Source organism: Desulfovibrio oxyclinae DSM 11498, from assembly GCF_000375485.1.
GTDB lineage: Bacteria > Desulfobacterota > Desulfovibrionia > Desulfovibrionales > Desulfovibrionaceae > Pseudodesulfovibrio > Pseudodesulfovibrio oxyclinae.
The window spans coordinates 56,948-112,499 of the sequence record NZ_AQXE01000003.1 but is presented as its reverse complement, the minus strand read 5'-3'; the positions used below and the strand labels follow the sequence as shown (position 1 = coordinate 112,499).

At 58.6% G+C, this 55,552-nt stretch carries 58 protein-coding genes and 1 tRNA gene (2 of these 59 cut by a window edge); 27 read left to right on the top strand and 32 right to left on the bottom strand.

Features of this window, described 5'->3' with window-relative positions; translation table 11 throughout:
* The 4 genes from B149_RS0104635 to lpxC form a co-directional block, all read left to right on the top strand.
* On the top strand, positions 1–880 hold the 3' portion of the coding sequence (locus B149_RS0104635) for a DUF1385 domain-containing protein (protein ID WP_018124001.1). Its footprint begins 62 nt before the window's first position; 880 of the gene's 942 nt are visible here — the last part of the coding sequence; the start codon falls outside the window, past its left edge; the stop codon is at positions 878–880.
* Between the two features lie 3 nt (positions 881–883).
* Positions 884–1,954, top strand: a complete 1,071-nt coding sequence (gene prfA / locus B149_RS0104630) for a peptide chain release factor 1 (RefSeq protein ID WP_018124000.1) — start codon at positions 884–886, stop codon at positions 1,952–1,954.
* A gap of 8 nt (positions 1,955–1,962) precedes the next feature.
* On the top strand, positions 1,963–2,853 hold the full coding sequence (gene prmC / locus B149_RS18235) for a peptide chain release factor N(5)-glutamine methyltransferase (RefSeq protein WP_083909149.1): 891 nt from the start codon (positions 1,963–1,965) through the stop codon (positions 2,851–2,853).
* Positions 2,854–3,003: 150 nt separating this feature from the next.
* Positions 3,004–3,927 (top strand): UDP-3-O-acyl-N-acetylglucosamine deacetylase, encoded by a 924-nt coding sequence (gene lpxC, locus B149_RS0104620; protein WP_040372194.1) that lies wholly within the window; start codon positions 3,004–3,006, stop codon positions 3,925–3,927.
* A gap of 91 nt (positions 3,928–4,018) precedes the next feature.
* On the opposite strand, the gene B149_RS0104615 is transcribed toward lpxC, so the two are convergent.
* Together B149_RS0104615 and B149_RS0104610 are read right to left on the bottom strand one after the other, a co-directional pair.
* Complete coding sequence (locus B149_RS0104615; RefSeq protein ID WP_018123997.1) at positions 4,019–5,125, bottom strand: M20/M25/M40 family metallo-hydrolase; 1,107 nt, start codon at positions 5,123–5,125, stop codon at positions 4,019–4,021.
* A 75-nt stretch (positions 5,126–5,200) separates the two neighbouring features.
* The gene (locus B149_RS0104610; protein ID WP_026167454.1) at positions 5,201–6,526 is read right to left on the bottom strand and encodes a M48 family metalloprotease; all 1,326 of its coding nucleotides are present in this window, start codon (positions 6,524–6,526) and stop codon (positions 5,201–5,203) included.
* 110 nt (positions 6,527–6,636) lie between these two features.
* On the opposite strand from B149_RS0104610, the gene B149_RS0104605 reads away from it, so the two are divergent.
* The gene (locus tag B149_RS0104605) at positions 6,637–6,840 is read left to right on the top strand and encodes a hypothetical protein (protein ID WP_018123995.1); all 204 of its coding nucleotides are present in this window, start codon (positions 6,637–6,639) and stop codon (positions 6,838–6,840) included.
* A gap of 59 nt (positions 6,841–6,899) precedes the next feature.
* Here B149_RS0104605 and B149_RS0104600 read toward each other — a convergent pair whose 3' ends face one another.
* The 13 genes from B149_RS0104600 to B149_RS0104540 form a co-directional block, all read right to left on the bottom strand.
* Positions 6,900–7,691, bottom strand: a complete 792-nt coding sequence (locus tag B149_RS0104600) for a hypothetical protein (protein WP_018123994.1) — start codon at positions 7,689–7,691, stop codon at positions 6,900–6,902.
* The gene (locus B149_RS0104595; RefSeq protein WP_018123993.1) at positions 7,691–8,104 is read right to left on the bottom strand and encodes a hypothetical protein; all 414 of its coding nucleotides are present in this window, start codon (positions 8,102–8,104) and stop codon (positions 7,691–7,693) included. Before B149_RS0104595 ends, B149_RS0104600 begins: the two co-directional genes overlap by 1 nt.
* 70 nt (positions 8,105–8,174) lie before the next feature.
* The gene (locus tag B149_RS0104590) at positions 8,175–8,495 is read right to left on the bottom strand and encodes a hypothetical protein (protein ID WP_018123992.1); all 321 of its coding nucleotides are present in this window, start codon (positions 8,493–8,495) and stop codon (positions 8,175–8,177) included.
* A 3-nt stretch (positions 8,496–8,498) separates the two neighbouring features.
* Positions 8,499–9,242, bottom strand: a complete 744-nt coding sequence (locus tag B149_RS0104585) for a flagellar basal body-associated FliL family protein (protein ID WP_018123991.1) — start codon at positions 9,240–9,242, stop codon at positions 8,499–8,501.
* A 21-nt stretch (positions 9,243–9,263) separates the two neighbouring features.
* Complete coding sequence (locus B149_RS0104580; RefSeq protein ID WP_018123990.1) at positions 9,264–9,647, bottom strand: chemotaxis response regulator CheY; 384 nt, start codon at positions 9,645–9,647, stop codon at positions 9,264–9,266.
* A gap of 17 nt (positions 9,648–9,664) precedes the next feature.
* Entirely contained in the window at positions 9,665–10,450 is a 786-nt protein-coding gene (locus B149_RS0104575) for a FliA/WhiG family RNA polymerase sigma factor (protein WP_026167452.1), read from the bottom strand.
* A complete protein-coding gene (locus B149_RS0104570; protein WP_018123988.1) occupies positions 10,392–11,219 on the bottom strand; it encodes a MinD/ParA family protein in 828 nt (275 codons plus the stop codon). The genes B149_RS0104575 and B149_RS0104570 overlap by 59 nt, the downstream gene beginning before the upstream one ends.
* 15 nt (positions 11,220–11,234) lie before the next feature.
* Positions 11,235–12,335: a flagellar biosynthesis protein FlhF gene (locus B149_RS0104565; protein WP_018123987.1), complete on the bottom strand. Its 1,101-nt coding sequence runs from the start codon at positions 12,333–12,335 to the stop codon at positions 11,235–11,237.
* 9 nt (positions 12,336–12,344) lie between these two features.
* A complete protein-coding gene (gene flhA, locus B149_RS0104560) occupies positions 12,345–14,456 on the bottom strand; it encodes a flagellar biosynthesis protein FlhA (protein ID WP_018123986.1) in 2,112 nt (703 codons plus the stop codon).
* A gap of 64 nt (positions 14,457–14,520) precedes the next feature.
* Positions 14,521–15,585, bottom strand: a complete 1,065-nt coding sequence (flhB, locus tag B149_RS0104555) for a flagellar type III secretion system protein FlhB (RefSeq protein ID WP_018123985.1) — start codon at positions 15,583–15,585, stop codon at positions 14,521–14,523.
* A gap of 4 nt (positions 15,586–15,589) precedes the next feature.
* The gene (gene fliR / locus B149_RS0104550; RefSeq protein WP_018123984.1) at positions 15,590–16,372 is read right to left on the bottom strand and encodes a flagellar biosynthetic protein FliR; all 783 of its coding nucleotides are present in this window, start codon (positions 16,370–16,372) and stop codon (positions 15,590–15,592) included.
* Positions 16,373–16,609: 237 nt separating this feature from the next.
* On the bottom strand, positions 16,610–17,518 hold the full coding sequence (locus B149_RS0104545) for a M23 family metallopeptidase (RefSeq protein WP_018123983.1): 909 nt from the start codon (positions 17,516–17,518) through the stop codon (positions 16,610–16,612).
* Between the two features lie 128 nt (positions 17,519–17,646).
* Positions 17,647–18,384, bottom strand: coding sequence for a tRNA lysidine(34) synthetase (locus B149_RS0104540; protein WP_018123982.1), 738 nt, complete (start codon positions 18,382–18,384; stop codon positions 17,647–17,649).
* Between the two features lie 188 nt (positions 18,385–18,572).
* Here B149_RS0104540 and B149_RS0104530 point away from each other — a divergent pair, with 188 nt between their 5' ends.
* From B149_RS0104530 to moaC, 4 genes are read left to right on the top strand one after another with little or no spacing between them, the layout of a single operon-like run.
* On the top strand, positions 18,573–19,913 hold the full coding sequence (locus B149_RS0104530) for a DUF4340 domain-containing protein (protein ID WP_018123980.1): 1,341 nt from the start codon (positions 18,573–18,575) through the stop codon (positions 19,911–19,913).
* 17 nt (positions 19,914–19,930) lie between these two features.
* Positions 19,931–20,167, top strand: a complete 237-nt coding sequence (rpoZ, locus tag B149_RS0104525) for a DNA-directed RNA polymerase subunit omega (protein ID WP_018123979.1) — start codon at positions 19,931–19,933, stop codon at positions 20,165–20,167.
* A gap of 3 nt (positions 20,168–20,170) precedes the next feature.
* A complete protein-coding gene (dnaJ, locus tag B149_RS0104520) occupies positions 20,171–21,289 on the top strand; it encodes a molecular chaperone DnaJ (protein WP_018123978.1) in 1,119 nt (372 codons plus the stop codon).
* 1 nt (position 21,290) lies between these two features.
* A complete protein-coding gene (gene moaC / locus B149_RS0104515; RefSeq protein ID WP_018123977.1) occupies positions 21,291–21,770 on the top strand; it encodes a cyclic pyranopterin monophosphate synthase MoaC in 480 nt (159 codons plus the stop codon).
* A gap of 114 nt (positions 21,771–21,884) precedes the next feature.
* Here moaC and uxx1 read toward each other — a convergent pair whose 3' ends face one another.
* The 11 genes from uxx1 to B149_RS0104460 form a co-directional block, all read right to left on the bottom strand.
* Positions 21,885–22,091 carry a UXX-star selenoprotein family 1 gene (gene uxx1 / locus B149_RS0104510; RefSeq protein WP_018123976.1) on the bottom strand — a complete coding sequence of 69 codons (207 nt, stop codon included), beginning with the start codon at positions 22,089–22,091 and terminating at the stop codon, positions 21,885–21,887.
* A gap of 141 nt (positions 22,092–22,232) precedes the next feature.
* On the bottom strand, positions 22,233–24,464 hold the full coding sequence (gene pnp, locus B149_RS0104505) for a polyribonucleotide nucleotidyltransferase (RefSeq protein WP_018123975.1): 2,232 nt from the start codon (positions 24,462–24,464) through the stop codon (positions 22,233–22,235).
* 230 nt (positions 24,465–24,694) lie between these two features.
* Positions 24,695–24,964 carry a 30S ribosomal protein S15 gene (rpsO, locus tag B149_RS0104500; protein ID WP_018123974.1) on the bottom strand — a complete coding sequence of 90 codons (270 nt, stop codon included), beginning with the start codon at positions 24,962–24,964 and terminating at the stop codon, positions 24,695–24,697.
* Positions 24,965–25,027: 63 nt separating this feature from the next.
* Complete coding sequence (gene truB, locus B149_RS0104495) at positions 25,028–25,954, bottom strand: tRNA pseudouridine(55) synthase TruB (RefSeq protein WP_018123973.1); 927 nt, start codon at positions 25,952–25,954, stop codon at positions 25,028–25,030.
* 2 nt (positions 25,955–25,956) lie between these two features.
* The gene (locus B149_RS0104490; RefSeq protein WP_018123972.1) at positions 25,957–26,910 is read right to left on the bottom strand and encodes a DHH family phosphoesterase; all 954 of its coding nucleotides are present in this window, start codon (positions 26,908–26,910) and stop codon (positions 25,957–25,959) included.
* Positions 26,894–27,238, bottom strand: a complete 345-nt coding sequence (gene rbfA, locus B149_RS0104485; protein WP_018123971.1) for a 30S ribosome-binding factor RbfA — start codon at positions 27,236–27,238, stop codon at positions 26,894–26,896. The genes B149_RS0104490 and rbfA overlap by 17 nt, the downstream gene beginning before the upstream one ends.
* A gap of 4 nt (positions 27,239–27,242) precedes the next feature.
* The gene (locus tag B149_RS0104480) at positions 27,243–27,536 is read right to left on the bottom strand and encodes a DUF503 domain-containing protein (RefSeq protein WP_018123970.1); all 294 of its coding nucleotides are present in this window, start codon (positions 27,534–27,536) and stop codon (positions 27,243–27,245) included.
* Between the two features lie 69 nt (positions 27,537–27,605).
* The gene (gene infB, locus B149_RS0104475) at positions 27,606–30,578 is read right to left on the bottom strand and encodes a translation initiation factor IF-2 (protein ID WP_018123969.1); all 2,973 of its coding nucleotides are present in this window, start codon (positions 30,576–30,578) and stop codon (positions 27,606–27,608) included.
* Complete coding sequence (locus B149_RS0104470; RefSeq protein ID WP_342661890.1) at positions 30,575–30,784, bottom strand: YlxR family protein; 210 nt, start codon at positions 30,782–30,784, stop codon at positions 30,575–30,577. The genes infB and B149_RS0104470 overlap by 4 nt, the downstream gene beginning before the upstream one ends.
* Before the next feature lie 46 nt (positions 30,785–30,830).
* A complete protein-coding gene (gene nusA / locus B149_RS0104465) occupies positions 30,831–32,105 on the bottom strand; it encodes a transcription termination factor NusA (protein WP_018123967.1) in 1,275 nt (424 codons plus the stop codon).
* 54 nt (positions 32,106–32,159) lie between these two features.
* On the bottom strand, positions 32,160–32,621 hold the full coding sequence (locus B149_RS0104460) for a ribosome maturation factor RimP (protein WP_018123966.1): 462 nt from the start codon (positions 32,619–32,621) through the stop codon (positions 32,160–32,162).
* Between the two features lie 293 nt (positions 32,622–32,914).
* Between B149_RS0104460 and flgF the strand changes: the two genes are divergently transcribed.
* The 11 genes from flgF to fliW all read left to right on the top strand — a co-directional run bounded on the left by flgF (position 32,915) and on the right by fliW (position 43,234).
* Positions 32,915–33,697 (top strand): flagellar basal-body rod protein FlgF, encoded by a 783-nt coding sequence (flgF, locus tag B149_RS0104455; RefSeq protein WP_018123965.1) that lies wholly within the window; start codon positions 32,915–32,917, stop codon positions 33,695–33,697.
* A 13-nt stretch (positions 33,698–33,710) separates the two neighbouring features.
* Positions 33,711–34,493: a flagellar basal-body rod protein FlgG gene (flgG, locus tag B149_RS0104450; RefSeq protein WP_018123964.1), complete on the top strand. Its 783-nt coding sequence runs from the start codon at positions 33,711–33,713 to the stop codon at positions 34,491–34,493.
* 24 nt (positions 34,494–34,517) lie between these two features.
* Complete coding sequence (flgA, locus tag B149_RS0104445; protein ID WP_018123963.1) at positions 34,518–35,519, top strand: flagellar basal body P-ring formation chaperone FlgA; 1,002 nt, start codon at positions 34,518–34,520, stop codon at positions 35,517–35,519.
* Positions 35,520–35,555: 36 nt separating this feature from the next.
* Positions 35,556–36,251, top strand: coding sequence for a flagellar basal body L-ring protein FlgH (locus B149_RS0104440; RefSeq protein ID WP_018123962.1), 696 nt, complete (start codon positions 35,556–35,558; stop codon positions 36,249–36,251).
* A 33-nt stretch (positions 36,252–36,284) separates the two neighbouring features.
* Positions 36,285–37,403 carry a flagellar basal body P-ring protein FlgI gene (locus B149_RS0104435; RefSeq protein ID WP_018123961.1) on the top strand — a complete coding sequence of 373 codons (1,119 nt, stop codon included), beginning with the start codon at positions 36,285–36,287 and terminating at the stop codon, positions 37,401–37,403.
* A 1-nt stretch (position 37,404) separates the two neighbouring features.
* Positions 37,405–38,088: a rod-binding protein gene (locus B149_RS17775; RefSeq protein ID WP_018123960.1), complete on the top strand. Its 684-nt coding sequence runs from the start codon at positions 37,405–37,407 to the stop codon at positions 38,086–38,088.
* A 62-nt stretch (positions 38,089–38,150) separates the two neighbouring features.
* The gene (locus B149_RS0104425) at positions 38,151–38,633 is read left to right on the top strand and encodes a flagellar protein FlgN (protein ID WP_018123959.1); all 483 of its coding nucleotides are present in this window, start codon (positions 38,151–38,153) and stop codon (positions 38,631–38,633) included.
* Complete coding sequence (flgK, locus tag B149_RS0104420) at positions 38,634–40,772, top strand: flagellar hook-associated protein FlgK (protein WP_018123958.1); 2,139 nt, start codon at positions 38,634–38,636, stop codon at positions 40,770–40,772.
* A 9-nt stretch (positions 40,773–40,781) separates the two neighbouring features.
* The gene (locus B149_RS0104415; RefSeq protein ID WP_018123957.1) at positions 40,782–42,479 is read left to right on the top strand and encodes a flagellin N-terminal helical domain-containing protein; all 1,698 of its coding nucleotides are present in this window, start codon (positions 40,782–40,784) and stop codon (positions 42,477–42,479) included.
* Positions 42,480–42,578: 99 nt separating this feature from the next.
* Positions 42,579–42,821: a carbon storage regulator CsrA gene (gene csrA / locus B149_RS0104410; RefSeq protein WP_018123956.1), complete on the top strand. Its 243-nt coding sequence runs from the start codon at positions 42,579–42,581 to the stop codon at positions 42,819–42,821.
* On the top strand, positions 42,794–43,234 hold the full coding sequence (gene fliW / locus B149_RS0104405; RefSeq protein ID WP_026167449.1) for a flagellar assembly protein FliW: 441 nt from the start codon (positions 42,794–42,796) through the stop codon (positions 43,232–43,234). The genes csrA and fliW overlap by 28 nt, the downstream gene beginning before the upstream one ends.
* 24 nt (positions 43,235–43,258) lie before the next feature.
* On the opposite strand, the gene flgM is transcribed toward fliW, so the two are convergent.
* Entirely contained in the window at positions 43,259–43,573 is a 315-nt protein-coding gene (gene flgM, locus B149_RS0104400) for a flagellar biosynthesis anti-sigma factor FlgM (RefSeq protein ID WP_018123954.1), read from the bottom strand.
* Between the two features lie 24 nt (positions 43,574–43,597).
* Positions 43,598–44,011: a DVU0524 family FlgM-associated protein gene (locus tag B149_RS0104395; RefSeq protein ID WP_026167448.1), complete on the bottom strand. Its 414-nt coding sequence runs from the start codon at positions 44,009–44,011 to the stop codon at positions 43,598–43,600.
* Between the two features lie 173 nt (positions 44,012–44,184).
* On the opposite strand from B149_RS0104395, the gene B149_RS0104390 reads away from it, so the two are divergent.
* The 5 genes from B149_RS0104390 to gatB are packed head-to-tail and all read left to right on the top strand — an operon-like array spanning position 44,185 to position 50,145.
* Entirely contained in the window at positions 44,185–44,988 is an 804-nt protein-coding gene (locus B149_RS0104390; RefSeq protein ID WP_026167447.1) for an NAD(+)/NADH kinase, read from the top strand.
* Position 44,989: 1 nt separating this feature from the next.
* Complete coding sequence (locus B149_RS0104385) at positions 44,990–46,747, top strand: ARMT1-like domain-containing protein (RefSeq protein WP_018123951.1); 1,758 nt, start codon at positions 44,990–44,992, stop codon at positions 46,745–46,747.
* Between the two features lie 22 nt (positions 46,748–46,769).
* On the top strand, positions 46,770–48,056 hold the full coding sequence (locus B149_RS0104380) for an MltA domain-containing protein (RefSeq protein WP_018123950.1): 1,287 nt from the start codon (positions 46,770–46,772) through the stop codon (positions 48,054–48,056).
* On the top strand, positions 48,049–48,696 hold the full coding sequence (locus B149_RS0104375; protein ID WP_018123949.1) for a DUF4254 domain-containing protein: 648 nt from the start codon (positions 48,049–48,051) through the stop codon (positions 48,694–48,696). The genes B149_RS0104380 and B149_RS0104375 overlap by 8 nt, the downstream gene beginning before the upstream one ends.
* Positions 48,697–48,708: 12 nt before the next feature.
* Positions 48,709–50,145 carry an Asp-tRNA(Asn)/Glu-tRNA(Gln) amidotransferase subunit GatB gene (gatB, locus tag B149_RS0104370; RefSeq protein WP_018123948.1) on the top strand — a complete coding sequence of 479 codons (1,437 nt, stop codon included), beginning with the start codon at positions 48,709–48,711 and terminating at the stop codon, positions 50,143–50,145.
* Between the two features lie 154 nt (positions 50,146–50,299).
* Here the strand turns inward: gatB and B149_RS0104365 are convergent, their stop codons facing one another.
* From B149_RS0104365 to B149_RS0104350, 4 genes are all read right to left on the bottom strand, one after another.
* Complete coding sequence (locus tag B149_RS0104365) at positions 50,300–51,376, bottom strand: hypothetical protein (RefSeq protein ID WP_018123947.1); 1,077 nt, start codon at positions 51,374–51,376, stop codon at positions 50,300–50,302.
* The gene (locus B149_RS0104360; protein WP_018123946.1) at positions 51,373–53,037 is read right to left on the bottom strand and encodes a Na/Pi cotransporter family protein; all 1,665 of its coding nucleotides are present in this window, start codon (positions 53,035–53,037) and stop codon (positions 51,373–51,375) included. The genes B149_RS0104365 and B149_RS0104360 overlap by 4 nt, the downstream gene beginning before the upstream one ends.
* Positions 53,038–53,112: 75 nt before the next feature.
* Complete coding sequence (locus B149_RS18525; RefSeq protein WP_018123945.1) at positions 53,113–53,274, bottom strand: hypothetical protein; 162 nt, start codon at positions 53,272–53,274, stop codon at positions 53,113–53,115.
* Between the two features lie 67 nt (positions 53,275–53,341).
* Positions 53,342–53,417 (bottom strand) — tRNA-Asn (locus B149_RS0104350).
* A gap of 304 nt (positions 53,418–53,721) precedes the next feature.
* On the opposite strand from B149_RS0104350, the gene lysS reads away from it, so the two are divergent.
* Together lysS and B149_RS0104340 are read left to right on the top strand one after the other, a co-directional pair.
* Positions 53,722–55,308: a lysine--tRNA ligase gene (gene lysS / locus B149_RS0104345; protein WP_018123944.1), complete on the top strand. Its 1,587-nt coding sequence runs from the start codon at positions 53,722–53,724 to the stop codon at positions 55,306–55,308.
* Positions 55,309–55,324: 16 nt separating this feature from the next.
* On the top strand, positions 55,325–55,552 hold the beginning of the coding sequence (locus B149_RS0104340) for a lipoprotein-releasing ABC transporter permease subunit (RefSeq protein WP_018123943.1). 1,002 nt of this gene lie beyond the right edge of the window; only the first 228 of its 1,230 coding nucleotides appear in the window; it begins with the start codon at positions 55,325–55,327; its stop codon lies off the right edge, out of view.

Below are 55,552 nucleotides of genomic sequence, written 5' to 3'. Positions count from 1 at the left end.
TATCGAGGGCGTGATGATGCGCTCCAAGAATCGGCTCGCCATAGCCGTTCGTCTCCCGAACGGTGAAATAGAAGTTCACGAGCGCCCCTGGTTCTCGCTGACCAATCATCCCCTTCTGAAAAAACCTTTCGTACGCGGTTTTCCCGTTCTTCTGGAAACGCTGGTCAACGGCATCAAGGCCCTGAACTGGTCCGCCACGCAGGCTGTGGACGAAGAAGAGGGCGAGCTGACCGGCTGGCATCTGGCCATGAGCATGATTGTGGCCATCGCCGCCGCACTCGGCCTGTTCGTGGTGCTGCCGCATTTCTTTTCCGTGGGCATGGAATGGCTGGGATACGGCGGTGACGTCGATTCCCTGAGCTTCCACGCATGGGACGGCCTTTTCAAGATGCTTATTTTCATGGGCTACATATGGGCAATCTCGTTCATCCCGGATATCAAGCGCGTTTTCCAGTACCACGGCGCCGAGCACAAGGTGATATGGTCCTATGAGGCCGGCGCCTCGCTCCTTCCGGACAGCGCGCGCATCAACAGCAGGCTGCATCCTCGTTGCGGCACGGCCTTCATGCTCTTTGTGCTCTCGGTCAGCATCGTGCTTTATTCGGTGCTGGTGCCGCTGCTCATGATGATCTATGCGCCGGAAACATTTATCTTCAAGCATCTTTACATCGTCGGGGTCAAACTGCTGCTGATGATTCCCATCAGTGCCATGGCCTACGAGTTGATCAAATTCGCTTCCAAGCGCGAAAGCAGTATCGCCTGCAAGATGCTTTGCTGGCCCGGGCTGGCCCTTCAGGTGCTCACCACACGCGAACCGGACGACCAGCAGATTGAGGTTGCCATTGCGGCCCTCAAGTGCGCGGTCAATATGGAGGAATAATCGATGTTCAGAAAACTCGACGAAATTGAAGAGACTTTCATCGATCTTGAAAAGGAACTTTCCCAGCCCGAGATTTTCAACGATCAGGAGCGTTACCGCAACGCAACCAAGAGCCATGCGGATCTGGGCGAGATAGTCAGGGTCTATCGCGAATACAAGCAGCTTTCGCAGGATCTTGAGGATAACCGTGAGCTTGCCCGTGATGAGGATGCCGACATCCGCGAGATGGCCAAGCTTGAGATCGCCGAGATCGAGCCGAAGCTGCCCGAACTGGAAGAACAGCTCAAGCTGCTTATGCTCCCCAAGGATCCGCTCGACGACAAGAACATCATTCTTGAAATCCGTGCCGGCACCGGCGGCGACGAGGCCGCTTTGTTTGCGGCCGACCTGTTCCGTATGTACTCCCGCTTCGCAGAAGAGAACGGCTGGAAGGTCGAGGTCATGAGCGAGAGCGAATCAGGAGCGGGCGGGCTTAAGGAAGTCATTGCCAACATCTCGGGCGATAAGGTTTACAGCAAGCTCAAGTACGAGTCCGGCACCCACCGGGTACAGCGCGTTCCGGCCACCGAGTCGCAGGGGCGTATCCACACTTCCGCCTGTACCGTGGCGATTCTTCCCGAAGCGGAAGAGGTCGACGTGAATATTCGTAACGAAGACCTGCGTATCGACGTGTTCCGCGCTTCCGGCCCGGGCGGACAGTCGGTCAACACCACTGACTCCGCAGTGCGCATCACCCACGTACCCACCGGGCTGGTCGTGTCCTGTCAGGATGAAAAGTCGCAGCTCAAGAACAAGGTCAAGGCCATGAAGGTCCTTCGCTCGCGTCTGCTTCAGGCCGAGCAGGAAAAGGCCCACGCCGAAGAGGCTGCGGCGCGCAAGAGTCAGGTCGGATCCGGTGACCGCTCGGAGCGTATCCGCACCTACAACTTCCCGCAGGGCCGCGTCACCGACCACCGAATCAACCTGACCCTCTACAAGCTGGATCAGGTCATGGAAGGTGACATTAATGAACTGATCGATTCACTCATTGCGCATTACCAGAGCGAGGCGCTCCAGCAGCAGGCCGAGCAGTAAACACGCGCATGACCGTGACCACGCTTCACGACATTATCGGGGAATCCGCGTCCATCCTAGAGGAGAAGGGCGTGGATTCCCCGCTTCTTTCCGCGCAGGTGCTTGCTTGTCATGCGCTTTCGCTCGATAGGGTGGGGCTTATCACCAATCGCCGACGGGAGCTGTCGGCGGACGAACTCGGGACCATCCGGGAACTCGTGCGCCGAAGGGCTACGGGTGAGCCGACTGCATACATCCTCGGTCAGCGCGAATTTTTCGGGCTCGATTTTGCCGTTTGTCCGGGGATTCTCATTCCGCGTCCTGAAACCGAGCACATCGTGGAAAAGGTTCAGGAACTCTTCGGGCCCTGCGACAGGTTCCGCTTTGCGGATCTCGGAACGGGATCCGGTATTCTGGCTGTGACGGTCGCGCACCTCTTTCAGCAAGCTGAAGGTATGGCGCTGGACCTGAGCCCTGTGGCCGTAGCTTGCGCTACCCAAAATGCCAAGCGCCATGGCGTTGACGCCAGATTGGATATCCGTCCGGGAGACATGTGTGAGCCGTTTGCCGAGCCGGGCAGTCTCGATCTCGTCCTCAGCAATCCGCCATATGTTACCGAGGCTGAATATGACCAGCTGGATCAGGAGGTTGCAGGTTTTGAGCCGCGAACTGCTCTTGTCAGTGGGCAGGATGGCCTTGACCACCTTCGTCAATTGCTGCCCCACGCCGCGGCGGCGCTTCGTGATGGCGGCCATCTTCTTGTCGAGATCGGCTGGAGGCAGGGTCAGGCAGCCCAAAAAATAACCTCCGAATACGGCCGGGATTTCGGGTCTGTAGAAATACTCAAAGACCTTTCAGGGCATGACCGTATCATTTTTGCCACTCGAACGGTTTGCAAAAAAACAACACATCAGCTCTGATCTTGTTGAAAAAACACGAACAGTTGTGTTTCTGCCACATATTTCAATTGAATGTTTGCTGACACATGTGCAGCAATTTTAATAAGTTAAATAATATTTCTCGTTTGGCACTTATTTTGCTCATGTGAAATTGTTCCAAATGGAGGATTCATGCTGCAAACTACTATTCGCGAAACCGTACGTTGCACCGGAGTTGGCCTACACAGCGGGAAGCAGGTCGCCATGGCCCTTTGCCCCGCCGCCGAAGATACCGGTATCATTTTCGCCATCCGCAACGGTTCCGGAAACGCATTTCTGACTCCCAACCCCTCCCTCGTCGTGGAGACCGGTCTTGCCACCACCCTCGGCAACGGCACCGACTCCGTGGCCACCGTTGAGCATCTGCTCGCCGCGATCCGGGGTATGGGAATAGATAATATCAAGATCGAAGTCGAAGGCAGCGAACTGCCCATTATGGATGGCAGCGCCGCTTCCTTTGTGTACCTGCTCAAGCAGGCTGGCCTTCGTCGCCAAAGCCGTCCCAAAACCGTGCTGGCTATCAAGAAGCCGGTCAGTTTCGAGCAGGACGGCAAGTTCATCAAGGCCTCTCCCCACGACGGGTTTTTCGTGGACTACACCATCGACTTTGCACATCCGCTCATTGGACGTCAGACCATGTCCATGGAGATCACCCCCGAAGACTTCTCGGGCAAGCTCGCCAAGGCTCGCACTTTTGGCTTCCTCAAGGAAGTCGAGTATCTGCACGCCAACGGTCTCGCGCTCGGCGGCTCACTCGACAACGCGGTGGTTCTGGACGAGTACGGCGTGGTCAACAGCGAAGGGCTTCGCTTCGAAGACGAGTTCATCCGCCACAAGATGCTCGACTTTGTCGGTGACATGGCCATTCTGGGCTTGCCGCTTCAGGGACGCTTTGAGGTTTTCGCCTCCGGACACGCCCTGAACAACCAGTTCCTGCGTCATGTTGAAGCCAACGCCGAACTCTACCTTGAAAAAGTTACGCTTCAGCCGGAGAAAGCTCCTGAAAAGGAAGCCGAAAAGGGCGAAGTCTTCGGTGCGACTCCGGCCATGGCATAGATTTTCATTCGATTTTGCAGCAAAAAGGCCCGCCTTTCGGCGGGCCTTTTTTATTGCCTGGTGAATTGCGACGATTCTAGCGTCGAGCGGACTACGATTTCATGAGTTCGGCAACCAGCATGGCGCTTCCGATGAGGTCTTCCACGGCTATGTGCTCGTCCGTGGTGTGAGCGCTGGTCATGCCGATGCCGAGATTGATCACGTCAATGCCACGACCTGCGAGGATGTTGGCGTCACTGCCTCCGCCGGAGCTTTCCAGCGACGGCTTGACCCCGAGCGATTCGCAGGCGCTGATTGCTTCCTGCAGCATGGCGCTGTCTTGTGGAACATTCAGGGCGGGGTAGAGCTGATCGGTTTCAAGGGAGACTTCGCCGCCGTAGTTGTCTGCTGCGGTGCGGCAGCATTCCTTCATATGATCCACCTGAGCCTGAAGTTTTTCCGGATCATATGAACGGGTCTCAGCATGGAGCGAGCAGCTTTCCGGAACAATGTTGATGGCACTGCCTCCCTGAATGGACCCGACGTTGGCGGTGGTATCCTCGTCCACGCGCAGCAGTTTCATGCGCAGGATGGCGTCCGCGGCCATATTGATGGCGCTGATGCCCTTTTCCGGCTCGAAACCGGCGTGTGCGGCGCGGCCGGTAAAGGTCGCGGTGATATCGATCTTGGCTGGAGAGCGGGTGATGATGGTCCCCACAGGTCCGGAGCAGTCCAGAATGGCGAACCGTTTGGCCGGGACCTTCTTGAGATCGAGGTTCTTGGCCCCGTGCATCCCCGATTCTTCGGCGATGCTGAAGACGACATAGATGTCCGGGTGAGATATCTCATTTTCGATCAGATGACGAATGGCTTCGATGATTGCGGCAATGCCTGCCTTGTCGTCGCCGCCGAGGATCGTGTCGCCCTTGGAGCGGATTATTCCGTCATCCATGACCGGTTCAACGCCGAGGCAGGGAGGGACGCAGTCCATGTGGGCGGAGAAGGCAATGGCTTCACCTTTGGTATTGCCCTTGAAGTGGGCGATGAGATTGCCGCAGTTTCCGCCGCAGGCGTCCCCGGCGTTGTCCATGGTGATGGACAGGCCGAGTTCTTCCAGGACGGGCCGCAGGTGCTCGGCGACGTCGTTTTCGCTGAATGAGGGGCTGTCGATTCGGACGAGTTCGAAAAAGGTGTCGATGAGCCGTTGTTCGTCAATCATGTTGTATCCATTGTTCGTGTTGCAATCGTCATGGGCGCGACGCGCCGACATGAGAGGCTGCCGAAACAGGTCTGCTTATTTGATATATCCCCATGCGTCCAGTCTTGAGTAGGCATGCTTTGCGGCATCGCCCTCACGGGTCGCCTGAAGGTAACGGTAATAGTGGTTTGCGGCCATTTCCCGGTTGCCGAGCGCTTCGTATGCGTAGCCAGAAAAGAAGATGGTGGATGGGTTGCCGGGAAGATTCTTTTCGTATGACTGGAAGTTTCGCAGAGCGGAACGGTATCTGCCTTCTTCAAGCTGAAGCATTCCGGCCAGGTGCATGGCCTGCGGTTCCTGCGGGTAGATCCGCCTCGCCTTCTCCGCATAGCGCAGTCCTTCTTCCTGTTGATTGCGTGCCATCTTGCATTTGGCCATGAGCAACAGGCCCGCGTAATCGTTCGGTGCGTAGTCGAGTGCCTTGGCGAAATGCGTCTGGGCGTCCGCGAACGCTTTTTTCTTCATGGCTCCCTCGCCGTCCTGCATCTCCTTGATGGCGGGTTCGTCCTTGCGGATGCTGGCGATGTTGTCCATGTAGCGTTCCCGCAGAAGTTTCCCTTTCTTGCCGCCATAAGTGGTGCGGGCTTCGGTGACGGCGGTCTCGTATCGCTCGGAGCTCATGGGGTGCGAGGCGAACATCTGCTGCACGAAGGAAGGGTCGCTCTCGTGCAGACCGTTGAGCATGTCCATGAGGCCGACCATCCCCTGCGGGTCATAACCGGCGTTGTCCATGTACTCCATGCCGAGGCTGTCCGCCTGCCGTTCATCGTCGCGGGAATAGCTTGCCAAAAGGAGGCCCGCGCCAACACCGCCGAGTCCGGCCGCGAGCGGTGCCAGTTCGCTGCTCTGGGTGGCGATGACGCCCACGCCGATGCTCAGCAGCCCCTGCGTGGCCATGGAAGAACTGACGCGGGAAGCGGTGTGCCGGGCATTGACGTGGCCGAGTTCATGCCCCAGAAGCGCGGCGAGTTCGGCCTCGTTGTCGAGCTTGAGCAGAATGCCGCGGGTACAGGCGATGCTGCCGCCGGGAAAGGCGTAAGCGTTGACGTAGTTGGCGTTCACGCAGCGAAAGCTGTAGGGCATGTCAGGCCGATGCGTGGTTCTGGCAAGACTGTTGCCCACGCTCGAAACGTAATTGTTGACGGTGCTATCCTGAACAGGACCGTAGTCGGCGGAGAACTGGTGTGGTGACTGCTTCTTGTCCAGTGCGATTTCCTGCTCTCTGGAAATGAGCATCAACTGCTGCTCGCCCGTCACCGGATTCACGGCACAGCCCGTCAGAAATCCGGCTGCTCCTCCGGCTGTGAGCTTCAGTGCCTCGCGTCGTGTGAAGAGACGCACGTCTGTTTTTTTGCGCGACATGGTTTCCTCCATGAGAATAACGATTCGGGAACGATATATCGTGCGGCAGGACTTGGCAACCGTATGAACCTGTGGCACCAATTCGAAACACTTCATGACGGAGGAAGAAGATGGGCAAAAGGCAGCAGCTTCCCTGCGACGAATGTCGTTTCAGGAGATTTTCGGAAAAAGATCCCACAAGCATTCTGGCCTTGTTCTGGGAATGGCACACGAAATGGTGTCCGGGCTGGAAAAAGTACCTGACCGATCTCAAGGAGTACGACGAAGACCCGCCCAAGATGGGGCATCGACGCGGAATATTCCCCGACGATTAAACACCCGACATGCATCGGCGGCCGTTACCGGTCGCCTTTTTTTATGTCATGTGTCCGCTTCAGCCGCTGAAGTACCGTGAAAGCATGCCGCCAGGCGCACCCGTCAGGACTTCAGCGCCAAGAAATTCGGCGTGTTCCGGCAGTGCTTCGGTCTTCTGGAGAAGATGAGTCAGCGGCTTTGCGTAAAAGGCCCGGCCAACTTTGATGCGGTAACTGGTGCGCTCTCCCTTGTGCAGACAGACAAGCTGGCAGTCACCAAACTCTCCGAGCGTGAATTCATGGACCACTTCAAAGAATTCTCCGACTCCGCGTTTGACGAAGGTGGCCTGCTCCCTGGCTGTGGGCAACAGCAGGGGAGTATAGGAGAGCGTCCGGTCGGCCCCAAGTGTGTTGATGCCGTCCACGGCGGTCTGGACCCGGGCATGCGCTTCGCCGATTTCCGGTGTTCGGAGCAGTTCTGTAAGCGTGAGGATGCGTTCTGCCAGCGGTTGGTCTTGAAGAGAGGCCGCATGAGGGCGGATCAGGGATTCAAAGGTCTGACGAGCCTTGGTGAACCCCATGACGCCGGTGAGGGCCGGGGCGAGGTTGCCGCCGCCACCGCCGTGCAAGGCCTGAAGATGAATCTGCGGGTTGAGGCTGATGACCTTGAATGCGAGCACAGACCCCGGTGCAGGGCCTGAAGGAATGTTCGCCAGAAGCGGGTCGCCGTCGATGTTGACCCATGCGAGGTCTTCGTCTTCCCACCTGAGGATGCGACCACGGACCTTCTGGCCCACGCGGTGCGAGCGTTTGAAGGATTCGCTGCGCGAAGTCCGGTCACCGGAGTATCTGCCGCCGCCACGGATGCGCATCAGGCCTGCCCGATGATGAGTTCCACTTCCTCGATGCTCAGGTCGAACTTGCGGGCGAGTTGGGCGGGGCTTTTGCCCGCCTTGTAACCGGAAAGAATGATGTTGCGCATGAACTGCGGCGACTTGGCGTATTCGTCGGCGCGCTCGATGAGCATGTTGAGCTTTTTTTCGCGCTTTTCCAGCTCTTCGTTGAGCGAGGCAAGTTCAATCTGGCGTTGTTCGAAAGTGGAGACGAGTTCGTTTTCCAGCTTGGCGTTGAACTGAAGCCGGTTGACGAAGTCCTCCTGTTTGGTCTGAAGGTGCTTCAGCAGCGCTTCGGACTTTTTCAGTCGCAGGAAGAACAGGACGACCACCACGAGCAGGGCGAGCTCGCTGAGCGTGAAGAATAAAAGGAGCAGTGTGGAAGTTTCCATGGCGTCCGGTGGTTTGGCTGTAACGATTGAAGATGGAGTATCTCGAAATCGCGAGGAAAAATCAATGCGCTCAGACCTTCATGTCCACGATGTTGCCTGACCACGGGGACGGATCGGAAGCGTTGGTCTCTTCGTCGTGGTCTTTTTCCGAGCGCTTTCTGCCGCTTTGCCCACCGCCGCCGTGGCTGCCGTCGCGGTCCACGGCCTGTGCCTCGTCCTTTTTGTCCACCTTGCCGACCTTGGTGTTGTCGTCTTCACGCACGTGCTTGGCGATGAGCGGGGCGAAGAGGCTGCGTTGCACCTCGGGCTTCACCTGCTCTGCGTTGGCAAGCTTCTGGACATGCGGGAGCTGGGCTATGAGAAGCGGCAGCTCGATGGGAGAGGTACTCATGCCTCACCTCACAAGGTATTGTTCAAAAAGGATGGTGTCGAAACGCCCGACTCCTATGTACTGGTTGATTACGGCCAGAAGCTCCTCTTTGAGCTTGTCGCCGTATTTCTCTTCGGTCAGGAACGTGAGATCCTTATTCTTGAGATAGTAGTAGAGCGCGTTTCTGACCGTAAACGTTTCCTGATTGAATTGCAGGGCCATTTGCTGATCCTGCGTTGTCAGGACAATGCGTATTTCGAGGAACCGGATGTTGCCGTCTTCGTCCAGTTGCTCCACGAGGAAGGGATCGAGACGCAGCAGGATATCCTCGGGTTCCTGTACTTCAGGTTCCGGAGTGGGCGTTTGCGGTTGCGGTTCGGCGGGTTCTTCCGCCTTGGTTTCTGTTTCCGGCTGTTCCGGGGGAGCAGGACTGCGCGAGAAAAGGAGCACAGCTATAATGATGAGCAGGGCGAGTATCAAAAGCCCCATGTAAAAGAGCTTGTTACGGAGAAAGGCGGGCAGTTGCCGCTTGGGTTTCTCTTCTTTCTCTTCTTCGAGGGGGGCCTCCTCGAAATCTTCAATATCTTCCTCGTCCTCGTCTTCGTCCTCCAGAAAGGGAGCGTCGTCGAGGTCAAGGTCAACCTTCTGCGAAGCCTTGCTGGCTTCGCTGTCGTCTAGCTGCGCCTTGAGTTGTTGGGACGAGCCGGAATCACCGTCTCCGTTTTCAGTAAGCTCTTCGGGCTCGTCCGGAACAACCAACAGCAGCATAGTTCGGTTCCATCAACAGAGCTAGTTCTGGAAAATCTTTTCGATCTTCTGGCTCATGGTCTCCGGAGTGAACGGCTTGACGATGTAGTTGGACACCTTGGCCTGCACGGCTTCGATGATGTTCTCCTGCTGTGCTTCTGCAGTGACCATCAGGAAGGGCAGGTCGGCATACTCTTCGCTGCCGCGAACCTTGCGGAGCAGTTCGATTCCGGACATGTTGGGCATGTTCCAGTCGGAAACGATGAAGTCGATATTGTCTTTGTTGAGAACATCCCACGCAGTGGTGCCGTCGTCGGCTTCCACTATGTTGGTGAACCCGAGCTGACGCAGGATGTTCTTGATGATCTTTCTCATGGTGGAGAAGTCGTCCACGACAAGGATGCGCATACTGGTATCAGCGGGCATTATATTCTCCTTTGTTTTCAGTCGGTTTCGAAGCGGTTTCTGAAGTGTTCCCTGAGTTTTTTCAGGGCCTGTGAGTGGAGCTGGGAGACACGGCCCTCGGTAATTTCCATTACCTCGGCGGTTTCCTTCATGTTCAACTCCTCGCCATAATACAAAGATATGACCAATTTTTCTCTCGGGGTCAATTCCTCAATGAGATTGGCAACTTTGTCAACTAATTCCTGAAAAGCCGCGGACTGATATGGTTCGTCCTCCGAATTGGCGGTGCGGCTGACCATGTGCTCGTTGAAGGCGTCGAGGCTGACGCACATCTGATTCTGCAGAGCTTCAAGTCCGTAATGCACCTCCTTTTCGCTGAGTCCGGTATGGTCCGCCAGCTGGTCGCTGGTGGCGGGCAGGCCGGTTTCGTGTTCGATCTGGCGCATGGCCTCTTCGAGCACTTTGACCTTCTGGCGCAGCCCGCGGGAAAACCAGTCCATACGGCGCAGCTCATCGAGCATGGCGCCCTTGATTCGGTTTTCGGAGTACGTGTCGAACTTGATTCCGAGTTCCGGATTGAACTTTCCGAGGGCGTCAAGCAATCCCAGGCTGCCGGCGCTGATGAGCTCGTTGAGCTCAACGCTTTGCGGCAGCTTGGCCTTCATCCTGAGAGCGAGAATGCGAATCTTGGGGGCGAAGTGCCTTACGAGGGATTCGCGCTCACCTTCGGTGAACTCATCCCACGTACGGGCCCCGGATTCGAGATCACGCCACGGATTGCTCCTGGAAGAGGAGCTTTTTCCAGAAGAACTTGATATTGCCATCGGTATTCGGTTCGGCCTTCCATTTGCCCACCTTCTCCGCAGCCTGAACAATGGCCTGCGCGGCGGGGCTTCTCGGGTGTCCATGACAGAAGGGTACCTGTTCGAGTACCCCCTTGCGTACATTGGGATCGTGCGGCACGAAGCCTACGAGGTCCAGCGAAATGCCGTCCAGGAAATGGTCGCAGGCATTGAGCAGCTTGATGTATGTTTCCTTGGCTGCCCGCTGGTCCTTGACCATGTTCACCAGAACCCTGAAGCGTTCCACGCCGTGATGCAGCTTCAGCACCTTGATCAGCGCGTATGCGTCCGTCAGGGACGTGGGTTCCGGGGTGAGCACGAGCAGGCGTTCCTGCACGGCGAGGTTGAAATACAGCACGTTGTCGTTGATTCCGGCACCGGTGTCCACGACAAGGTAATCAAGGTCCTCGTCCAGTGTGTCCATGGCGTCCAGCAGGTCGAGCTTTTGCCCGCGGCTGAGGCTGACCATGTCGCTCACTCCCGACGAGGCCGGAAGAATCCGGAAGCCGTAAGGCGTTTCCAACAGGATCTTGTCCAGGCTCGTGTTCTCATGGAACAGGTGGAACAGGTTGTATTCCGGAGCGAGTCCGAGAATCACGTCCACGTTGGCGAGCCCGAGGTCGGCGTCAAGCAGCAGGACCTTCTTGCCGCTCTTGGCGAGCGTATAGGCAAGGTTGGTGGAAATATTCGTTTTTCCCACGCCGCCCTTGCCGGAGGTGACCGAAAGGACCATGGGGAAGTTGGAATTCATCGGAAGGGCTCTCCTTTACTGATTTTCCACGCCGCCGGGAAATTGACGCTTGAATACGAGACGCCAGAGGCTGTCTCTCTTCGCCGGGGCGATGCTGTTTTTCAGCCCGCTGCCGAATGAGAACGCGGAGACCGGCTTGCCGGTTTTATGGGCCACGTTCAATATGGCACCGAATGTACAGGCTTCGTCGAGTTTCGTCCAGATAACGCTTGCAAGCTTTGAACATTCATATTTTTTGATGAACGAGTCGTACTGCGCCGGAGCGTAATACGGGTTCAGCACGAGGTGAACCGCAAGCTCATCATGCTCGGCAAGCCCCATGACGTTCATCCAGTCGTTGAGGTCGGCCTTGCCGGAAAGACCGGGCAGGTCGATGAGCATCATGTCAAAGCTGCGTGCCTCGGCCAGCACGTCCTGGCAGTCTTCGCGCGAGGTCATTTCGCGAAAGGCGAGGCCGGAAAGATCTGCGTAGTGCTTGAGCACCATGCGGCCCTTGCCGCGCCCGTTGTCTGCCGAAACGAGGCAGATGCGCGCGTCAGGACATTTTTTCTTCTCCTTGAGCGCCAGGCGGATGAGGGCGGACGTCTTGCCTGCGCCGTGCGGGCCCACAAAGGCATGCATCCTGTGCTGCCAGTTGCCGTTGCCGAAGCCTCTTGCGTAGGCCAGCCGGTCCAGTACCGGGAGAATGGACGCATCCGGTGCATCGCGCAGGTCGCAAAAGACCTTGAGCAGCACTTCCTCGTCCACGCCTTCCCGCTCAAGATACTCGATGGCGAGGCGCTGGCGGGGAGCAAGGGCTTCGAGGCGCATCTGCGGTTTGACCAGCGCCATGATCTGGCTCTTGATTTCGCCCCATTCCTTTTGCCAGCCAACGCTCTGGCCCATGGCGGTGTCGAGAAAATCGTCACGGCTGGAGGGCATCCCCGCTGCCGGGGAGGGCGACGCAACCGGCTTAGCCGCAGGTTCGGGTTCCACGGCCGCCACCACTTCGCAGCATTTGCGGCCGTCCTCTTCGACGGTGCGGTTGGAAAGGATCACGGCGTCCTCCCCCAGTTCGGATTTGACTTGTGCGAAGGCGTCAGCAGTGCTGGCCGCCCGGAATGTCTTCATCTTCATGGCTGCTCGCTAGCTCAGGTCTACGGTTGCTACGGCTTCAAGCTGGATGTCCGCGGGGATCTCAGCCTGCGAAATGACGGGGAGCGTCGGGATGAATCGCGTCAGCAGAGTGGCCAGATGCGGCCTGATCTGCGGCGTGGTCAGCAGCACGGGCTGCCCGTCGCTGATGAACGTTCCTTCCAGAGTCGCGTTGATCTTCTGTATCATGTGCTGGGCCACCTGAGGCTCCAGCGCGAGATAGCCACCCTGTTCCACGGGCCGGATCGCTTCGGTAAGCGTCTGCTCCAGATCCGGACTCATGGTCATTATGGGCAGGTTGTTGTTCTGACCAAGGTAGGGCTTCACGATGGTGCGGCCGAACTTGGAGCGTACATACTCGGTCAGCTGCTGGGGGTCCTGTGTGGCAGGTCCGTAGTCGCCAAGCGTTTCCACGATGGTCAGCAGGTCGCGTATGGAGACGTTTTCGCCCACCAGCTGCTGGAGCACCTTCTGGACCACGCCGAGGGGCAGCACGCCCGGCACCAGTGTTTCGACGGCCTTGGGTGCACGCTTGGAGAGGTTGTCCAGCAGATCCTGAACTTCCTGCCTGCCGAGGAATTCGCCGAGATTGCGGCGAAAGACTTCGGTGAGGTGTGTGGCGATGACGGTAGCCGGGTCCACAACGGTATAGCCCGCGAGCATGGCCTCTTCTTTCTGCGCTTCCGGCACCCAGACGGCGGGAAGGTTGAAGGCGGGTTCCACGGTCTCGACACCCTCGATGCGATGCTTGGCATCGCCCGGATCCATGGCGAGGTAGTGGTCGATGAGCAGCTCCGCCGTGGCAACCGGGTTGCCCTTGATCAGCACGCGGTATTCGCCAGGCTTGAGTTGCAGGTTGTCCCGCAGGTGCAGCGAGGGGATGACCACGCCCATGTCCAGCGCGAACTGTCGGCGGATGGAACGGATGCGCGAGAGCAGGTTGCCGTTCTGGTCTTCGTCCACGAGCGGAATCAGGCCGTAACCCACTTCCAGCTCCAGTTCGTCCAGTGGCAGGAGCTCCTGCACCTCTTCCGGAGAGTCGAGAGTGGGAACATCCTCTTTGCCGCCCTCGGAACTTCCCGAACCGGTTTCCAGCCCCATGGCTTCCTGCTGGCGGCGGGAAAGCTCGGAGATGCCGAAGACGATGATCGCCATGAACAGAAACGGGATGGTGGGCATGCCGGGAACGATGCCGAACACGCAGAGGATACCGGCCACGAGGCGCAGCGCGCGGTGGTGGAAGGTGAGCTGGCCGAGGAATTCCTCGCCCATCTTGGCTTCGGCAGCGGCGCGGGAAACGATGATACCGGCCGAGGTGGAGATGATCAGGGACGGGATGGTGGAGACCAGACCGTCACCGATGGTCAGCAGGGTGTAGGTCTGGGCGGCGTCCACCCATTCCATGTCCTGCTGGAAAACGCCGATGAAGAAGCCGCCCACGATGTTGACGGCGGTAATGATGATGCCTGCGGTGACGTCACCGGAAACGAACTTTCCCGCACCGTCCATGGCGCCGTAGAAGTCGGCCTCGCGGCGGCAGTCCTCACGTTGCTTGATGGCTTCCTTTTCGTCGATGAGTCCGGCGTTGAGGTCGGCCTCGATGGCCATCTGCTTACCGGGCATGGAGTCGAGAGTGAATCGGGCGGCGACTTCCGCGATACGCGTGGTACCGGTGACGATGACGACCTTGTTCAGGATGAACAGGATCATGAAGATGACGATACCGATGACGTAGTTACCGCCGACGACGAATTCCCCGAAACTCTGAATGACCGAGCCTGCTGCCGAGGTGCCTTCGTCGCCGTGCAGGAGAATGGTTCGGGTGGTTGCCACGTTCAGCGCCAGCCGGAGCATGGTGGTGACCAGCAGCAGGGAGGGGAAAATGGTGAATTCCAGCGGCGAGGTCATGAACATGGCGGTGACGAGCACGGTCAGGCCAAGGGAGATGCTCACGGTGAGCATGAAGTCGATGAACGGCGTGGGCAGGGGGACGAGCATCACGAACAGGATGATGATGACGCCGCCCGCCAGCAAAAGGTCTCCCTGTTTCGCCAGATTCTGGTAGTTCAGGTTGAAAACACCTGTGGATGCTTTTTCGGCCATCTTTTTGACACCCCTCGTCTATGCTCGGTTGAACTGCTTTCGTTTTGCTCGAAACGTCCGGGGATCAGCGCGGGGTGCGGAATTTGTCCAGCTGAGCCAGAATGGATGCCACCGCTTGAAAAAGATCCTCGGGAATTGTTTCGCCGATTTCAACCTGCTTATACAAGGCCTGTGCCAAGGGTTTGTTTTCCCGGATGGGAATGTCGTGTTCGCGTGCGATTTCCTTGATGTATTCGGCTATCCTGTCCACGCCCTTTGCCAATACGATGGGCGCGGGAGCCTCCATGACATTATAGCTCAAGGCCACCGCGAAGTGGGTCGGGTTGGTGACGACCACGTCGGCTTTGGGGACTTCCGCCTGAAGCCGTTGCGCCATGAACTCCATCATTTTCATGTGCTGCTGGCGCTTGATTTCCGGGTCACCTTCAGCCTGCTTGCGCTCGTCCTTGACCTCGTCCTTGGTCATTTTGATGGTCTCCTCATAGTTCCAGAGGTTGTACCAAAGGTCGAGCGCCGCAATGATGATCATGGGCACAAGCGCGTATTTGAGCATCTTGAAGGCCACCCCGAGGATGTAGGTGGCGATGCCCTCGGGCGTCATGTAGAAAAGGGGAGTTATATTATCCACTTCCTGCTTCATGACAATGTACGGCGCAACGCCGACTGCCACGGCCTGCAGCAGGCTGCGCCCCAGTCTGACGAAGGCCTCAGGGCTCATCATTACCCTTTTGAGACCCTGAAATATGTTGAATACCTTGGAGAATTTCGGCTTGAGGGGGTCCAGTGTCCAGAGCGAGCCCACCTGAACGCGCTCCGAGATGATGGCCACCACCACCATGAGGATCATGATGGGCATCACCATCTTGCCGATGGACATTCCGCCCCACTTAAAGAGTTCGTATGCCTTGATCTCGTCAAGATCCTCAATGAAGAAAAGTTTGGTGAAGGTGTGCACATAGATTTCGGACATGCCGAGATATATGTACTCGAAAAGGGCCCGTACCACGAAGACACCGGCGACCAGCACCAGTGTCTTGGTGAGCTCCTGCCCCTTGCCAACGTTGCCTTTCTTGCGTTGCTTGTCGCGCTGTTTCGGGGTGGCTTTTTCTGTTCTGCTCGGATCCTTCATTGTATCAGCCTGCGCCCATTCGCAGAATGTTGCCGTAAAGCCCGTCCATTTTGACGATGAAGTCGGCCACGTAACGGCCGAGTATGCCGAAGACAAAGACGAGGAAGAGGAAGCCGACGGCGATCTTCACGGGCAGACCGACCACGAGAATGTGCATTTGCGGGGCTGCGCGGGAGATGATGGCCATGGCAAGGTCCACCATGAGTACCGCCGCCATGACCGGTGCGGCGATCTTGATGGCGAGGGTGAAGATGATGGATGAGAAATCGAGCACAGACTGAGCCATGTTCGGCGTCAGAACGATGCCGCCGGGCGGAATGTACTGAAAGCTGTCACCAAGTGCCTTGAGCAGATACAGGTGCCCGTTGAGCGTCAGAAAGGTGAGCATGGTGCACATGTAGAGGAAATGCGCGGTGATGGCCTGGTTGACGCCGGTGATGGGGTCCATGACGTTGACCATGGCAAAGCCCATCTGGAAGCCGATGATGTGACCACCTGTCTGCACGGCGGCAATGAGAAAGCGAACCGCCAGACCGAGGATGAGGCCGAGCAGCACCTCGCCGATAGCCATCACGGCAAGATTCCAGGGACTTGCTGGCATCAGTGAACCGGGGAAGGAGAGCTTCGGCCATACAGCCATGGTCAGCACCAGCATGAACGCCGCCTTGACCATGGTGGGAATGGACTTGCTGTCAAAGAATGGGAGCAGGAACATGACAATGCTGATCCTCATGAATGTGAGGATCACACTGAGCATGTCGTCTGCGCTGAAGTGGAAAATGTCCATTCCGTTTCCCAAGCAAAAGTTGAACCATTCTACCTGCGCCTATGTGTACAGACTGACGCGGCGCAAGTCCATATCGCGAAAGCGTTTCCGCCGGTTGACCGCTGAATCGGGTTTGATTTCCTGTGACTGAAAGGATGGTGCTCACAGGTCCGGAAAACGAGAACCGCATTTGACGGCCAGAAAAAAGCCCCTCCGGCAACGGTGTGCAGGAGGGGCTGGACTGCGATCTGTCTAAGGCTAGTTGAGGATGTACTTCATGGGATTGACGGCGACCTGAGCTTTGTGGACCTCATAGTGGACGTGAGGGCCGGTACTGCGCCCGGTGTTGCCGACGTAGCCGATGAGTTCGCCGCGGGTCACGGTCTGGCCGTGCTTTACTGCGGTTTTCTTCATGTGGGCGTACCGGGTGGTGATGTTGCCGCCATGGTACAGTTTCACCTGAATGCCGTAACCGTCGTGCCTGTTTCCGGCCAGCGTCACCTTGCCCTTTGCCGGGGCATAGATCGGTGTGCCGGAAGGGGCGGAAATGTCGAGACCGGGATGGTGCTCACGCTTGCCGGTGAAAGGCGAGGTGCGCCAGCCGAACGGGGAGGTGACCCAGCCCGTGGTCGGCCAGATGGAAGGCGTGGCTTCAAGGATGTCCTGCTTCTGGCGCAGCTTGGCAAGAATTTCCTGCTGCTTGACTTCTTCAAGGCGGGCTTCGACATTCAACTGCTTCAGGAAACGATGCATCTTCCGGGCGAGCAGTTCCTGACGGTAAAGCGGAAGGTAGCCGTTGGAAAAGGTTTCGCTTTGCGTGCCGCCCTTGGGGGAGGATGCCTGTGCGCTTTCCTGGTCCAGGTCGATCATGACGCGAAGCTTGGAATCGAAATCATTGATGCGTCGAAGGCTCTTTTGCAGGCCGCCGAGCTTTTGCGCGAGACTCAGAAGCTGGGTTTTCTGTTCGTGGATGGTCTTTTCGGCAAGATTGAGGTCTTTTTCGACCTTGATGCTTTTTGCGTAGTGCTTCCACAGGTACACGTTTCCGGCAGCCATTCCCGCGAACAGCAGGAAGAACAGCAGGAAAATTCCACCGCGGATACCCATTTTGCGGCAGGTGCCCTGTTTGTCTTTGAATATGACTATGTGATATTTTTTGAACAGCATGAAGTTGTGCGTGCCTTTTGCAGTTTTTGCTTGTCAGGCATGAAAAGCCGTTACCATCAAGTAGTCCAGCGGACCTTCAATGTCAAGGCGGATTGCCCGGAAACAGCGGCTTTTGGTGGTGTTTCGGCCTACTTCAAATCAATGCCCGAACGGGTCACTGCATTGAAGACGTTGCTTCTGATTCTGCGGTCGCCCTTCCATTTTTCATCGAGCCAGTTCATGACCTCGTCGCGTTTTGTGGAGCCGTTCGAGGGGCATACGTTTTCCCAAACCGGAAGCTCCCATTGGCGGGCCGCCTTGATGACCGTCTTTTTATCCAGCAGCATGGTGGGGCGGATCAGCTTGAGTTCGCCCCCGAAGAAGTCTTCGCATGCAGACATCCCTTCGGCGCGGCCGTTGTGGAAGATGTTCATGAAAAATGTGGCGACGTTGTCGTCGGCATTGTGTCCAAGTGCCAGATGCGTTAGCCCGTACTGGGCACAAAGCTCAAAGAGGCGCTTTCTGCGCAACCAGCTGCACAGAAAACACGGCGAGTTCTTCCGGTTGGCCTCGGAGTGGGCGTGCGGCCCGTAATCCGTCAGTTCCATGTGCGATGCGATTCCGTTTTCACGGCACCACTGAACTAGCGGCGCGTGGCTCTCGGGCTCGAAACCGGGATTGATGTGGAGCACCATAAGCTCGATGTCGAACGGCATGATGGCCTTACGTATGGTCAAGACCTTGAGCAGCAGCCAGCTGTCCACGCCGCCCGAGGCGGCGATGCCGACCTTTGCGCCGGGGTGGACCATGTCGAGCTTCTGCATCAGCTTGCCCGTGGCCTTTACGCACTGATTCTGCGCATAAGAAAGTTTTCCCCAGGAGCCCATTGTGTTATCTACCTCCGTAGTCGGGTTGCGGAAAGGGCGTGGTAGACGATTTGCCCTTGACTTGCAAGCATGCCGGAGCTAATGAACGAGGTTCCCGAAAGCAACGGGACTCTGGCGTTGCAGCCCCGGACCCGAGGGGCTCTTTTTTTTGCCGAAAGCCCCTACGACGAATCCAAGGAGCGACTCCTTTGAAAAGGATCGGTCTGACATTAGCCGTGCTCATTGTGGCCGCCTCGATCCTGACGGTCGCGGGGGGCTATCGTCTGTTGTCGTACATTGGTGACGACGGCGGCTTCAGTCAGTGGCTTTCCGTGGACCCTGCCAACGTCGAGGCCATGGTCGTGGACGGTCCGGAAGGAGCGTTCCGGCTGGAGCGCGGGAAGCAGGGTTGGAATGTGGTGCATGGCGGCACCCGCACCCGCGCCGATTCGGCTCGTGTGGAAACGCTGCTTGATTTTCTCAACAACACCCGGCCCTCCATGGAAGACGACTCGTTTGTCAATTCCGAGGGCCCACGCTACGGACTGGAAGAGCCTGCTGCCAAGCTGACGCTGGTTCTCGGTGACGGCGGGCGGGTGCAGTTGCGTTTCGGCGGCGAAGTTCCTTCGTCCAACCGGGTATATGTCTGGATATCCGTTCGCGACGGTGATGTTTACGAAATGGACGCGCGCGGCCTCAGGCTGCTTTCCCGTCCCGCCGCGCATTTCGAGGACAGCCGCCTGCTGCCGAGGGTCGGCGTAGACGACCTTGCGACGCTTCAGCTTGTTATGCGTTACGGCGCTGGCTGGAAAATATCGCAGAAGAAAGAAAATTTCACGTTCGACCTGCCGGGATACCTGACCGGTCGGACCGCCTCCGATACGGAAGTCCGTCTTTACGTGGACTCCCTTTCCGAGATGGAAGCGGAGCGCCTGCTGCCGGATGAAACCATGCCCGACAGGCAGCCGTACCTGAGCGTCAAGGTGACGCGCACGGATGGCGGTGAGGAAAGCCTCAGCCTGTTCCGTGGAACCGGGGACGCACCATTTGTCGGGGTTTCCTCGTGGCAGCCGGTGCCGTTCGCCGTAAATCGTCTGGTGGTCTCGCAGCTCGTGCGTACCCCGTTTGACATGCAGGGACGCAGGGTGGTGGATATCGCCATAGGCGACATTCACAGCATCGCGGTCACGTTTGACGGCGTTGTTCGTGAAGCCGAACGCACCGAAAAGGGCTGGAAGGAACTCGGCGGCGGAAATGAGATCATGGGCATTGACATGTCCTTGTGGCGACTTAATGAAATGAAGTTCGAAGCCATGCCGCTCGAACGGGTTTCCGGTGCGGTGCGGGAAAGCATGACCTGCATCCTGCGCGACGAAAATGGAGAGGTCCTCGCGGCCATGTCCTTTTATCGTGACCCGAGCCTGCCAGAGGGGCAGATATGGCTGAGAAACGGCGGGGGACTGTATTATCCGGTCTCAAGCCAGATCGTGGAAGACCTTCGTGGCCTCTTCCCCGTGCTTGGAACGGACGAATCGTCCCCGGACGCATAATATCGAGGAGATGAAACATGGCTAGAATCACCGTTGAAGACTGCCTGGCCCAGGTGAGTAACCGTTTCCTGATCACCCAGATGGCCATCAAGCGCGTCAAGCAGTACCGTGAAGGGTACGACCCGCTCATCGAATCCAAGAACAAGGAAAACGTCACCGCACTGCGCGAAGTGGCGGCAGGAAAGGTTGTCCCCGAGCGTACGCTTGAGGATATCGAGCTGGATATCGAAGAAGAAATGGAAAACGAAGCGTAAGGCATGTCAAAACGTTGTTATTACGAGGTGCTCGGTCTTTCGAGGGATTGCTCCGACAGTGAAATCAAGTCCGCTTACCGCAAACTTGCTTTCCAGTACCACCCCGACCGCAATCCCGACGATCCCGAGGCCGAAGACAAGTTCAAGGAAGCCGCCGAAGCTTACGAAGTGCTGCGCGACAGCGAAAAGCGCCAGCGTTACGACCGTTTCGGCCATGAAGGCATGAACGGAAACGGCTTCCACGGCTTTGACAATACGGAAGACATCTTCGGCACCTTCAGCGACATCTTCGGCGAGTTCTTCGGCTTCAGTTCCGCGGGACGCGGCGGAGCCAACCGCCCCAGAGCAGGGTCCGACCTCAGGTATAACCTGGACATTTCCTTCCGCGAGGCGGCCAAGGGAACCGAGGTCAGCATTACCCTGCCCGTTGAAGTCGAATGCCCCGAATGTGATGGCACCGGCGCCGAAAAGGGCACCACCCCCGAAACCTGCCCGCAGTGTCAGGGCACGGGGCACATTCAGCAGTCTCAGGGTTTCTTCCGCATTTCCGTGGGCTGCCCCAACTGTCAGGGACGCGGCACCATCATTCAGAACCCCTGCCACAACTGTCATGGCCGCAGCACGGTCATCGAGGAAAAGGACCTGAGCGTCCGCATCCCCGCCGGCGTGGACAACAACTCCCGCCTGCGTCTTCGCGGCGAAGGCGAGGCCGGTGTCAATGGCGGGCCCCCGGGCGACCTGTATGTGGTCATCCACGTGGAAGAGGACGAAGTCTTCGAGCGTCAGGGTACCAGCCTGATCCTTCAGCAGGACATCTCCTTTGTTCAGGCCGCACTCGGTGATCGCATCGAAGTGCCGACTCTCCATGACCCGGTGAATCTGGACATCCCCAAGGGAACGCAGGCCGGTGAGGTCTTCCGTCTGCGAGGACTCGGCCTGCCGCATCTGGGCAGCCCCCATAAGGGTGACCTGCTGGTTCAGGTGCGCGTTCTTACTCCTACCAAGCTCAACAAGCGTCAGGAAGAGATTCTGCGCGAGTTTCAGGAGATCGAGGACAGCAAGCCCATGACCAAGGCCAAGGCCTTTTTCCAGAAAGCCAAAGACCGCGTAATGGGCGAATAGCATGAGCGACCGCTTCTCCCACATGGATGCCGACGGCAATGCCCGCATGGTCGATGTTTCGGCCAAGGACAACACCAAGCGTACCGCAATTGTCCGGTGCCGGGTGCTGCTTAATTCGAACACCTTCGACCTTTTGGTGCGTGACGCGCTGCCCAAGGGTGACGTGCTCACCACTGCAAAAATCGCCGGAATCATGGCCGCCAAGCAGACCCATGCGCTCATTCCCATGTGCCACCCCCTGCCGGTGAGCTATGCAGACGTTCGCTTCGAGGTGGATGAAGCCGGCCATGCGGTGGGCATCGAAGCCGAGGTGCGTACGACAGGCAAGACCGGTGTGGAGATGGAAGCGCTGGTTGCGGCTCAGATTGCCGCCGCCACCATTTACGACATGTGCAAGGCCGTACAGAAGGATATCGAGATTACCGACTGTCGGCTGATATACAAGTCCGGGGGGAAGTCCGGAGAGTTCCGTAACGACTGATCCCCTATAAGGCTGTCGAAAGCGTATGAAAAAGCCGCCCGCTCATATGAGCGGGCGGCTTTTTCATTGTCTTTTGGATGATACTCCGGCGCCCCGTCGGACCGCTTATGCGTGTCAGGAGCCTCGGTTGTAGCCGATGCTCACTTCGCCATCCTGAACAATGGTAGGAATGCGTTTGACTCCGCCGTTGAGGGAGAGCATCTCGTCCAGCTTTTCGGGATTGAGTTGGATATCGTGAAAGATCGCCTCGCGATGCGCGCTCAACGCCTTGTGTGTATGCGGGCAGGTGCGCTTGCCGTAAATGATGATGTCCTGATTCATATGGAAAGCTTACTCCTGTGCCGGTCAATCCGTCCAGTATAACCTTTCCGGTTGGTTCCATGACGATTGGCAAACACAATTGGAAATATGAAAAAAGGCGGCTCCGTGGAGCCGCCTTTCGTCTTTCAGTGGATAGTGGACTTAGCGCCGGGGACCGCGACGATCACCGCCGCGTCCGCCGCCACCGCCGCCGCGACGGTCGTTCTTGCGTCCGCCGCCACCGCCGCCGGGGCGCTTGAAGTCTTCAAGGTTGACTTCCTGACCGGCTTCTTCCATCAGCCATGCCTTGCGGGACAGACGGATCCGTCCGCCGGGCTCCAGATCCACGCACTTGACCCAGACTTCCTGGCCGAGCTGGAGCAGGTCTTCGACCTTTTCCACGCGCTCGAAGTCCATCTGGGAGATGTGCAGGAGACCTTCGCAACCGGGGAGAACCTCGATGAGTGCGCCGATCTCAAGGATCTTGCGCACAATGCCGAGGTAGTTCTTTCCGATCTCGGGCTTCTGGTCGTAGTACTGCACGCGTGCCTTGGCTTCTTCCATGGAAGCCATGTCCGGGGCAAAGATCATGACCTTTCCGGAGTCATCGATGTCCACGTCGGCGCCGGTTTCAGAGGTGATGGCCTTGATGTTCTTGCCGCCGGGGCCGATGACCGAACGGATCTTGTCAGGGTCAACGAAGACTTCGCACATCTGGGGAGCCAGTTCGGACAGCTTTTCGCGCGGTGCGGCCAGCGTTTCTTCCATGTGGCCCAGGATGTGCTCGCGAGCTTCCTTGGCCTGGTTCAGCGCGCGGCGCAGAACGTCGGAGGGGATGCCGCTGATCTTGATGTCCATCTGGATGGCGGTGACGCCTTCGCGCGTACCGGCCACCTTGAAGTCCATGTCGCCCAGTGCGTCTTCGTCACCGAGGATGTCGGTGAGGATATAGTAGTCTTCGCCTTCCTTGCAAAGGCCCATGGCGATGCCCGCAACCGGTGCGGAGATGGGCACGCCTGCGTCCATCAGCGCCATGGTGGCACCGCAGACGGAAGCCATGGAGGAAGAGCCGTTGGATTCCATGATCTCGGAGACAACGCGCAGCGTATACGGGAAGTCTTCCTGAGAAGGCAGAACCGGAGTGAGAGCGCGTTCGGCAAGGGCGCCGTGGCCGATCTCGCGGCGGCTCGGTCCACGCAGCATACGGGCTTCACCCACGCAGTAGGGGGGGAAGTTGTAGTGCAGCATGAAGCGCTTGGTGTGATCGCCAATGAGCGTTTCCATGCGCTGTTCGTCACGGGTGGAGCCCAGCGTGGCGACTGCCAGAGCGCTGGTCTCGCCGCGGCGGAACAGGGAGGAACCGTGTGTCATGGGCAGCAGGCCCACGTCGATGGACAGGTCGCGAACCGTGGTGGTGTCGCGGCCGTCGATGCGCTCGCCCTTTTCGACGATGCGCTTGCGCACGATCTTCTTTTCCATGTCGCCGAGGACGTCGCCAACCTGCTTGAGCTTGGCTTCGTCTTCCGGGAACTTTTCGGTAACGAGTTCCACGGCCTTCTTCTTGACGGCGCTTTTGGCTTCCTTGCGCGGCATTTTTTCAGCCACGGAAAGAGCCTCGGTCAGCTCATCGGTGAGGGCGTCGTTAAGAAGCGTTTCCACTTCGGCATCGCGCTCGGGAGCCGTGACCTGAATTTTTTTCTTGCCAGCCTTTTCCGCCAGCTCTTCCTGCATGTCGATCAGGGGCTGAATCTCGCGATGACCGGTTTCGATGGCGTCGGCAAGGGTGTCTTCGCTCAGGAAGTCACCGCCGCCCTCAACCATGACCACGGCGTCGCGGGAGCCGGCCAGCAGCAGGTTCAGGGAGCTTTCCTCGTCGCAACCCTTGTAGGTCGGGAAGAGTTCGAACTTGCCGTTGACCAGTGCCACGCGGGTACCGGCGATGGGGCCTTCGAAGGGCATTTCGGAAAGGGTCAGTGCGGCGGAGGCGCCGGTGAGGGCCAGGACGTCGGGGTTGACGTGCTGGTCCGCGGAAAGAACCGTGGCAATGACCTGCACCTCGTCCTTGAAGCCCTTGGCGAAGAGCGGACGGATGGGGCGGTCGATGAGGCGGGAGATGAGGGTCTCGCGCTCGGACGGGCGGCCCACTTCACGGCGGAAGTAGTTGCCCGGTACTTTACCTGCCGCGTACAGCATTTCCTGGTAGTTGCAGGTCAGCGGAAAGAATCCGCGATCGTATTCCAGGGGCTGATTGGTGGCGGTGACGAGCACCACGGTTCCGCCGGATTGAATCCAGACGGCGCCGCCGGCCTGATTCGCCATACGGCCGGTTTCCATGGTGATCTCGATATCGCCGACTTTGCGGGTCAGACTAATCTTGTCAAACGGTTTGAGCATGTACTCTCCAATGATTTGGTGTTTCTTCATGCCCCGCGGTGGCCCACCGGATGGTTAGCCGGCTTGGGAAGGGGCGTGTGGATGGTCTCCACCCGCGCCTTCCCGAGCCAACTAAGCTACTTCCGGAGTGTCCGGCGAAATTTTCGCCGTACCGCGAGGCTGCCTGTCTATCCCGGAGGAAAACGACAAAGGGGGAAGCCTTGCGGCTCCCCCCGGCGTCGCGTTGTCGGCTACTTGCGCAGACCCAGACGGGCGATCAGGCTACGATAGCGCTCAATGTCCTTCTTCATGAGGTAGTTGAGCAGTTTCCGGCGCTGGCCGACCAGCTTCAGCAGGCCGGTGCGGGAATGGTAGTCCTTCTTGTGGGTCTTGAAGTGATCGGTCAGGTACTTGATGCGCTCGGTAAGCAGCGCGACCTGGACTTCGGGAGACCCGGTGTCGCCTTCGTGAGTCTTGTACTCGTCAATAACGGCCTGTTTGGCCTGTGCGTCCATGACCACAGCGATATCCTCCGTTTTAGTGGGTGTTATACGATTCTTCCCGCGCGAAATGGCGTGTGCGTGCTACCAGAGCCCGCGCAGAATGCCCCAAAGGAGCTTTCCGTTGCTTTCAGCGGCTTCCACGAGTGCGAGTGCGTCGCCTTCGGGGGTGAGAAACAGGGCGCGGTCGCCTTCCTTTCCGGACAGATCGCCGTCAGCGTTGACGGGGAGTCTGGTACCGTTTTTCACCAACCCGGCCAGTGCCTCGGAGAGGCGGTAGGAGGGCCAGTGGGGAAGAGCGTCGGCCATTGGAATGACGCGCTCGGTGAACTGTTCCAGTTCGTCTTCGAGCACTTCATCAAGGTCGTGCGCCTGTTCCAACCCGAAGGGACCGCTCGATTCGCGCAGAAGCCGTGTCAGCGTCGCGCCGCATTCAAGCCGCGTCCCCAAGCTGTGGACCAGGGAGCGTATGTAGGTGCCAGCAGAGCACCTCACCCTGAAGTCCGCATCGGGAAGAGTTACCTCTAAAGGTTGTGATTCAATGATCGTGATGGCCTTTCGTTTCACGGGCACTTCTTCGCCCGCTCTGGCCAATTCATACAAGGGCTTTCCCTTGTGTTTGGCTGCCGAATAGGCCGGAACTTCCTGCTCTGTCAACTGATTCCAGTAATAAATTTCGTCACGAACCACCTGTGGATCTTCCGGAACGGGGCTTTCGGTCAGCACCTCGCCCTGAATGTCGTAGGTATCCGTAGTGATTCCGAGGCGTAAAGTGCCGGAATACGTCTTGTCCTCGCCGGTAAGGTACGTAGCGGTCTTCGTGGCCTTGCCGAGCATCACGGGGAGCACGCCTTCGGCGAGGGGGTCCAGCGTACCGGCGTGGCCGATCTTGAACTGGCGGAACCTGCGTTTGATGGCGTTGAGGCAGTCCGTGGAGGTCGGGCCGGACGGCTTGCGCAGGATGAGCACGCCGTCAAGCTGTTCCTTGCTGCGTTTCGGCTTTCTGCCCATGGCTACAGTCCTACCATATCGACGATGGATTTGACGAGAGTCGCACGGGCTTCCTCAAGCGTGCCGGATGCCATGCCGCCCGCGGCGTTCTTGTGACCGCCGCCGCCGAAGCTGGCAGCGACTTCCTGCACATTGTCATCGCCGTAGGCCCGTAGGCTGAACTTCCATTGCTCGTCACCTTCCTCACGGAGCAGGGCGGCAACGCGAACACTTTTCAGTTTGCGTACGAAATTGATGATTTCCTCGGTATCCGAGGGAGCGGTGCCGGTTTTTTCGAACATCTCGCGAGTCACGGGCGCCACTGCGACCTGTCCGTTTTCAAACAATTCCACTCTGCCGACCACTTCATTGAACAACCGCAGACGGTTTTCCGTCCACTGCTTGTTGATGTGCATGTTCACGGTCTGAAGATCCAGCCCGTTGCGCAACATCTTGGCAGCAAGCTCAAGTGACTCAGGGGTCGTGTTGCCGTAGGAAAAAAAGCCGGTGTCGGTTGATACGGCGAGATAAACGGCCTCGGCCAGCGAGCCGGACAATTCTACGTCAAGCTCTTCGGCCAGATCGGCGATCATGGTGCCGACGGCGGGGTGCCTTTTATCGACCCAGTTCAGTTCGCCGAATTCGGGATTGCCAAGGTGGTGGTCGATATTGATGACTCTGGTTTCGTCGAGACGTGCGCGGAGGTTGTCGCCCATGCGCTCGGCGTTGCCGCAGTCGAGGATGATCGTCCACTCGGGCATCTTTTCGGGCAGCTCGGAAGTGATGGGTGAGGGAGTCTGCACCCAGTCGTAACGGCAGTTCATGCCGGAATGGTTGTACAGGGAGACTTCCTTGCCCAAGGCAGTGAGCACGTGGCCGAGCGCAGCGGTGGAGCCGATGGCGTCGCCGTCCGGGTTGTAGTGGGCGGCAACCAGAAAGGAGGTTCCGCTGCGGATGGCGTTAGCTATCGTCTTCATCGGGCTTGGCATAGACCATGTCCTCAAGAAAGGTGTCGTGGGTGAAGCGGAGCTCGGGAACGAACTGGATGCGCATCTTTTTGCCGAGCTGCGAGCGCAGGTAGCCGGAAGCCTTTTCCAGCCCTTGCCTTGCTGCCTCGATCTTTTCTTCGTCGCCACTGGTTGTGAAAAGCACTTCGGCGATACGCAGGTTGGCGTTCATGCGCACGCCGGAGAGGGTCACGCGTTCCAGCCGGGGATCGCTCACTTCTTCCATGAGAATGGAGGAGAGCTCTCGCAGGATCTGGTCTCCCATGCGGCTGGCCCTTCTGGAATCGGAAATTTTCATGATATCAATCCGTGTTGCTGAATACTTCTGTTTCGACGCTCACCAGCTCGGCTGGAACCGTATCTTCCAACATGCCGAGCACCTTTGCCAGCCTGGATTCGACCTTGTTCGTGAGGTTGGCCACCGTCACGACGGCAAGGACGATTCGTTCGTGAGAGTCCTGTGCGTCCACCTCGCTGATGGACACATTGAACTTGTTCCGGGCCCTCGTCTTGAGGCTGCTGACGATCTTTCGCTTGCCCTTGAGGGAATTGTTTCCTTCAAGCCGGAACTCCAGACTGAGTACGCCGATTATCATATATAAGTACCAAAACACGGGCGGTCCAGTCTTGCCGGACCGCCCGTGATGATGTTTTCGGACCTTCGGCTAGTCGATGGTACGGGCCACTTCCCGTTCCTCGAAGGCTTCGATGGCGTCGCCGACCTTGATGTCGTTGAAGCCCTTGATGCCCATGCCGCACTCGTACCCCTTGGCCACTTCCTTGACGTCGTCCTTGAAGCGCTTGAGGGAGGAGAGCTCGCCGGTATGGACCACCACGCCGCCGCGAAGCAGGCGGATCTGAGCGTGTCTGGTGACCTTGCCGTCGGTGATGTAACAACCGGCAACGGTGCCGACCTTGGGAACGCTGAAGGTGTCGCGCACTTCGGCCTGTCCGAGGTAGACTTCCTCGATATCCGGAGCGAGCATGCCGCTCATGGCATCCTTCACCTCGTTCACGAGCTTGTAGATGATGTCGTAGAAGCGGACTTCCACGTTCTCCTGCTCGGCGATCTCCTTGACCTTCAGGTTCGGGCGGACGTTGAAGCCGATGATGATGGCTTCGGACGCGCTGGCCAGAAGGATGTCGGACTCGGTGATGGCGCCTGCGCCGCCGTGGACCACCTGCACCTTGATTTCGTCGGTGCTGAGCTTGGTCAGCGCCTCGGTGACGGCCTCCAGAGAACCCTGCACGTCGGCCTTGACGATGAGGTTCAGGTTCTGGGCTTCCTGATCCGGGCGGGATGCGAGGAAGCTTTCCAGCGTCACCTTGGACTTGCCGGCCAGCTCCTTTTCGCGCTGCTTCTGCAGGCGCTGCTGGGCGATGCGGCGGGCAACCTTTTCATCGGAGACCACGGTGAACTCGTCACCCGCTTCGGGGACGCCGTCAAAGCCCTGAATTTCGACGGGCATTGCCGGACCTGCGGTTTCGATCTTCTGCGCCGAGTCGTTGAACATGGCGCGGACCTTGCCGTGGTGCACCCCGCAAACGAAGCTGTCACCCTGATTGATGGTGCCTTCGGCGATGAGCATGGTGCCGACCGGGCCACGACCCTTGTCCAGCTTCGCTTCCACGATGTGGCCGCGAGCGGGCTTGTCGGGGTTGGCCTTGAGTTCGAGCACTTCCGCCTGAAGCAGAATGAGTTCGAGCAGTTCGTCCATGCCTGTGCGCTGCTTGGCTGAGACGTGGGCGAAGATGGTTTCACCGCCCCAGTCTTCGGGAATCAGTCCCATTTCGGCCAGCTCGCGCTTGACGGTATCCGGGTTGGCGCCTTCCTTGTCGATCTTGTTGACGGCCACGACCATGGGAACGCCAGCCGCCTGTGAGTGGGCGATGGCTTCGCGGGTCTGGTCCATGACGCCGTCATCTGCGGCGACAACGAGAACGACGATGTCGGTGACCTGAGCACCGCGCATACGCATGGTGGTAAACGCTTCGTGACCCGGGGTGTCGAGGAAGACCACTTCGCCGCGCGGGGTGGTGACATGGTACGCACCGATGTGCTGCGTGATGCCGCCAGCCTCGCCGTCCGTCACGTTGGTGGAGCGGATGGCGTCGAGCAGGGAGGTCTTACCGTGGTCGACGTGACCCATGATGGTCACTACCGGGGGACGGCCCTGAAGGTCTTCGGGCTTGTCCGCCTCGGAAGGAACGAGGAATTCCTGTTCATCAAAGGAGACGTTCTCCACTTCGTAGTCGAATTCGTTGGCGACAACTGTAGCGGTATCGAAGTCGAGCGCCTGGTTGATGGTCGCCATGATGCCCAGACCGAACAGGACCTTGATGAGATCCTGCGCCTTGTGACCCATCTGGTGAGCCATGTCGGCCAGACGGATGGTGTCATCAATTCTGATCTTGCGCTTGGCGGCCTTTCTGGGCTGCGCTCTGTGCTCCTGCGACTGAAGCTGATCGGATTTCTTGCGACGTTTGCCCTTGCCGGGGCGATTGTCGCCAAGAACCTTCTTGGCCTTGTCGCCGTCCTCGAAATTGCTGAATTCCACGACGCGGCGGTCTTTCTTGCGCTTCTTGCGGCTACGACCGTCCGGCTGCGGCGGCGGGGGAGTTCCCGGAGCAGCGGGACCGCCACCGGGGCCTCCGCCGGGACGCCCGGCAGGACGTGCTCCGCCGGGTCTTCCACCGGGCTTCGGTCCGGGTCTGCCGCCGGGACCGGGCCTGGGACCGCGTCCGCGTGCGGGACGGTCTTCCAGTCCTGCGGCCTTTTCGGCTTCGCGCTTGGCGACTTCCGCCGGATCGGGCATGGAAATGATTCTGACCTTGGATTCACCCTTTTTCTTGGGCTTCTTGGTCTTCTTATCTTCGTCATCCCCGGCCTTGCCTTTGGCTTCGGCCTTGGGCTTGTCGGCCTTCTTGGCAGTCTCGCCGTCCTCGGCCTTGTCCCCGGGGGCAACAGGCTCGGCTTTGGACTTGGCGCCTTCGGCTGCGACCTCGGGCTCGACAGGCTTTTCAGGCTTGTCTGCGGGCTTTTCCTCGGCGGCCTTCCCGGTTTCGGCTTCCCGGGATTCGGCTTCGGCTGCTTCGGTCTTTTCGACTGCAGGGGAGGGTTCTTCCTTGGATTCCGGTTCCGAAGCCTGCTCCTCGACCGGTGCCTTCTCGGTCTCGGCGGGCTTCACGACCTTGGCCGGCTTTATGATGCGGGCCTTCTGAGTCTCAGCCTTGGCAGCCTTCTTGGGCTTTTCCTCGGCAACGGGCTCAGCGGGCGTTTCCTTCTCGGCTGCGGCCTCTGCGGGTTCCTCGGCAACGGGAGCCTCTTCGACCTCGGCCGGAGCCTCGGGAGCTTCTTCCGCAACCTTGGTCTCTTCCTTGGCGGCACCACTTTCGGCCTTGCCCTTGCGAGCCTTCCTGCGGCGCACGATGACGCCCGGCTGCACTTCACGGCGCAGCACCTCGGAGTCTCCGCCCTCGGTGGAGAGCGTGGCCCTGAGCTTATCAACGTCTTCTGCATCCACGGCGGTCATGTGGCTCTTTGCCTGAACCCCGATCTCCCGCAGATGCTGCATGACTTCTTTATTCGACAGGCCGAGCTCGGCTGCCAAATCCTTAACCTTCATGGTTGCCGTCATATACAAACCCCCTTGCATTTCTTCATGAGCCCTTTCTCCGCTTTGCCGAATTTTTCGCGGCACTCGGGCTCGCCGCAGACATAAAATCCCCGGCCAGGTTTATTCCGTCCGGGATCGGGAACAAGGCTGTCCGCCGCCAGGTCCCTCGGACAAACATATCTCGCGAGGTCTCCCTTGGGAGCCCTCTTCCGACAGATGACGCACATGCGTACCGGGCCTTCGGCTTCTCGGAACGCGTCATCAGTCGGTTTGCTACTCTTCTTCATCGCTTTCGACAACGTCTCCGTCTTCTTCGGAACCGTTGAGGCCGAGCATGTTGATGCCCGCGCGGATTTCCGCGATGCGCTCTTCGGTGATGCCGTCCACTTCGAGCAGTTCCTCGTCGGTGGCGTTGACCACCGCCTCGGTCGTATCCAGACCGGCCGCGACAAACGCTTCCACGTTCACTTCGGCCACGCTGGCGATCTGGTCCAGTCCCTTGCGGGACGCGTTGAGCTCGGCGTAACGGCTTTCGGTGAAGATGTCTATCTTCCAACCGAGAAGGCGGCTGGCGAGCTTGACGTTCTGACCCTTGCGGCCGATGGCCAGGGTGAGCTGGTCGTCCGGAACGATGACTTCGAGCGCCTCGTCCTCGTCATACACCGCAATGCGGGAGATGACGGCAGGGGAGAGCGCGTGCTGGGCGTACCGGGCGATGTCCGGACTCCAGACCACGATGTCGATGCGTTCGCCGCGAAGCTCCTGCACCACGTTCTGGATGCGGGAACCGCGGATGCCGACACAGGCGCCCACGGGGTCCACGTCGCGTTCGCGGGAGTAGACGGCCACCTTGGCGCGCAGGCCCGGATCGCGGGAGACGCCCATGATCTTGACGGTGCCGTCTGCCACTTCGGGCACTTCGCGCTTGAAAAGTTCCACCATGTAGTCGGGGTGGGAGCGGGAGACCAGAACCTGCGGTCCGCGGGATTCCTTGAGTACATCAATGATATATGCCTGCACCCGGTCGCCGCGCTTGTAGCGTTCGCGGGGGATCTGCTCGTCCTTGCCCAGCAGCGCTTCGGTGCGGCCAAGGTTGATGATCCAGCCGGTGCGGTCGCGGCGCTGAATGATGCCGCTGACGATCTCGCCCTTGCGGTCCTTGAATTCCTCGAAGATGATTTCCTGCTCTGCGTCGCGCATGCGCTGGATGATCACCTGCTTGGCGCTCTGCGCGGCGATGCGTCCGAGATCCTCGATGGCGAGCTTGAAGCCCATTTCATCGTCGATCTGGACGTTCGGGTCGTGCTCCCGCGCCTCTTCGAGGTTGATTTCGCTGACCTCGTCATGGACTTCGTCGGCAACCACCTTGAACTGGTAGACCTCGATTTCGCCGAGTTCCTCGTTGAAGGTGACCTCGATGTCCATGGTGTCGCCGTACTTGCGGTGTACGGCAGAGCGCACCGCCTCTTCGAGGGTGTCCACCAGAAGGTCGCGGTCGATGCCCCGGTCCTTGCTGATCTGGTCGATGGCTTTCTTGAGTTCCGACATTGTTTGTCCTCCGTGTCGCGGGCCGCGGAGCGGCCGCAAAAAGCGTGCTCCGTGCTAAAAAACGTGCACCAGTCTGGCTTTCTTGACTTCGCCCCAGGAGAAGGATTCGTTTCCTGTCTCCGTTTCAAGGACGAAGGCATTCTCATCGATGCCGGCCAGTGTCCCGCTGAACTTACGTTGCTCCTGCCGCGGTTCCCACAGGGTGACCCGAACGGTCTTTCCGGTGTACGCGGCCATCTGGTCGATGCTGAAAAACTCTCTTTCAAGGCCCGGGGACGAGACTTCGAGGGTGAATGCGCCGGGGACGGCGTCTTCCATCTCCAGCACGAGTCCCACCTGACGGCTTACCTCGGCGCAGGCGTCCACAGTGACTCCGTCCGGTCCGTCGATGTAGATCAGGATTCTACGCTTGCCGCCTCCGCCGGGACAGGAAATACCCCACAGGGTGTATCCAAGTCCTTCAACTTCGGGGCGGACCAGCTCGTCCAGGATGTCTTCGAATCTCTTGCGCGTCATTATGCTTTGGGTCCCGGTTTCTGAAAATAAAAAAGGCGGACCTAGGCCCACCTGCGTGAAAAAAACGATAGTCCTTTCCAGGCCTTGGAGCGGTCGGCGGGGGTGTAACCCGCAACGCAGAGCCGGGGAGTAGGTACTCTCCCAGCCAAGCTTCGTCCACTCTCGAACCGGGTTCATTTATACATATTGAACGCACATGTCAACAATACTGCCTGTCCGTACCGTAAAAATGTGGTGTTTCGGTCATTGGCCCGCATGTTGCATAGTCAAGTCGACAACAGGAGGTCCGCCCCATGAGAGACAGCATATTCAGCGCGGTATTCGGCGCTTTATCCAATGAAATGAGGATGTCGACGACCGCCAACAATTTGGCGAACGTCAACACCACAGGCTACAAGAAGGATGAGTGTGCATTTCACGACACCTTCATCCGGTTTGCCCACGACTATGTGGTCGACGCAAAGCCTTACATGCGCGACAAGCCGCTGTTTCCGGAAGCCGACCTCATGTCGAGGGTCCGCCTTTCGGATCAGTACACCGATCTGGCGCAGGGCAGCCTGCAGGAAACCGGCAACCCGCTCGACGTGGCCATCTCCGGTGACGGATTCTTCAAGGCGCAGGTCGGTGACGAGCAGCAACTCACGCGTGCAGGCAACTTTTCCGTCGACCAGAACGGTGTTCTCGTGACCAAGCAGGGGTATCCCGTAATGGTTGGCGGCGGTTCTCTGGCCATTCCACCCGATGCAACGAACATCTCCATTGATTCCGCCGGACAGATCAGCGCAAACGGCGCCGTCCTCGGCCAGCTGGACATCGTGGACGTGGACGACAAGCGGGCCTTGGAAAAAGTGGGCCAGAACTTCATGCGCATCCGCGAAGACAGCGGTGCCAACGAGATTCCCGCCGAAAACATGACGGTGGAGCAGGGATACCTCGAAAAATCCAACGTGGAAGTCGTGACCGAAATGGTCAAGATGATAGAAACCCAGCGTGCTTTCCAGTCATATCAGAAGATTATGACCAGTACCGATCAGATTGACCGGCGCATGATCATGACTCTGGGCAGGAGCTACTAGGAGGATATGGACCATGATGCGTTCATTATGGACGGCTGCCACCGGCATGGTGGCGATGCAGACGCACATCGACGTGCTTTCGAACAACCTCGCCAACGTGAACACCACGGGCTTCAAGAAGAGCCGCGCGGAGTTCGAGGACCTGATGTACCAGAACATCAAGATGGCGGGAACGCTCAACCAGAACGGCGGCAGGACCCCCACGGGCATGCAGGTCGGCATGGGCGTCAAACCCACGACGGTGCACAAGTTCTTCAGTCAGGGAGACTTCAAGAACACCGGCAACCCGCTGGACATGGCCATCGAGGGCGACGGCTTCTTCCGCGTTACGCAGAACGACGAGGATGTGTACACCCGCGCCGGTTCGTTCAAGCTGGACAATGAAGGCCGCGTCGTCACTGCACAGGGGTATCCGCTTCAACCGGAATTCCTCGTGCCCGCCGAAACCGCTGATCTGGTGGTCAGCGAGGACGGACACATTGCCGCACTCGACAAGAGCGGAGCGGAGATCGCCGCCGCGGACATCCCGATTTTCACCTTCACCAACCCGGCCGGACTGAACGCCGTGGGCAAGAACGTCTACGTCGAGACCGAGGCGTCCGGCGCGGCTGTTCAGGGAACGCCCGGCGAAGACAACTTCGGCACGCTGGCGCAGGGTTTTCTGGAAGGCTCCAACGTGGAGATGGTGGACGAAATGGTCGGATTGATCGTTGGGCAGCGCGCCTATGAAATCAACTCAAAGGCCATCACCACCTCCGACTCCATGCTCCAGACCGCAATCAACGTGAAGCGTTAATCCATGAAGAGTTCGGGAGGGGAGATGATTTACGGAAACACCGCACGGGATGCTCGAAGACCCTGGGGCCTCGGCGTGGCCGTCGTGGCCGCCATGTGCCTTGCCGCGCTTGTCATGGCCTCCACGGTCCATGCCGGTGAATGGCGCATCAGGATCAAGCCTGCCGCGGTGCTCGACGGCGGGCCGGTTACCCTTGGCGACATAGCCGTTGCCGTGGGTGATGTGGACGCTCCGGTATGGAAGCGGCTTTCCGGAACCAAGCTCTGGAAACCCTCGTCCAGACGGGGAAGACCCGTGGCCATCTCCCGCGACAAGCTGCGTTCGATTCTGCGCCATTACATCGGCGAATACGAGCGCCGGTGCGAGGTGCCTTCGCGAATGCTGGTGCAGACCGGCGGCAAGGTCATACTGGTCAACGAGATTCGTCGCAGGGTGGTCGAATATTTGACACCTCGTGCGGAACGCTTCGACGCCGAGATTTCCTTCCGTGATTTTGCGGTGCCGGACTACATCTTCTTCCCCAACCGCTTCGACAAGCTGAAGGTCGATTCTTCTCGCGACGTCAGGCCGGGGCGCAACTCCGTGCAGATGGAAGTGGTTACTTCCGATGGAAAGACCGTGCGGAGGCTGGCAGGCAGCGTTTTCATGGATGTCTGGAAGGCTGTGCCGGCCGCGGCGCAGATAATGAACAGGGGAGAGCGCATCACGCCGGACAAGCTGACTTTTGTCCGCAAGAATTTGGCTTACGCCACCAACACCTGGGACGGCAAGGGCGGCCCGTGGCGGATTCGTCGTCCCGTGGGGCGCGGACAGGCCATCACACGAGATCGCATAGAGGCGCTTCCGGCAGTATCGAGGGGCGAGCATGTGAACCTCGTGTACGACAGCGGTCGCGTCAAGTTGAGCGTCGAAGTGGAAGTTCTCGATGACGCCAAGGTGGGCCAGCAGGTTGAGGTCCGGAATATGCAAAGCAATAGAACCATCGTGGCGACAGTGGTCTCGCCCGGCAAGGTCATGGTCCGATAATCGGTGCGTTCAGCACGTTTGCAAGGAGAAAATGAGATGAAACCCTACATCCTCGCACTTGTAGCCTTTACGGTCGTCGCGGGCGGTTGTGCTTCCCGCACCGAGCCGGAGCCGATGCCCGTGCTGACTCCTCCGGTGATCGTCGAGCAGGACCCGGCGCAGAATCCCGGCTCGTTGTTCGATCCGAATCAGGCGGAATTTCTCTATGATGACAACCGCGCCAAGCGCGTGGGCGACATCGTGCTGGTGGAAGTGGCGGAGTCCTCCAAGTCCAAGCTGAAGAACGATACCACCGCCAAGCGCGAGACCACCACCGACATGGGTGTCACCGCGTTTCCGGGAACCGGCATCCTCGGCGCCATACCCGGTTCGCAGTCCCTCGCTTCGCCCGGCGACGTGAACATCGGCGCCCGCGCACAGAACGATTTTGAAGGCGAAGGGGAGACCAACCATGAGTCCAGCGTCACCGCCACCGTGGCCACGCGCATTGTGCGACGGCTTCCCGGAAACATTCTTCAGGTGGAAGGCGCGCGCCGCATCAGGGTCAACTTCGAGACACAGATTCTCGTGGTTCGCGGCCTGATCCGGCAGCGGGACATCACGTCCGACAACAGCATTTCATCCAACAACCTCGCCGAAGCGCAGATCGAAATGTACGGCCAGGGCGTCCTGACCGACAAGCAGCGTCCCGGCTGGCTGTCCAGAATTCTCGACAACATCTATCCGTTCTAAACGGGTGACGAGCGTATGATACGGAGGCAACAAATGAAGATCACGAGAAAGGAAACCGCAGCCTGTCTGACGTTTGCCGTCATGCTGGCACTCCTTCTCGCCGCCGCGGCTCCCGCGGATGCGGCGAGGCTAAAGGACATCGCCAGCTTCAGCGGCGTGCGCAACAACGAGCTGGTCGGCTACGGTCTCGTGGTCGGCCTTGCCGGAACCGGTGACGGAACCACGTCCACCTTCACCATGCAGTCCATGTCCAACATGCTCGACAAGATGGGCGTTGAAGCCGCTCCCGGCGACCTGAAGCCCCAGAACGTCGCCGCGGTCATGGTCTCCGCCAAGATGCCGGTGTCTGCCAAGCCGGGCTCCGGGCTTGACGTGACGGTGTCCTCGCTCGGTGATGCCGAGAGTCTTCTCGGCGGCGTGCTGCTTGTCACGCCCCTCAAGGGTCTCGACGGCAAAATCTACGCCGTGGCGCAAGGCTCGCTGACCATCGGCGGTTTCAGCGTCGGCGGAGAGGCGGCCACCGCGCAGAAGAACATCCCCACCGTCGGCCGCATCCCCAACGGAGCGGTGGTGGAGCGGGAGGTGCCGTTCTCCTTCAATAATCAGGAGAGTATGACCATCAACCTCACGGTGCAGGACTTCAGCACCACCATGGACGTGGTCAACCGCATCAACGGCGTTCTCGGCGACAGGTATGCCAGCGCGCGCGACATTTCCACCGTGGAACTCCAGATTCCCCCGAAGTTCCGGGGCAACATGGTGCCGCTCATGGCATCGTTGGAGAACATGAACATCACCCCCGGAGGCAAGGCCAAGGTCGTGGTGGACGAAAAGACCGGCACCGTGGTTCTGGGGCAGGACGTGCGACTTTCCAAGGTCGCCGTGGCTCACGGAAACCTTCAGGTGGTTATTGCCGAATCTCAGGAAGTCAGTCAGCCCGGCCCGTTCTCCGACGGGGAGACCGTGGTCACGCCGCAGACCGATGTGGGCATCGAGGAGCAGAACAACAGCCTGATGCTCATGGAGGGCGCGACCCTTCAGGAACTGGTGGACGGTCTGAACGCCATTGGAGCCGCCCCGCGCGACCTGATCTCGATCATCCGCGCGCTCAAGGTCGCCGGCTCTCTGCACGCGGAAGTGGAGGTCATCTAGCATGAACAGCATCGGAAACGACGCCAAGGCCGCAGCGGCCCTCGACAGGCAGGAGCTGACGCGCTTCAAGATGAAGATGGACGGGCTTAAGGAGCGCCTCGGCGACTCCAAGGGCCGCGACGCCCAGCTCAAGGAAGCGTGCAAGGACTTTGAAGCGATCTTTATCAGCAAAATCTGGAAGGAGATGCGCAACTCGGTCCCCAAGGAAGGCTATCTGCACTCCAAGCAGGAAGAGAAGTATCTCTCCATGTTCGACAAGGACTTCTCGGAGAAAATGGCCTCGGACGGTGGCATCGGTCTGGCAGACATGCTCTACGACCAGCTCTCGACCAAGCTCAAGGAAGCCAGCCGCGACTCTCTGACCGGCAAGGCGGACATTCGTCCTCTGAACGAGGAGCGTGAAGGCATCCCCCTGCGCCGTGAACGCAATACCTCCGTGGAAGAGCAGACTGAAGAACTGACGCTGGACGACTGGATCGGCGACGATGCCGAAACGTCCGGTTCGGGGAACTTCCGTGAAGGCGACACTGCGGCCTATGCGACGCAGGCTCCCGAACAGGCGGCAGTGGCCCCGCAGGCTCCCGTTACCGAAATGGACGTGAAAGCACAGGTGGAGCAGCTTGCCCGCCGACTCGAACGTGAAGCACAGGGACAGGTTGGCAGGAAACTTGCTTATCTCAAGTAGCCCGGAATTTTCTGCAGGAATGAAAATTCTTACATTACATATACTTGAGTTTGGAGGTTGCGATGGATATCCGCATAATCGAGGAAAATCTTGTCAGGCAGAACAAGGCCATGCTGTTGCTTTCGGCCCTGCTTCAGGAAGAATTTTCCCGGCTTACCGCCCGCAATTCGCAGGGGGTTTCCCAGATAGAGATATCCGTCCAGGAACTTCTTCGCCAGCTGGCCGCTGAACGTCAGTCCTGCCGCGCGCAGGTGGGAACGCTGGTTCCCGGTGCGCAGCGCATTGCCGAACTTGAAGGGCACCTTGACCCTGAGCAGTACGAAACGCTCAGGGCGCTCGTGGACAAGATGGACGAGGTTGAGCAGGGGTGTGCCGCACAGGCAAACCAGAACTACACCATGGCCGTCGCATTGCATGACCAGAGTCGCAAGCTGTTGGAATTCATGCACGACGAGATCCAGCCCAAGACCAAGAACGCATACACCGCCAGAGGACGGTTCGTTCCCCCTTCCCAGAACGGCAACATTCTTCGCGGGAGGCTCTAGATGTACGGCGCCAACCAGGTTCTGGACATGGGCCGCTGGGCCCTCTTTGCCTCTCAGGTTCAGCTTCAGGTCACCGGCGAGAACATCGCCAACGTGGAGACGGAAGGGTACGCCCGCCGCGAGGTTCGGCTCGAAGAAGGGCCGTCCATCAATTATTCGCCCGGGCAGCTCGGCACCGGCGTCAAGGCCAAGGAAGTATTCAGGCATTTCAACAGCATGGTTGAGCGCCTGTACTACGACCAGTCCGCGGTTTCCGAGCGTTGGGGACAGCTCTATGAACAGCTCAAAGGCGTTGAAGCCCTGTTCAATGAATCCAACGGCACCGGCGTCAGCGATACGCTTTCCAACTACCTGAACTCATGGAACGATCTGAGCCAGCATGCTGATAACTACGGCGCAAGGCAGACGGTGGTCAACAACGGCATGACGCTGGCCAGCACGCTTCGTGAAGTGGATAAGTCGCTCACCACCATGCAGCAGCAGGTGGACACCATGATCGACGAGCAGGTGGCGGACGCCAACAGCCTGATGAATCAGATCGCCCAGCTGAACAAGAACATCAATATTTACGACAACCCCGGCGTTAACAATACCAACTCCATGTATGACGAGCGCAACCGCCTGCTGCGCGAACTCGGGGAGATCATCGACATCAACGTCATCGATTCCGGTGGCGGGAACATGACCGTGACCACTAAGGCCGGTCAGACGCTCGTGGACGGCATCAACGCCTTTTCGCTGGAATTCAATCCTCCGGGATCGGATTACAGGCTTTCGCCCGAGACGACCTTTGAAGGCGAAGTCTTTTTCGAGGGCAATGACAACTATGAGTATACCCTCGAATTCCTGTCCAACGGCGGTGACATTTCCGGCCCGGTGAGCGATGGCGGCGGCGCGGCGCGCTTCCGTGTTTCCCTTGACGGCGGAAACACCTGGCTCAAGGACGAGAACGGTGTCCAGAAGGAATTTTTTGCCCGCGATTATGACTCGCGCGTGACGGTCGAAGGCGTTGATATCTGGTTTGGCGCGGAGAACAATCCCACCGGTGCGGCCACCGGCGAATTCCGCGCCGGTGACCAGATCGTGGTCAGTCCGCAGCGCAGCCTGTACTGGGTGCAGAACACTTCGTCCAAGGTGAACATCACCCCGCAGACCGGCTTCAACGGCGAGATGAACACCGAGCGGACCACGGGCGGCAAGCTCGGCGCGCTGTTCAGCTTCCGTGACCAGCACGTTGGAAAGTATCTCAAGAAGCTCGATGCGCTTTCCGAAAGTCTCATATGGGAAGTGAATCGCCGTCACAGTCAGGGCGCAGGGCTTGAGAAGTTCAAGACCTTCGACGGAACCTACAGCGTCAGCGACATCAACAAGGCGCTCGGCTCCGATTCTTCCGGGCTTGCTTTTGGCTCCCGACTTCAGTCCGGAACCAGCAGAATGTATTTTTACGATTCGTCCACCGGCAACATGGTCTCAAACGCCGCGCTCGACTTCGACTCCGGCACCCCGGGCGTGCAGGGCTTCAACCCCGAGCAGCACTCCCTCTCGGATGTGGTGGACGCCTATAACAACAGTTACGGTAACTACCTGACCGCATCCATTGTCAACGACAAGCTGCATGTGGATATGAAGGAAGGATACGAAGCGGCCTTTGGCGCGGATTCCGCCGGTCTGAACGCAGCGCTCGGCCTTAATACCTTCTTCCAGGGCTCCGAGGCGACGGATATCGAGCTCAACGACAAGATCACGAGCGACCTTGATTTTCTGGCATCCGGGCACGTTAACGGGGCTGGGGAGATGAACCCCGGCGACAACACCACGGCGCTTTCGCTCTACAAGCTCAGGGAAGAGAGCGTTCAGGTCTTCACGCCCATGGAAGGCACGACCCGGCAGACCATTCTGGACTACTACAACGGTCTGGTCGGCAACGTCGGCGCCGATACCAAGACCGCCGAGTTCAACTACAGCTATACCGAAACCCTGAGGCAGGACCTCGACGACAGGCAGCAGTCCGTTGCGGGCGTCAACCTTGACGAAGAGATGTCCAACCTCATCAAGTACCAGCACTCCTACACGGCGGCCGCCAAGCTTATCAGTGCGGCGGACCAGATGCTCCAGACGGTGCTTTCGCTCAAGCCTTAGGAGGAGAACATGAGAATATCGCAGCAGATGCTTTTCTCCCGGTATACCGGGAATATGGGCTCCTCTCTTGAGCAGCTCGTGGACGTGAACATCCGCGCCCAGAACATGAAGAAGGTCGTCCGCCCCTCGGACGATCCCACCGGCATGATCCGTATTCTGGATCACCGGGATACGCTGCGTTCGCTGGATCAGTACAGCGAGAACATTTCCACTGCCAAGGGCTGGCTCACGTCTTCGGACGGGACGCTCCAGCAGGTCAGTACGTTGCTCACGCGCGCCAAGGAGCTTGCGGAGCAGGCGGCCAGCGGTCACATGAGCGCCGACAACCGCGAGCAGGTCAGCTACGAACTTCGCAGCCTGTTCGACCAGTTCCTCGGTCTCGCCAACTCCACCTTCGAAGGACAGAGCCTGTTTGCCGGTCAGAAGACCGAGGGCAAGGCCTTCGAGGAAATCATGTGGATGACCACCAACGACCGCAGCTTCAACGAGACCACCAACTTCACCATCAACGGCAAGTCTGACAGCACCGTTCTGGTACAGTTTTATCAGAACGGCGCATCCGGTGGCACGGCGAGCATGAGCGGTTCGCAGGTGCGCTACAGCATTGACGGCGGTGATACATGGCTCGACGATGGGTCGATCACTGGCGGTGCGGGAAACCCTCAGACGCTCCAGCTTCCGCAGAGCGGTACGTCCGTCGAACTGGACGGCGACCCGACAGTCAACCTCACCGACGAAAACGATTACAACGACTCCGATGGAACGTGGCTGTGGCTTCGTCAGTCGGCCCGTTATCTTGGTGACGACAACGACCGAGTGGCACCCAACGGTAACAGCCGTATCGAAGTGGATACCATTTCCCCCGGTGCAGTGAACGTCGATCCCGTGGCCGCAGGGCGCTTTGACAGGGAAAACGTCATGGTGCGGATCGACAACGATGCAGCGGTGGGGCTTGATGAAGAGATCGAGTATTCCTATTCACTCAACGGCGGTATCACCTGGAATACCGGGAACACCGTTGCGCCGGACACCACCGCGAGCAATGCCGTCCTGAGCATCGAGCCGGTGGGAACCCTGACCCTGAACTCCAACGGTGGCGGCGGTCTCGTCGATCCCGGCACCCAGTTCATGATCAAGCCGCGCACGGCGGACATCGCCCTTGATATTTCCTCCACCGAACAGGTCCGGCTCAACGAGGTTGGCAAGGATGTCTTTGGCGGCATCTATCAGGACCCGGATGTGCAGAACTCCAACGGTGGAAACTACGTCAGGGTCGGTAGCGCGAACTCGTCGCCTTCGCTGACACTGCTCAACTCCAACGGCAGACCGGTCAACATGGCCGGGACGCTGCTGGATTCGGAAAGCAAGGAGACCACCTCGAACCTTTTCGAGACCATGGGCAACCTGATCGCCTTCTGTGAGACGAACAACCAGTCGGGGGTTCAGCAGTCCCTTGCGAACCTTGAGACGACGCATGAGCACATCATGAATTCGCTCGCCAGCGTGGGAGGCCGTGAAAACCGGTTGCAGGTGGCGGAGAGCATTCTCAGCAACCTGAACGTGAACGAGCGGGACCTGCTGAGTAGCATCGAGGACGCGGACGTTGGCGACCTGATGACCGAACTCAAGCAGAAGCAGATGCTTTACGAGAGTGTACTGCGCACGGCGGCGACGGTCATGAACACAAACCTGACCAAGTTCATCTAAGCCTTGGAAGCCGCTGGACAAAGCCCTTTTGCTGGGGTAGTTCGGTAGTTCCGGCGGCGAAACGTCGCCATCACGAACCGAAACGGAATTCATGTACCGATGCTGATACTGACCCGGAAACCGGGAGAAAGCCTCCATCTTGGAGACCACATAAAGCTCAAGGTTCTGAGCGTGCAGGGCAAACAGGTCAAACTTGGCTTGGAGGTCCCTGACGACATGACGGTCTATCGGGAAGAGGTATACCTTAAGATCAAAGAGCAGAACCGCATGGCCCTCGAAACGAGCCATGACGATCTGCTCGCGGCGGCTACGATATGGCACGGGAAAGAAAGAAAGAAATAATGACCCGATTGGGCAAGCGGGTGATAGATCTCGATTCCGTGATCTACTTCCCCCGTGGACTCATCGGCCTTGAGGACAAGCGGGAATACGTCCTGCTGCGGATCGAGGACGACAGTCCGTTCATTCTCCTGCAGAACCTTGAGGATACGTCTCTCGGGCTGCTGGTGGTGGATCCGTATTCCTTCCTGACCGACTACAACGTGAAGTTGGAGACGGCGGAAAAGAAGATTCTTCAGATAGAAAATGCCAGACAGGTTGCGGTGATGGTCACGGTTACCATTCCGCACGACAGGCCGGAAGAAACCACTCTTAATCTCTCGGGGCCGATAATTATCAACTCCGAAGCCAAGAGGGGAATGCAGGTGCCTCAGCTTGAGGCTGGGTATCCCACGCAGTATCGCCTGAACGGCTAACTTTCGAAAGCCGCCCCGGCGGTACTACTTGATCAGGTCAAGGTCGTCGCGAATGAGATTCTCGGCGGCCTTTTTGATGTCGGGCTTGTAGGTGCCGTTGCGGACGCGCTCCTTTAGGTCGTCTATCTTCTTCTGGCGCGTGTCGGGGGAGTTCAGCGCTTCCTTGTACGCCGCCCCTCTCAGCTTCGCTTCCGAAGACAGCTGAATGCGGTCCGAGCCGCTTGCCGCTTCCTTGGAAGCGCGTGCGGCATTGTTCGTCCCCTCGGCCCGTGCGTCCGATCCATTCACCTTGTTCTTGTTGTAGGGATTCATTTCTCCCACAAGGTTCTTGATCTGCATGGCCTTTACCTCCCGGGATTGCCGCTAGAGCATGGTCCTGTCGACCCGCTGCAGCGTCAATTCCCAAAGCCGCCTCATGACCGAGAGTCTCTCGTTGCCGGTCACTTCCTGCGGCCCGTTTTGCGTTTCCTTCAAAATTCGAACGTCAGCCCCGTCGAGCGGGTATTCAAAGAGGTACCTTGTTCCGGTCCCGCGTTCAAGCTCGTTGACGATATCTGTTACGACCGGGTTGTCCGTGTTGCTGACGATCAGGTTCTCGATTATCTCCCGTGCAATCTTTTCGACCAGTTCCCTGCGCCGTGCCTGGCGGGAAATCTCCACCTCGTCCTCGGCGCCGGATGCCTGAAGTGCCCGCCGAAAACGCGCGAGCCGCTTCGCACTGGTAAGCTGCCTTCCGTATGTGCGCAGCATCCGTTGAACTTTTGCCGGACTGGTCACTTATAACTCCTCCTGTACAATGATTGTATCGGAGCGCGGAAAAAAAACTTTAGGGTTGGGTTGCAGAAAATGTTGCCGCGACCGCTGCTTAAAACGCTCTCAAATCAAGCCAAAGGTTGAATGTTGACCGTAATTTGTCTACCACATGGGACATGACGGCACTGTCCAAAACAATGTGTATTCTCAAGCGCGGGGACACCCGCGCCGATCGGTTGCGGAAAGAGATCTCAAGCCACCTCGCAAAACGTGGCTGCACGGTCGATTCCGCCAGTTCCGACATGCCCGTGGACCTCTCCGGGTATGATCTCGTGCTCTCCCTTGGCGGCGACGGAACATTCATCTCCGCAGCCCGAAAGGCCGTGGAGCACGGTGTGCCGGTGCTCGGCATCAACCTCGGCAAGGTCGGCTTCCTTGTGGGTGTCGATCCCGACTGCTGGATGGAAGTGCTCGACACTCTCATCAGTGATGAATTGCCCACGCTGAGAACGCTTGCCCTGCAATATGAGATAATTCGCAATGGCGAGTCTGTCCACAAGGGACTGGCCTCAAATGATCTCGTGGTGAGCCGCGGCGAACTGGCTCGGCTGGTGCGCCTGAAGGTTTCCTTTGAGGGCGGACGCACCGGGCTGCGCGCGGACGGACTCATCGTTACCACGCCCAACGGGTCGTCTGCCTATGGTGTTTCCGCAGGCGGTCCTCTGATTCATCCCGGCGTCCCGGCCTATGGCATTATCCCTATCTGCCCGTTTCTCGGATCATTCCGCCCCACGGTCCTGCCGAAAGAGACCGTCACCGAAATAGTGGTGGAGGACTCCAACGGTCCGGTCAACGTCACCGAGGACGGTCAGCGGCTTTTTCATCTTGCCGATGGAGACGTTCTGCGTGTTTCGCGTTCCGACAAAGATCTGATAATGGTGGACGTTGGCGGTTGCTATCTCGAACGACTCTCACGCAAAGGCTTCATGACGGAGGGCTGACATGCGCCTGAATTCTTTCGATTCGGTTCTCGACATCACCTACGGCATGGACGCCATGCTCGACGGGTTGCTGTTGCATTTCATGACCGAGAACAACCTTGAATACACCATCGACCCTGCCAAGAACGCCACACGCGAGCAGATACGTTTCATGGTTGCGCTGGGCGATCACGAGCTTTATGCGCCGTGTTCCGACTGGATGTTTCTCCAGTTGCTCAAACCGGGCCTGCCGCCCGAATTGAAGCATGAATACCTCCAGCAGTGGCGAGGGTTCATCCGGCTTGCACGTACGTACTGTCCGGATCGTTACATCAGGAAGCGCCTCATCGCGCTGGCCCGCCACAAGTTTCGCATGGCCTTGGCTTCGCCCATCATGATTCCCTCGCGGCTGATGAAGCGGTTCAACACCATATTCATGAGCCAGAGCGGTGTGGACGATCCCTATGCCGACCTGCGGCGCGAACTCAACGCCAAAGCTTCGGACATTGTGGAAGGCGAGTCCTTCGACAAGCTCATCAACGTTTGTGCGGAGATGGAACCGGGGTGCCGGCGCATCGACGAGATTCGCTATCGCATCGACATGCTTGAAATAGAGCGGCTCATGCGGCTTTCCTCGTCCACGGACTTCTGGAAGCCCGAGGAGTTCACCTCTCAGACCCTTGAGGAGTGCGACCTTGAGCAGGAGAATGGCGTCGAGGAAGGGTTCCGCAAGGTTGCCTCGGTGGTGGCATCGCGCAGCGCCGATCCGCTTCGCATCCTGTTCATGCCCAAGCGCAGCGGCGGCCTGATTCTGGACATCCAGCTTATCCGCGCCCTGCTCAGACTGGGGCACAAAGTGGTGCTGGCGCTCAAGGAAGGCTTTTTCTTCGACAGTCCCACCTATTGGGATGCCGAAAGCGATCCGGTGCTCGCCAAACACCTCTCGGACGCCTTCTTCGTGAGCAACGACAAGCTCACCAAGAACGAACTGCTGGATCTCATGCGCAGGCACAACTTCATCGTCATTTCGGACGGCAACCGCGAGCGCTTCAATCCGTATCGCTGCAACGTTTCCTTTGCGCGGGCATGGAAGGAATGTGACCTGATCATCGCCAAGGGTGAAGGCAAGTACCGCCGCATGATTCAGACCAGCCATGAATTTACCCGCGACATCGTTTCCTACTTCCGGGACGACAAAGGCAAGTTTCATCTGTATTTCAAGCCCAAGGCCGAGGTCGCGCACAAATTCAGCGAAGCCTACATCACCGGCAAGGCCAACGAGATCATTGCGGAAATGCGTCAGGCCAAGACCGAAGGGCGCACGGTCATGTTCTATTCCGGCGTTATCGGCAGCGTGCCCGGGCAGGTGGCCACGGCCATCAAGGTCATGACCACCTTCGTGGAGTACCTGCGCGAGCAGCTGGACAAGGTCTACATCATCAACCCGGCCGAGCACTTCGAGGAAGGCATGGACGCGGATGACCTGATGTACATGTGGGAGCGCGTCCAGCGTAGCGGCTATATCGACGTCTGGCGTTTCCAGACCCATTCGGATATAGAGAAGAGCTTCGAGCTGATGGGCGAAAAGGTTCCTCCCGTATGGACCGGCAAGGACAGTACGTACTCGACCGGCTGTACCAAGGAAATGCATATCGCACTCGATATGCAGAAGCTCCACCGCGAATTGCAGATAATCGGCCCCAGCCCGGAAAAGTTCTTCCGGCGCAGGGAATACGGCGTGGGCAAGTTCTGCGACGTTGCCATAGACACCTGTGAATGATCGGAAAATGAACACGGCGAAAATGTCCGCGATTTCATCCGGCGGAAGATTGTGGCTGCTCAGGGCGGCCCTCTTCGTGCTGATTCTGGGGCTCGGCGGCTGTTCTGTCGTCCGGGAGCCGTTGCCGCTGCCCGACGAGCAGAACTATCCGAGGCGCTCCACCGGGTTTCCGCCGCCAAAGTGCGAAGTGGAAAGCCCGGCCAGTCAGGATTTCGTGCCGCTGGACGGCAGGGAGCCCATCCTCAAAAGTGCGCAGCTGGATCTTCGCAGTCAGGGGCTCGACTCATGGGCGCGGTTGGAGAATCCCCTTCGCATGAGTCTCGAATACGTGCGCAACATGCCGCAGGGCGATGTGGCGCTTCGCAAACACGGTATGAGCCTGACGTGGGGCCAAGTGCGGCACAGCATCGAGGAGCTTCTCGCCATCCTGCCGCGTCTGGACAGAGAGCCCGAGCTGCTTGGCGAGCGTTTCGTATGGTACGGCGTGCGCCCCGATCCCACCATGACCGGATACTTCACGCCGGAGATCGAGGCCAGTCTCAAGCGGTACGGACCTTACCAGTATCCCATCTACGGCGTACCTGAGGATTTGCACTGGGGACTGAACAAGGACGGGCGGCCTGTATACTACCGCTTGAAGAACGACAGGGCGGTGCGCTACTATACCCGTCGGGACATCGATGTGGAGGGCGCGTTATCCGGCCGCGGCCTTGAGATCGCCTGGGCCAAGGACCCCGTGGATATCTTCTATCTGCAGGTGGAAGGGTGCGGAAGGCTTCGTCTGCCCGACGGATCGGTAAGGAACGTGCTTTACGGCGCCAAGAACGGGCTGCGGTTCAAGAGCCTTGGCCGCATCCTGTATGACCACGGCCGTCTGCCGCGCCACAAGCTGTCCAAGGGGCACGTAAAGGCCTTTTTCCGGAAGCATCCCAAGAATATGTACCGGTTCATGGCCAAGAACCCTAGCTATGTATTTTTCCGGCTTGCCGACGCTCCGCCCGAAGGAGCCATGGGCAAGCCGTTGACGCCGATGGTTTCGCTCGCTACAGACCGGAACCTGCTGCCGCTTGGCAGCGTGCTGGCCTTCGAGACCGAGATTCCGGACCTCAAGCCCGGAAAGCTTCGCCCGGAAGGTCGCCGCAAGGTCTACGGCATCGGCCTTGCGCAGGACACGGGGAGCGCCATTCGCGGCTCGCGTGTCGATTATTACATCGGAGAAGGGAACCGCGTCGAAGCCGTTGCAAACCGGATCAAGACGCGGGCCAACATTTATCTTCTTGTGAGTAAGGAAGCATTGAACAATGGCTGAAGTGACTTTCGATCAGATAAAGAATTGCATTCAGGACTGCATCGACCATCAGATGCGTTCCGTTACCGACTGGCACTTCGGCGAGCCGGTCTATGACGACCCCAAGGCCGCCCCGGAACTGTTGGGCCTTGAAGGACTTCGCGAACTCGCGGCGCGCCAGCACTGGGCGAATTTCCAGCTCTGGCACGTGGAGGACCGCGCCCGCCGCAAGGACGTGGACGCCAAGGTCATCGCCGATTGCAAGTACGCCATCGATAAACTGAATCAGCTCCGCAACGACCTCATCGAGCGGGTGGACAGCTGTCTCGTGCAGATGATCATGCCCATCTTGCCCGAAGGTGGCGATGAACGGTACAATACCGAAACCCTCGGCATGGCGCTCGATCGTCTCTCCATCCTCGCGCTCAAGCACTTCCACATGGAAGAGCAGACGCAGCGGAAGGATGTGGATTCGGACCACGTGGACAGCTGTACCGGCAAGTGTGCGGTGATTCGGTTGCAGCACAAGGACCTGAGCCGTTCCATGATGGAGCTGGTTGACGATTACGCCAACGGCCGCAAGCGCCCCAAGGTCTATTTCCAGTTCAAGATGTACAACGACCCGAGCCTGAATCCAGAACTCTACGAAAACAAAGGGTAGGGGAGCGGCCAAATGCCCGCATACGAATCCGTTATCGGCCTCGAAGTCCACGCGCAGCTCAACACCGAATCCAAGCTGTTCTGCGCCTGTTCCACCAAGTTCGGCAACGAACCTAACGACAACGTCTGCCCGGTCTGTTCCGGCATGCCCGGCGTGCTGCCCGTACTCAACGCCAAGGCCGTCGAATACGCCGCCAAGCTTGGTCTTGCCACCGGCTGCACCGTACAAAACAAGTCCGTGTTCGAACGCAAGAACTACTTTTATCCCGACCTGCCCAAGGGCTACCAGATTTCCCAGCTCCAGCAGTCCATCTGCACGGCGGGAAACCTGAGCATCGAGGTGGACGGCAAGAAGCGCAACGTGCGCATCAACCGCATCCAGATCGAGGAAGACGCGGGCAAGAACATTCACTCGGCGGCCGAAAACGCCAGCTTTGTGGACCTGAACCGCACCTCGGTTCCGCTGCTCGAAATCGTCTCCGAGCCGGACCTGCGTACCGCCGAGGAGGCCGTGGCCTACCTCAAGGCCCTGCGCTCCATCCTGCTGTATCTGGGCATTTCGGACGGCAACATGGAAGAGGGCAGCTTCCGTTGCGACGCCAACGTATCCATCCGTGAGAAGGGCTCCGAGGAATATGGAACCCGCTGCGAGCTCAAGAACCTGAACTCTTTCCGCTTCGTGCAGAAAGCTATCGAGTACGAGATTGACCGTCAGATCGACCTCATCGAGGACGGCGAGGAAGTGGACCAGGAAACGCGCCTCTACAACCCCGAAAAGAACGCCACGTTCACCATGCGCGGCAAGGAAGAGGCGCACGACTATCGCTACTTCCCGGACCCGGATCTCGTGCCGGTTCTCATCGAGGACGAGACCATAGCCGCATGGCAGTCCGAGCTTCCCGAGCTCCCTTCCGAGAAGCTGGAGCGCTTCCTTGAGGACTTCAAGCTGCCTGCGGACGAGGCCGAACTTCTCAGCGGTGAGCTTGCGGTTGCCGAGTTCTTCGAGGCATCGGTGGAAGCATACAAGGGCGACACGCCACGCAAGGTCGCCAACTGGATCATTGGCGATCTGCTTCCGCATCTCAACGACAACGGCATGTCCTTGAGCGACTGCAAGCTGACGCCGGAATCGCTGGCCGGGCTGGTGGAACTGCTCGACAAGGGGGACATCTCCCAGAAGATAGGCCGCAAGATTTTCCCTGAACTCTGCGAGACCGGGGCCGACCCCGAAAAGCTCGTGAAGGACAAGGGCCTGGTTCAGGTCTCGGACACCGGCGCGCTGGAAGGCGTGGTGGACGAGGTCATTCAGGAGAACCCGGATGAAGCTGAAGCGTATCGCGGCGGCAAGAAAAAGCTCATGAGCTTCTTCATGGGGCAGATCATGCGCAAGACCAAGGGACAGGCCAACCCCGGAGTGGTCACCGAACTGCTGCAGAAAAAACTCGGCTGATCGGTTCCTGTCAAATCAAGAAAAAGCCCCTTCCGCTGATGCCGGGAGGGGCTTTTAATTATGAGTACAAGCTGAAGCGTGGGCGCCCAAGTGCTTCGGACAAGCCAACCCGCGAGCATACGGCCCGCCTCCCAGGAGGCGGGCCGTATGCGATCTATTCTTCCAGAATCCGTGTAGCCCTGTCCTTGAAGCTCCCGGAGAGCCGCTCAAGACAGTCGGCGGCGGTGTTCATGAATTCCTGTGTATTGTCGCTCTCCAGCGTGCGTCTGTAGCTCCACATGGCTATGTAGAAAAGCTCTTCGGAGTCACACTCAGGACATTCGTCGCGCAGTTCTTTCAAGACGATTTTACGGATGCGCTGCCGTTCCTTGATGGCTCCCTTGAGGCGGCTGCCTGCTGCGGAGACCTCGCCGGAATCGGTGTCGTAATCCGCCATGGCGGTACGGAATGCGGCGTTGGCCCGTTCTGCTGCCCGGGCGGCCCGGATGTAGCGTTCCACGGTCTGGGCCACCGAAGGTTCGGCGGCGGCGCGCACGGCTCGTCCGGTCATGTCGAAGGCATCGGCGTAGACCAGAAACAGGTCGGATACTTCGGCCTCGGACAGCATGTACTCTGTGCCGTCGGCGTCTTCGAGGGATGCGTTGCGTGCTGTTTCTTCTACCTTGTCCACGAAAACCGGCTGGTAGTCATTGAAAATGCTCTTGGCAACGCCGGGTGCCAGCAGGTAACTCAACACGGCATCTCGGGCCATGTTGATGTTGGCGGTGTCGGTGTCGAAGCCCTTGAGCGAACGGCCGAAGCGCATGTTGAGCTTGCGGAAGCCAAGGGTCGTCTCCGGGTTGCCGGAGTCGCTCATTCGGGCGGGAACAAAGCCCTCCACGAGGGTTTCCGCCATGACGTCGAGGAAGAGTACGGTCACCATGTCGTCTTCCTGAACCACTCGGGGTGGCGTCATTTCATCCACGGCGGCGGTGTCCTCGGTTGCAGCCTCGGTGGTAGCATCCTCCGTCGCATTTTCGCTGACGGTCTTTACGGTGGCATTGGCGCTGCCGTAATCGGGCAGAGGCTGTTTCTGGCCTTCGGCGGTCCAAGCCGGGGCCTCGGGCGGTTCACCCACGTTGCCGCGGGTTTCATCTTTGCCCTGATCCCCGGGACGAAGAAGAAAAACGGCGGCGGCCACGAGGATGATGGCTCCGCAGGCGAGCGCTATTGGGGTGATGCGTCCTTTCATGCCTTAGACTCCTTGAGGTCCGGGTTGGCTTTCCAGGTAAAATCGTTCTCCGCCGTTGCCGATCGGCATATGTCGCCCGTATCGCGCATTTCGGACCAATAGATGGTCCCTTTGGCGGCCTGCTCGGTCATGCGCCGGGAGCGTGAATAGAACTCCAGCAGGTTTACCATGTCGTCCAGTTCGATGTCCCCGGCCGCACCGGCACTGAGCAGTGACTGCTTCAGTTCGTGGTAGACCGTCACAAGCTGGTCCAGCATCATCTGAATGTGGTCGAACTCGGGCGCACACGGCGTATGGGCCGTGTTCAGCACATCCTTTACCATCTCGCGATACTTTGCATCCCGCTCGGCCACCGATGAAGGCAGCGAGTGGTTCAGAGTCGGATGCTCTTTTGCGTTCATCTCGATGACTTCGAGGACGACCGTGTAATACTGCAACACTCGGAGTGCTTTAGGCAAGTTTTCAGAAATCTGTTCCGGAAGTGCCATGCCCTGAAGGTCAGAGCAGAACCGCCTGCAGGCGCTGATCAGGCTCTCCAGAGATGCCTTATCGCGCTGCATGTCGCTGTGGCGGAAGTTGGATGTCATGGCTTTCTGGGCCATAAGCCGGATGTTTTCCCCGAGTCTCCCCACTTCCATGAAGAGGGCATCCACGGCTAGCGACGGTGCCCGCAGCACGTTGCGGTCAAGGTAACGCGGTTTGGCCATTTCAGGCATCCGCGTGCCGATCCAGCGGTCGAGGTGCGTTACGAGTCTGTCCGTCAGCGGAAGGAACAGAAGTGCACCGAGAATATTGAAAATGGTGTGGAACAGGGCAAGGGTGACGGCCGGGTCGCTGCCGCCGCCCGCAGACTCTGCCACTTTCAGCAGCGGAACGAGCAGAAGAAGGGCTATAAGGCCCGTCATGGCGTTGAAGAGGATGTGCCCAGCGGCGACTTTCTTGGCGTTGTTGGTGGCGCCGATGACGGAAAGAGCGGCCGTGGAGGTAGTGCCGATGTTGGTGCCGATAACCGCCGCGGCGGCGTCCGCCAAGGGGACGATGCCGGACAGGGTGGCGGTGAGGACAACGGCCATGGCCGCACTGGAGCTTTGCATGAGAAGCGTCAGTATGAACCCTATACCCAGAAAGACGGGCAGGGCGAACGGACCGCTGTCGAACGAGGAAAAATCGATGTTGGGGGCCAGTACGGTAAATCCTTCCTGCAGGACCTGAATGCCGAGGAAGAAGAGGCCAAAGCCAGCGCAGGCGCGACCGATGGAAGCCCGTCTGGAGTTGCTGCCGGAGAGCATCATCAATGCGCCGAGTCCGATCAGGGGCAGAGCAAGCGCTTTGACCTTAACATTGACTCCCACCGCGGCCACGATCCAGCCGGTCATGGTGGTGCCGATATTGCTGCCGTAGATGACGCCCATGGATTGGCGCATGGAGATGAGGCCAGCGTTGACGAAGCCTATGACGGCAACGGTAACCGCGCTGGAGGATTGGACTATGGCGGTGATGAGCACGCCCGACCCCAAACCCCTCAGGGGAGTTCTGGTCCATTGTCCAAGGATGTTTCTGAGGGCGGTCCCGGCCGCGTTTCGGAGCCCCTTCGTCATCATGGACATGCCGATGAGGAAGAGTCCGAGGCCGCCCAGAAGGCCGGAAAGAATTTCGATCATGATGCTGCGTGATCCTCCTGATGGGATACCCTATCCAAATCACGCGATAAATCAAGATCGGCAAAGTGCGCGGGCCTAGTGGCGGCGCTTGATTTCCTCGTCCTTCATGGAGTCGAAGTTAATGTCTATGCGCGAAGTGGAGTTGTTGGACCTGCCGCGGCCTGCAATGACGACTGCGACAATGACCGCGAAAGCCGCGGCGCCGATGATCAGATGAGTAATGGATATGGCTGGCATGGCAATGAATTTGTTGGAGGATAAGAAAAAGGCTCCGACCCTTGTGGATCGGAGCCCTGATTCTCTCTGGCTCCCCAGCACGGACTTGAACCGCGAACGCAGTGGTTAACAGCCACTTGCTCTGCCGATTGAGCTACTGGGGAACAATCGGTGCGCCGTCAGCGCGAGAAAGGGATTTATGAGAATCCGGCGTGCACGTCAAGACTTTTTTTCAAAAAACTTTCTTCTGGAACTTTTTTCGAATTCCGAGCATGTCTATAAAACCTTGCAGGGGGAAAATATCTAATGTATTAGGGCCAGCCCTCGACGATTTTCCGGGAAAGCCCGGCGTCCGTACGGCCAGACTGGGCCGAAGGGGTGCATTTTCTTGACTGTTAAGGGAATATGGCTTAGGGATTCAACGTCTCTTGTTTTTTTCTAGACTTTTGGACCGCAAGGAACGCAGTTTTGTCAAACGCCACGAATAAAAAGAAAAAGCCCATCAAGCTGGCCACCAAGTCCGAACACGTCCAGCGCTTCATGCCCATGCTCGAAGCTCTCGACGCCAAGGACGAACTCAACTCCGTCGTCAAGAACCGGGTTGAGAAGGCCTGCGCGCTGCTCGACGAAGGGGTGGACGTCTATCCCAACGACTTCCGCCGCGACACCGGAATCGCCTCTCTTTTGGAGAAATACGGCGAGACCTCCGGCGAGGAGCTTGAGAAACTTGATGAGGAGTTCTCCATCGCGGGACGCGTCGTGGCATGGCGTTCCTTCGGTAAAGCGACATTTTTTCAGGTTCAGGACGGGATGGGTCGTATTCAGGCCTTTGGTTCCCGTGAAGTGCTGGGCGTCGAACCCTATAAGCTGTTCAAGAAAACTGACGTGGGAGACATCGTCGGCGTAAAGGGCAAGCTCTTTCGCACCAAGACCGACGAGCTGACCATTCAGGTGGACTCCTTCGAGCTGCTGACCAAGTCTCTGCGTCCGCTTCCGGAGAAGTATCACGGTCTTAAGGATGTGGAGCTGCGCTATCGCCGCCGCTACGTCGATCTCATCGTCACTCCGCGCACCAAGGAAATATTCAGGGCCCGCACGGCCATCGTGCGCGAGATGCGCAACTTCCTCGACGACCGAGGTTTCATGGAAGTGGAGACACCCATGATGCAGCCGATTCCCGGCGGCGCCACGGCAAAGCCGTTCGAGACGCATCACAACGCGCTGGACATGAAGCTCTACATGCGCATTGCGCCCGAGCTTTATCTCAAGCGTCTGCTGGTGGGCGGTTTCGAGCGCGTTTACGAGGTCAACCGAAATTTCCGCAACGAAGGCATTTCCACCCAGCACAATCCCGAGTTTACCATGCTTGAGTTCTACTGGGCCTACGCCAATGTGTACGACCTCATGGATCTTACCGAGGAAATGATCTCCCGCATAGCCGAACGGGTCTGCGGCAACACGGCCATTACCTATCAGGGGCAGGAGGTTGACCTCACTCCGGGCAAGTGGATTCGCATGACGTTCCACGAGTCGCTGGAAAAGGTCGGCGGTGTGGCTCCGGAAATCTACACGGATTACGAGAAGTGCAAGGAGCTGGTCAAAAAGGGTGGCGAAAAGGTCGTTGAAGGCGAAAAGCTGGGCAAATTGCAGGCCAAGCTGTTCGACCTGCGTGTCGAGCCCAAGCTGGTTCAGCCTCACTTCATCTATCATTACCCCACGGATATTTCCCCACTCTCCAGGCGAAATGACGAAAACCCGGAGATCACGGACCGCTTCGAGCTGTTCATGGTGGGCCGGGAAATGGCGAACGCCTTCTCCGAGCTTAATGACCCGGTCGATCAGCGCTGTCGATTCGAGGAACAGGTCAAGGAGAAGGACGCCGGCGACGAGGAAGCGCATCACATGGACGAGGACTATGTACGGGCTCTGGAGTACGGCATGCCACCGGCGGCCGGACAGGGTGTCGGCATCGACCGGCTGGTGATGCTGCTGACGGACAGCGCTTCCATCCGTGAAGTCATCCTTTTCCCATTGCTCAAGCCCGAGCACGCATAGCAGGAATCCTGACTGCATGAGATTTGAAACCTTCATCGCCCTGCGATACCTCTCCGCGCTCAGGAGACAGTCGTTCATTACGCTGATCTCCCTGTTCGCGGTTTTCGGTGTGGCACTCGGCGTTGGGTCGCTCATTGTCGTCATTGGCGTGATGAACGGTTTTTCCTCGGACCTTCAGGATAAGATCCTCGGCGTGAACGCCCATATCCTTGTTTCTTCCGCGCGCGGCGGTATTCAGGATTAC

What these genes read in the sequence shown, in the direction of transcription:
- prfA (WP_018124000.1), top strand. Translation starts at nt 884, where the DNA reads ATGTTCAGAAAACTCGACGAAATTGAAGAGACTTTCATCGATCTTGAA.
- prmC (WP_083909149.1), top strand. Translation starts at nt 1,963, where the DNA reads ATGACCGTGACCACGCTTCACGACATTATCGGGGAATCCGCGTCCATC.
- lpxC (WP_040372194.1), top strand. Translation starts at nt 3,004, where the DNA reads ATGCTGCAAACTACTATTCGCGAAACCGTACGTTGCACCGGAGTTGGC.
- B149_RS0104615 (WP_018123997.1), bottom strand. Translation starts at nt 5,125, where the DNA reads ATGATTGACGAACAACGGCTCATCGACACCTTTTTCGAACTCGTCCGA.
- B149_RS0104610 (WP_026167454.1), bottom strand. Translation starts at nt 6,526, where the DNA reads ATGTCGCGCAAAAAAACAGACGTGCGTCTCTTCACACGACGCGAGGCA.
- B149_RS0104605 (WP_018123995.1), top strand. Translation starts at nt 6,637, where the DNA reads ATGGGCAAAAGGCAGCAGCTTCCCTGCGACGAATGTCGTTTCAGGAGA.
- B149_RS0104600 (WP_018123994.1), bottom strand. Translation starts at nt 7,691, where the DNA reads ATGCGCATCCGTGGCGGCGGCAGATACTCCGGTGACCGGACTTCGCGC.
- B149_RS0104595 (WP_018123993.1), bottom strand. Translation starts at nt 8,104, where the DNA reads ATGGAAACTTCCACACTGCTCCTTTTATTCTTCACGCTCAGCGAGCTC.
- B149_RS0104590 (WP_018123992.1), bottom strand. Translation starts at nt 8,495, where the DNA reads ATGAGTACCTCTCCCATCGAGCTGCCGCTTCTCATAGCCCAGCTCCCG.
- B149_RS0104585 (WP_018123991.1), bottom strand. Translation starts at nt 9,242, where the DNA reads ATGCTGCTGTTGGTTGTTCCGGACGAGCCCGAAGAGCTTACTGAAAAC.
- B149_RS0104580 (WP_018123990.1), bottom strand. Translation starts at nt 9,647, where the DNA reads ATGCCCGCTGATACCAGTATGCGCATCCTTGTCGTGGACGACTTCTCC.
- B149_RS0104575 (WP_026167452.1), bottom strand. Translation starts at nt 10,450, where the DNA reads ATGGCAATATCAAGTTCTTCTGGAAAAAGCTCCTCTTCCAGGAGCAAT.
- B149_RS0104570 (WP_018123988.1), bottom strand. Translation starts at nt 11,219, where the DNA reads ATGAATTCCAACTTCCCCATGGTCCTTTCGGTCACCTCCGGCAAGGGC.
- B149_RS0104565 (WP_018123987.1), bottom strand. Translation starts at nt 12,335, where the DNA reads ATGAAGATGAAGACATTCCGGGCGGCCAGCACTGCTGACGCCTTCGCA.
- flhA (WP_018123986.1), bottom strand. Translation starts at nt 14,456, where the DNA reads ATGGCCGAAAAAGCATCCACAGGTGTTTTCAACCTGAACTACCAGAAT.
- flhB (WP_018123985.1), bottom strand. Translation starts at nt 15,585, where the DNA reads ATGAAGGATCCGAGCAGAACAGAAAAAGCCACCCCGAAACAGCGCGAC.
- fliR (WP_018123984.1), bottom strand. Translation starts at nt 16,372, where the DNA reads ATGGACATTTTCCACTTCAGCGCAGACGACATGCTCAGTGTGATCCTC.
- B149_RS0104545 (WP_018123983.1), bottom strand. Translation starts at nt 17,518, where the DNA reads ATGCTGTTCAAAAAATATCACATAGTCATATTCAAAGACAAACAGGGC.
- B149_RS0104540 (WP_018123982.1), bottom strand. Translation starts at nt 18,384, where the DNA reads ATGGGCTCCTGGGGAAAACTTTCTTATGCGCAGAATCAGTGCGTAAAG.
- rpoZ (WP_018123979.1), top strand. Translation starts at nt 19,931, where the DNA reads ATGGCTAGAATCACCGTTGAAGACTGCCTGGCCCAGGTGAGTAACCGT.
- dnaJ (WP_018123978.1), top strand. Translation starts at nt 20,171, where the DNA reads ATGTCAAAACGTTGTTATTACGAGGTGCTCGGTCTTTCGAGGGATTGC.
- moaC (WP_018123977.1), top strand. Translation starts at nt 21,291, where the DNA reads ATGAGCGACCGCTTCTCCCACATGGATGCCGACGGCAATGCCCGCATG.
- uxx1 (WP_018123976.1), bottom strand. Translation starts at nt 22,091, where the DNA reads ATGAATCAGGACATCATCATTTACGGCAAGCGCACCTGCCCGCATACA.
- pnp (WP_018123975.1), bottom strand. Translation starts at nt 24,464, where the DNA reads ATGCTCAAACCGTTTGACAAGATTAGTCTGACCCGCAAAGTCGGCGAT.
- truB (WP_018123973.1), bottom strand. Translation starts at nt 25,954, where the DNA reads ATGGGCAGAAAGCCGAAACGCAGCAAGGAACAGCTTGACGGCGTGCTC.
- B149_RS0104490 (WP_018123972.1), bottom strand. Translation starts at nt 26,910, where the DNA reads ATGAAGACGATAGCTAACGCCATCCGCAGCGGAACCTCCTTTCTGGTT.
- rbfA (WP_018123971.1), bottom strand. Translation starts at nt 27,238, where the DNA reads ATGAAAATTTCCGATTCCAGAAGGGCCAGCCGCATGGGAGACCAGATC.
- B149_RS0104480 (WP_018123970.1), bottom strand. Translation starts at nt 27,536, where the DNA reads ATGATAATCGGCGTACTCAGTCTGGAGTTCCGGCTTGAAGGAAACAAT.
- infB (WP_018123969.1), bottom strand. Translation starts at nt 30,578, where the DNA reads ATGACGGCAACCATGAAGGTTAAGGATTTGGCAGCCGAGCTCGGCCTG.
- B149_RS0104470 (WP_342661890.1), bottom strand. Translation starts at nt 30,784, where the DNA reads ATGTGCGTCATCTGTCGGAAGAGGGCTCCCAAGGGAGACCTCGCGAGA.
- nusA (WP_018123967.1), bottom strand. Translation starts at nt 32,105, where the DNA reads ATGTCGGAACTCAAGAAAGCCATCGACCAGATCAGCAAGGACCGGGGC.
- B149_RS0104460 (WP_018123966.1), bottom strand. Translation starts at nt 32,621, where the DNA reads ATGACGCGCAAGAGATTCGAAGACATCCTGGACGAGCTGGTCCGCCCC.
- flgF (WP_018123965.1), top strand. Translation starts at nt 32,915, where the DNA reads ATGAGAGACAGCATATTCAGCGCGGTATTCGGCGCTTTATCCAATGAA.
- flgG (WP_018123964.1), top strand. Translation starts at nt 33,711, where the DNA reads ATGATGCGTTCATTATGGACGGCTGCCACCGGCATGGTGGCGATGCAG.
- flgA (WP_018123963.1), top strand. Translation starts at nt 34,518, where the DNA reads ATGATTTACGGAAACACCGCACGGGATGCTCGAAGACCCTGGGGCCTC.
- B149_RS0104440 (WP_018123962.1), top strand. Translation starts at nt 35,556, where the DNA reads ATGAAACCCTACATCCTCGCACTTGTAGCCTTTACGGTCGTCGCGGGC.
- B149_RS0104435 (WP_018123961.1), top strand. Translation starts at nt 36,285, where the DNA reads ATGAAGATCACGAGAAAGGAAACCGCAGCCTGTCTGACGTTTGCCGTC.
- B149_RS17775 (WP_018123960.1), top strand. Translation starts at nt 37,405, where the DNA reads ATGAACAGCATCGGAAACGACGCCAAGGCCGCAGCGGCCCTCGACAGG.
- B149_RS0104425 (WP_018123959.1), top strand. Translation starts at nt 38,151, where the DNA reads ATGGATATCCGCATAATCGAGGAAAATCTTGTCAGGCAGAACAAGGCC.
- flgK (WP_018123958.1), top strand. Translation starts at nt 38,634, where the DNA reads ATGTACGGCGCCAACCAGGTTCTGGACATGGGCCGCTGGGCCCTCTTT.
- B149_RS0104415 (WP_018123957.1), top strand. Translation starts at nt 40,782, where the DNA reads ATGAGAATATCGCAGCAGATGCTTTTCTCCCGGTATACCGGGAATATG.
- csrA (WP_018123956.1), top strand. Translation starts at nt 42,579, where the DNA reads ATGCTGATACTGACCCGGAAACCGGGAGAAAGCCTCCATCTTGGAGAC.
- fliW (WP_026167449.1), top strand. Translation starts at nt 42,794, where the DNA reads ATGGCACGGGAAAGAAAGAAAGAAATAATGACCCGATTGGGCAAGCGG.
- flgM (WP_018123954.1), bottom strand. Translation starts at nt 43,573, where the DNA reads ATGCAGATCAAGAACCTTGTGGGAGAAATGAATCCCTACAACAAGAAC.
- B149_RS0104390 (WP_026167447.1), top strand. Translation starts at nt 44,185, where the DNA reads ATGTGTATTCTCAAGCGCGGGGACACCCGCGCCGATCGGTTGCGGAAA.
- B149_RS0104385 (WP_018123951.1), top strand. Translation starts at nt 44,990, where the DNA reads ATGCGCCTGAATTCTTTCGATTCGGTTCTCGACATCACCTACGGCATG.
- B149_RS0104380 (WP_018123950.1), top strand. Translation starts at nt 46,770, where the DNA reads ATGTCCGCGATTTCATCCGGCGGAAGATTGTGGCTGCTCAGGGCGGCC.
- B149_RS0104375 (WP_018123949.1), top strand. Translation starts at nt 48,049, where the DNA reads ATGGCTGAAGTGACTTTCGATCAGATAAAGAATTGCATTCAGGACTGC.
- gatB (WP_018123948.1), top strand. Translation starts at nt 48,709, where the DNA reads ATGCCCGCATACGAATCCGTTATCGGCCTCGAAGTCCACGCGCAGCTC.
- B149_RS0104365 (WP_018123947.1), bottom strand. Translation starts at nt 51,376, where the DNA reads ATGAAAGGACGCATCACCCCAATAGCGCTCGCCTGCGGAGCCATCATC.
- B149_RS0104360 (WP_018123946.1), bottom strand. Translation starts at nt 53,037, where the DNA reads ATGATCGAAATTCTTTCCGGCCTTCTGGGCGGCCTCGGACTCTTCCTC.
- B149_RS18525 (WP_018123945.1), bottom strand. Translation starts at nt 53,274, where the DNA reads ATGCCAGCCATATCCATTACTCATCTGATCATCGGCGCCGCGGCTTTC.